The 55,629-nt window shown below is 69.3% G+C and carries 51 protein-coding genes (1 of these 51 only partly in view); 17 read left to right on the top strand and 34 right to left on the bottom strand.

Features of this window, described 5'->3' with window-relative positions:
* Window positions 1-1,200, bottom strand: the 5' portion of a protein-coding gene (locus tag AC07XP_RS16680; protein ID WP_495265301.1) for an aldehyde dehydrogenase family protein. Its footprint begins 255 nt before the window's first position; the window shows 1,200 of its 1,455 coding nt (coding positions 1-1,200); the start codon lies at window positions 1,198-1,200; its stop codon lies beyond the left edge, outside the window.
* Between the two features lie 147 nt (window positions 1,201-1,347).
* Between AC07XP_RS16680 and AC07XP_RS16675 the strand changes: the two genes are divergently transcribed.
* Window positions 1,348-2,307: a LysR family transcriptional regulator gene (locus tag AC07XP_RS16675; protein ID WP_369644706.1), complete on the top strand. Its 960-nt coding sequence runs from the start codon at window positions 1,348-1,350 to the stop codon at window positions 2,305-2,307.
* Here the strand turns inward: AC07XP_RS16675 and AC07XP_RS16670 are convergent, their stop codons facing one another.
* Entirely contained in the window at window positions 2,308-3,081 is a 774-nt protein-coding gene (locus AC07XP_RS16670) for an SDR family NAD(P)-dependent oxidoreductase (protein ID WP_495265300.1), read from the bottom strand.
* A 135-nt stretch (window positions 3,082-3,216) separates the two neighbouring features.
* On the opposite strand from AC07XP_RS16670, the gene AC07XP_RS16665 reads away from it, so the two are divergent.
* Both AC07XP_RS16665 and AC07XP_RS16660 read left to right on the top strand, forming a co-directional pair.
* Window positions 3,217-4,161, top strand: coding sequence for an SMP-30/gluconolactonase/LRE family protein (locus AC07XP_RS16665; RefSeq protein WP_495265299.1), 945 nt, complete (start codon window positions 3,217-3,219; stop codon window positions 4,159-4,161).
* Between the two features lie 5 nt (window positions 4,162-4,166).
* Complete coding sequence (locus AC07XP_RS16660; protein WP_495265298.1) at window positions 4,167-4,673, top strand: hypothetical protein; 507 nt, start codon at window positions 4,167-4,169, stop codon at window positions 4,671-4,673.
* A 170-nt stretch (window positions 4,674-4,843) separates the two neighbouring features.
* Here the strand turns inward: AC07XP_RS16660 and AC07XP_RS16655 are convergent, their stop codons facing one another.
* From AC07XP_RS16655 to AC07XP_RS16640, 4 genes are all read right to left on the bottom strand, one after another.
* The gene (locus tag AC07XP_RS16655) at window positions 4,844-5,893 is read right to left on the bottom strand and encodes an aldose epimerase family protein (RefSeq protein WP_495265297.1); all 1,050 of its coding nucleotides are present in this window, start codon (window positions 5,891-5,893) and stop codon (window positions 4,844-4,846) included.
* The gene (locus AC07XP_RS16650) at window positions 5,890-6,843 is read right to left on the bottom strand and encodes an alpha/beta hydrolase family protein (protein WP_495265296.1); all 954 of its coding nucleotides are present in this window, start codon (window positions 6,841-6,843) and stop codon (window positions 5,890-5,892) included. The genes AC07XP_RS16655 and AC07XP_RS16650 overlap by 4 nt, the downstream gene beginning before the upstream one ends.
* On the bottom strand, window positions 6,840-11,627 hold the full coding sequence (locus tag AC07XP_RS16645) for a CapA family protein (RefSeq protein ID WP_495265295.1): 4,788 nt from the start codon (window positions 11,625-11,627) through the stop codon (window positions 6,840-6,842). The genes AC07XP_RS16650 and AC07XP_RS16645 overlap by 4 nt, the downstream gene beginning before the upstream one ends.
* 69 nt (window positions 11,628-11,696) lie before the next feature.
* Window positions 11,697-12,575 carry a LysR family transcriptional regulator gene (locus tag AC07XP_RS16640; protein ID WP_495265294.1) on the bottom strand — a complete coding sequence of 293 codons (879 nt, stop codon included), beginning with the start codon at window positions 12,573-12,575 and terminating at the stop codon, window positions 11,697-11,699.
* Between the two features lie 143 nt (window positions 12,576-12,718).
* Between AC07XP_RS16640 and AC07XP_RS16635 the strand changes: the two genes are divergently transcribed.
* Window positions 12,719-13,693 carry a DMT family transporter gene (locus tag AC07XP_RS16635; RefSeq protein WP_495265293.1) on the top strand — a complete coding sequence of 325 codons (975 nt, stop codon included), beginning with the start codon at window positions 12,719-12,721 and terminating at the stop codon, window positions 13,691-13,693.
* 3 nt (window positions 13,694-13,696) lie between these two features.
* Here AC07XP_RS16635 and AC07XP_RS16630 read toward each other — a convergent pair whose 3' ends face one another.
* The 3 genes from AC07XP_RS16630 to AC07XP_RS16620 are packed head-to-tail and all read right to left on the bottom strand — an operon-like array spanning window position 13,697 to window position 15,262.
* Window positions 13,697-14,080, bottom strand: coding sequence for a PaaI family thioesterase (locus tag AC07XP_RS16630; protein WP_307695542.1), 384 nt, complete (start codon window positions 14,078-14,080; stop codon window positions 13,697-13,699).
* Between the two features lie 46 nt (window positions 14,081-14,126).
* Complete coding sequence (locus AC07XP_RS16625) at window positions 14,127-14,657, bottom strand: GNAT family N-acetyltransferase (RefSeq protein WP_495265292.1); 531 nt, start codon at window positions 14,655-14,657, stop codon at window positions 14,127-14,129.
* Between the two features lie 2 nt (window positions 14,658-14,659).
* The gene (locus tag AC07XP_RS16620; RefSeq protein ID WP_495265291.1) at window positions 14,660-15,262 is read right to left on the bottom strand and encodes a helix-turn-helix domain-containing protein; all 603 of its coding nucleotides are present in this window, start codon (window positions 15,260-15,262) and stop codon (window positions 14,660-14,662) included.
* 159 nt (window positions 15,263-15,421) lie between these two features.
* Here AC07XP_RS16620 and putA point away from each other — a divergent pair, with 159 nt between their 5' ends.
* A complete protein-coding gene (gene putA, locus AC07XP_RS16615; protein WP_495265290.1) occupies window positions 15,422-19,162 on the top strand; it encodes a trifunctional transcriptional regulator/proline dehydrogenase/L-glutamate gamma-semialdehyde dehydrogenase in 3,741 nt (1,246 codons plus the stop codon).
* A 6-nt stretch (window positions 19,163-19,168) separates the two neighbouring features.
* Here putA and AC07XP_RS16610 read toward each other — a convergent pair whose 3' ends face one another.
* A complete protein-coding gene (locus AC07XP_RS16610) occupies window positions 19,169-19,561 on the bottom strand; it encodes a carboxymuconolactone decarboxylase family protein (protein WP_062481171.1) in 393 nt (130 codons plus the stop codon).
* 166 nt (window positions 19,562-19,727) lie between these two features.
* Here AC07XP_RS16610 and AC07XP_RS16605 point away from each other — a divergent pair, with 166 nt between their 5' ends.
* Together AC07XP_RS16605 and AC07XP_RS16600 are read left to right on the top strand one after the other, a co-directional pair.
* Complete coding sequence (locus AC07XP_RS16605) at window positions 19,728-21,197, top strand: YadA family autotransporter adhesin (RefSeq protein WP_495265289.1); 1,470 nt, start codon at window positions 19,728-19,730, stop codon at window positions 21,195-21,197.
* A gap of 53 nt (window positions 21,198-21,250) precedes the next feature.
* Window positions 21,251-21,658 (top strand): outer membrane protein assembly factor BamE, encoded by a 408-nt coding sequence (locus AC07XP_RS16600; RefSeq protein ID WP_159273917.1) that lies wholly within the window; start codon window positions 21,251-21,253, stop codon window positions 21,656-21,658.
* Here AC07XP_RS16600 and AC07XP_RS16595 read toward each other — a convergent pair whose 3' ends face one another.
* A complete protein-coding gene (locus AC07XP_RS16595) occupies window positions 21,659-22,090 on the bottom strand; it encodes a YbaN family protein (protein WP_062481178.1) in 432 nt (143 codons plus the stop codon).
* A gap of 118 nt (window positions 22,091-22,208) precedes the next feature.
* Here AC07XP_RS16595 and AC07XP_RS16590 point away from each other — a divergent pair, with 118 nt between their 5' ends.
* A complete protein-coding gene (locus AC07XP_RS16590; protein ID WP_095743662.1) occupies window positions 22,209-22,721 on the top strand; it encodes a bacteriohemerythrin in 513 nt (170 codons plus the stop codon).
* A gap of 32 nt (window positions 22,722-22,753) precedes the next feature.
* On the opposite strand, the gene AC07XP_RS16585 is transcribed toward AC07XP_RS16590, so the two are convergent.
* The 4 genes from AC07XP_RS16585 to AC07XP_RS16570 all read right to left on the bottom strand — a co-directional run bounded on the left by AC07XP_RS16585 (window position 22,754) and on the right by AC07XP_RS16570 (window position 26,979).
* The gene (locus tag AC07XP_RS16585) at window positions 22,754-24,265 is read right to left on the bottom strand and encodes a tripartite tricarboxylate transporter permease (RefSeq protein WP_495265288.1); all 1,512 of its coding nucleotides are present in this window, start codon (window positions 24,263-24,265) and stop codon (window positions 22,754-22,756) included.
* Between the two features lie 33 nt (window positions 24,266-24,298).
* Window positions 24,299-24,787 carry a tripartite tricarboxylate transporter TctB family protein gene (locus AC07XP_RS16580; protein ID WP_492733992.1) on the bottom strand — a complete coding sequence of 163 codons (489 nt, stop codon included), beginning with the start codon at window positions 24,785-24,787 and terminating at the stop codon, window positions 24,299-24,301.
* A gap of 138 nt (window positions 24,788-24,925) precedes the next feature.
* Window positions 24,926-26,299 (bottom strand): sensor histidine kinase, encoded by a 1,374-nt coding sequence (locus tag AC07XP_RS16575; protein ID WP_495265287.1) that lies wholly within the window; start codon window positions 26,297-26,299, stop codon window positions 24,926-24,928.
* Window positions 26,296-26,979, bottom strand: a complete 684-nt coding sequence (locus AC07XP_RS16570; protein WP_062481198.1) for a response regulator transcription factor — start codon at window positions 26,977-26,979, stop codon at window positions 26,296-26,298. The genes AC07XP_RS16575 and AC07XP_RS16570 overlap by 4 nt, the downstream gene beginning before the upstream one ends.
* Before the next feature lie 944 nt (window positions 26,980-27,923).
* Between AC07XP_RS16570 and AC07XP_RS16565 the strand changes: the two genes are divergently transcribed.
* Window positions 27,924-28,445 carry a hypothetical protein gene (locus AC07XP_RS16565; RefSeq protein WP_495265286.1) on the top strand — a complete coding sequence of 174 codons (522 nt, stop codon included), beginning with the start codon at window positions 27,924-27,926 and terminating at the stop codon, window positions 28,443-28,445.
* A 3-nt stretch (window positions 28,446-28,448) separates the two neighbouring features.
* Window positions 28,449-29,255, top strand: a complete 807-nt coding sequence (locus AC07XP_RS16560; protein ID WP_495265285.1) for a DUF1266 domain-containing protein — start codon at window positions 28,449-28,451, stop codon at window positions 29,253-29,255.
* Between the two features lie 244 nt (window positions 29,256-29,499).
* On the opposite strand, the gene glmS is transcribed toward AC07XP_RS16560, so the two are convergent.
* Window positions 29,500-31,380, bottom strand: a complete 1,881-nt coding sequence (glmS, locus tag AC07XP_RS16555) for a glutamine--fructose-6-phosphate transaminase (isomerizing) (RefSeq protein WP_062481190.1) — start codon at window positions 31,378-31,380, stop codon at window positions 29,500-29,502.
* A 141-nt stretch (window positions 31,381-31,521) separates the two neighbouring features.
* On the opposite strand from glmS, the gene AC07XP_RS16550 reads away from it, so the two are divergent.
* Window positions 31,522-32,004 (top strand): Lrp/AsnC family transcriptional regulator, encoded by a 483-nt coding sequence (locus AC07XP_RS16550; RefSeq protein WP_495265284.1) that lies wholly within the window; start codon window positions 31,522-31,524, stop codon window positions 32,002-32,004.
* An 18-nt stretch (window positions 32,005-32,022) separates the two neighbouring features.
* Here the strand turns inward: AC07XP_RS16550 and otsA are convergent, their stop codons facing one another.
* From otsA to AC07XP_RS16530, 4 genes are all read right to left on the bottom strand, one after another.
* Entirely contained in the window at window positions 32,023-33,408 is a 1,386-nt protein-coding gene (otsA, locus tag AC07XP_RS16545) for an alpha,alpha-trehalose-phosphate synthase (UDP-forming) (protein ID WP_495265283.1), read from the bottom strand.
* Complete coding sequence (locus AC07XP_RS16540) at window positions 33,405-35,327, bottom strand: glycoside hydrolase family 15 protein (RefSeq protein ID WP_495265282.1); 1,923 nt, start codon at window positions 35,325-35,327, stop codon at window positions 33,405-33,407. Before AC07XP_RS16540 ends, otsA begins: the two co-directional genes overlap by 4 nt.
* Window positions 35,324-36,115, bottom strand: a complete 792-nt coding sequence (gene otsB / locus AC07XP_RS16535; protein ID WP_447741195.1) for a trehalose-phosphatase — start codon at window positions 36,113-36,115, stop codon at window positions 35,324-35,326. Before otsB ends, AC07XP_RS16540 begins: the two co-directional genes overlap by 4 nt.
* Before the next feature lie 73 nt (window positions 36,116-36,188).
* On the bottom strand, window positions 36,189-37,460 hold the full coding sequence (locus tag AC07XP_RS16530; RefSeq protein ID WP_070060069.1) for a multifunctional CCA addition/repair protein: 1,272 nt from the start codon (window positions 37,458-37,460) through the stop codon (window positions 36,189-36,191).
* Window positions 37,461-37,625: 165 nt separating this feature from the next.
* Here AC07XP_RS16530 and AC07XP_RS16525 point away from each other — a divergent pair, with 165 nt between their 5' ends.
* Entirely contained in the window at window positions 37,626-38,363 is a 738-nt protein-coding gene (locus AC07XP_RS16525) for an OmpW/AlkL family protein (protein WP_062477953.1), read from the top strand.
* Between the two features lie 16 nt (window positions 38,364-38,379).
* Here AC07XP_RS16525 and AC07XP_RS16520 read toward each other — a convergent pair whose 3' ends face one another.
* The 3 genes from AC07XP_RS16520 to AC07XP_RS16510 form a co-directional block, all read right to left on the bottom strand.
* Window positions 38,380-39,066 (bottom strand): glutathione S-transferase family protein, encoded by a 687-nt coding sequence (locus AC07XP_RS16520; RefSeq protein WP_070060070.1) that lies wholly within the window; start codon window positions 39,064-39,066, stop codon window positions 38,380-38,382.
* Between the two features lie 109 nt (window positions 39,067-39,175).
* Window positions 39,176-39,733, bottom strand: coding sequence for an MgtC/SapB family protein (locus AC07XP_RS16515; protein ID WP_495265281.1), 558 nt, complete (start codon window positions 39,731-39,733; stop codon window positions 39,176-39,178).
* A gap of 1 nt (window position 39,734) precedes the next feature.
* Entirely contained in the window at window positions 39,735-41,765 is a 2,031-nt protein-coding gene (locus AC07XP_RS16510; protein WP_070060072.1) for a lytic transglycosylase domain-containing protein, read from the bottom strand.
* A 9-nt stretch (window positions 41,766-41,774) separates the two neighbouring features.
* On the opposite strand from AC07XP_RS16510, the gene AC07XP_RS16505 reads away from it, so the two are divergent.
* Window positions 41,775-42,392 (top strand): 5-formyltetrahydrofolate cyclo-ligase, encoded by a 618-nt coding sequence (locus AC07XP_RS16505; protein WP_095743648.1) that lies wholly within the window; start codon window positions 41,775-41,777, stop codon window positions 42,390-42,392.
* Between the two features lie 6 nt (window positions 42,393-42,398).
* On the opposite strand, the gene AC07XP_RS16500 is transcribed toward AC07XP_RS16505, so the two are convergent.
* The gene (locus tag AC07XP_RS16500; RefSeq protein ID WP_062477933.1) at window positions 42,399-43,382 is read right to left on the bottom strand and encodes a LysR substrate-binding domain-containing protein; all 984 of its coding nucleotides are present in this window, start codon (window positions 43,380-43,382) and stop codon (window positions 42,399-42,401) included.
* 175 nt (window positions 43,383-43,557) lie between these two features.
* On the opposite strand from AC07XP_RS16500, the gene AC07XP_RS16495 reads away from it, so the two are divergent.
* Entirely contained in the window at window positions 43,558-43,875 is a 318-nt protein-coding gene (locus AC07XP_RS16495; RefSeq protein ID WP_062477930.1) for a DUF2917 domain-containing protein, read from the top strand.
* Between the two features lie 93 nt (window positions 43,876-43,968).
* On the opposite strand, the gene AC07XP_RS16490 is transcribed toward AC07XP_RS16495, so the two are convergent.
* On the bottom strand, window positions 43,969-44,385 hold the full coding sequence (locus AC07XP_RS16490) for a BLUF domain-containing protein (protein ID WP_492744906.1): 417 nt from the start codon (window positions 44,383-44,385) through the stop codon (window positions 43,969-43,971).
* Window positions 44,386-44,477: 92 nt separating this feature from the next.
* Between AC07XP_RS16490 and AC07XP_RS16485 the strand changes: the two genes are divergently transcribed.
* On the top strand, window positions 44,478-45,248 hold the full coding sequence (locus AC07XP_RS16485; RefSeq protein WP_495265280.1) for a Crp/Fnr family transcriptional regulator: 771 nt from the start codon (window positions 44,478-44,480) through the stop codon (window positions 45,246-45,248).
* A 14-nt stretch (window positions 45,249-45,262) separates the two neighbouring features.
* Here the strand turns inward: AC07XP_RS16485 and AC07XP_RS16480 are convergent, their stop codons facing one another.
* Entirely contained in the window at window positions 45,263-46,162 is a 900-nt protein-coding gene (locus tag AC07XP_RS16480; RefSeq protein ID WP_495265279.1) for a DUF6279 family lipoprotein, read from the bottom strand.
* Here AC07XP_RS16480 and glmU point away from each other — a divergent pair.
* Window positions 46,161-47,591 (top strand): bifunctional UDP-N-acetylglucosamine diphosphorylase/glucosamine-1-phosphate N-acetyltransferase GlmU, encoded by a 1,431-nt coding sequence (gene glmU / locus AC07XP_RS16475; RefSeq protein ID WP_495265278.1) that lies wholly within the window; start codon window positions 46,161-46,163, stop codon window positions 47,589-47,591. The two genes, AC07XP_RS16480 and glmU, sit on opposite strands and share 2 nt — an antisense overlap.
* A 46-nt stretch (window positions 47,592-47,637) precedes the next feature.
* On the opposite strand, the gene AC07XP_RS16470 is transcribed toward glmU, so the two are convergent.
* Complete coding sequence (locus tag AC07XP_RS16470) at window positions 47,638-47,973, bottom strand: hypothetical protein (RefSeq protein ID WP_062477921.1); 336 nt, start codon at window positions 47,971-47,973, stop codon at window positions 47,638-47,640.
* 172 nt (window positions 47,974-48,145) lie between these two features.
* Between AC07XP_RS16470 and AC07XP_RS16465 the strand changes: the two genes are divergently transcribed.
* Window positions 48,146-49,660, top strand: coding sequence for an aminotransferase-like domain-containing protein (locus AC07XP_RS16465; RefSeq protein WP_495265277.1), 1,515 nt, complete (start codon window positions 48,146-48,148; stop codon window positions 49,658-49,660).
* Here the strand turns inward: AC07XP_RS16465 and AC07XP_RS16460 are convergent.
* From AC07XP_RS16460 to AC07XP_RS16430, 7 genes are all read right to left on the bottom strand, one after another.
* Window positions 49,633-50,559, bottom strand: a complete 927-nt coding sequence (locus AC07XP_RS16460; RefSeq protein ID WP_307583105.1) for an ROK family protein — start codon at window positions 50,557-50,559, stop codon at window positions 49,633-49,635. The genes AC07XP_RS16465 and AC07XP_RS16460 overlap by 28 nt on opposite strands.
* Before the next feature lie 30 nt (window positions 50,560-50,589).
* Window positions 50,590-50,784, bottom strand: a complete 195-nt coding sequence (locus tag AC07XP_RS16455) for a DUF2905 domain-containing protein (RefSeq protein WP_056575522.1) — start codon at window positions 50,782-50,784, stop codon at window positions 50,590-50,592.
* A gap of 9 nt (window positions 50,785-50,793) precedes the next feature.
* Window positions 50,794-51,570 (bottom strand): histidinol-phosphatase, encoded by a 777-nt coding sequence (hisN, locus tag AC07XP_RS16450; RefSeq protein WP_495265276.1) that lies wholly within the window; start codon window positions 51,568-51,570, stop codon window positions 50,794-50,796.
* Window positions 51,571-51,669: 99 nt separating this feature from the next.
* The gene (locus AC07XP_RS16445; RefSeq protein ID WP_159273904.1) at window positions 51,670-52,539 is read right to left on the bottom strand and encodes an ABC transporter permease; all 870 of its coding nucleotides are present in this window, start codon (window positions 52,537-52,539) and stop codon (window positions 51,670-51,672) included.
* Entirely contained in the window at window positions 52,536-53,435 is a 900-nt protein-coding gene (locus AC07XP_RS16440; RefSeq protein WP_495265275.1) for an ABC transporter ATP-binding protein, read from the bottom strand. The genes AC07XP_RS16445 and AC07XP_RS16440 overlap by 4 nt, the downstream gene beginning before the upstream one ends.
* Before the next feature lie 4 nt (window positions 53,436-53,439).
* Window positions 53,440-54,450 (bottom strand): ABC transporter substrate-binding protein, encoded by a 1,011-nt coding sequence (locus tag AC07XP_RS16435; RefSeq protein ID WP_070060080.1) that lies wholly within the window; start codon window positions 54,448-54,450, stop codon window positions 53,440-53,442.
* A 30-nt stretch (window positions 54,451-54,480) separates the two neighbouring features.
* Entirely contained in the window at window positions 54,481-55,380 is a 900-nt protein-coding gene (locus AC07XP_RS16430; protein WP_495265274.1) for a TauD/TfdA dioxygenase family protein, read from the bottom strand.
* Window positions 55,381-55,629 lie beyond the last annotated feature (249 nt).

The following is a 55,629-nucleotide window of genomic DNA, read 5'->3' as shown; positions in this document are numbered from 1 at the left end:
GTAATCGGCGGCGCGCAGCACGCAGGCCAGCGGCCCGAAGATTTCTTCGCGTGCGATGCGGTGCCCGGGTTGGGCCAGGAAGAGCGCGGGACTCATGTAGTGGCCGGCGGTGGCGCGCTGCAGCGCCTCGCCGCCCCACACGTGCTCCGCGCCCTCTTCGCGCGCGATGTCGATCCACGCGAGGTTCTGCGCCAGCCGCTCTTCGTCGGCCACGGGGCCGATGTCGATGCCGCGTTCCAGCGCGTGGCCGATCTTCAGTGTCTTCAGGCGCTGGCGCAGCTGCGCCACGAAGGCGTCGTGCACGGCGGCTTCGACGATGAGGCGGCTCGATGCGGTGCAGCGCTGGCCGTTGGAAAAGTAGGCGCCCTGCACCGCGCAATCGACGGCGCGGTCGAGGTCGGCATCGGCCAGCACCACCAGCGCGTTCTTGCCGCCCATCTCCAGCTGCACCTTGGCGCGCCGTGCGGCGGCTGCCTGCAGCACGCGCTCGCCGTTGGCGGCCGAGCCGGTGAAGCTCAGCGCATCGACCAGCGGGCTGTCGACCAGCGCCTGGCCCGCTTCGCGCCCGCTGCCCATCACGAGGTTGAACACGCCGGCCGGCAACGTGGCGCGGCCGATGATGTCGGTGAGCGCCCAGCCGCAGGCCGGCACCAGCTCGGCCGGCTTGAAGACCACGCTGTTGCCGTGCGCCAGCGCCGCGGCGATCTTGGAGGCCGGCACGGCGAAGGGCGTGTTCCACGGCGTGATGAGGCCCACCACGCCGACCGGCTCGCGCGTCACGTCGACCTGCACGCCGGCGCGCACCGAGGCCACGTTCTCGCCACCGCCGCCGCGCAGGGCCTCGCCCGCGAAGAACTTGAAGATCTGGCCGGCGCGCGCCACCTCGGCCACGGCCTCGGGCAGCGTCTTGCCGACCTCGCGCGCCAGCAGCAGGCCCAGCTCGTCCTTGCGGGCGAGCAGCTCGGCGCCGATGCGGTCGAGCACGTCGGCACGCCGCTGCGGCGTGCTGTGGCTCCAGTGCACGAAGGCCTCGCTGGCCGCGCGGATCGCCAGCTCGACCTGGCGCCGGTCGGCACGTGCGTACTCGGCCACCACTTCGCTGGTGTCCGATGGATTGACGCTGACACCGGTGGTCGCGCTGGTTTCCCAGCGGCCGTTGATGTACTGGCGCACGCTCTGCCGAAGCTCGCCGTGGATCACCGTGGCGTTGCCTTGTCTCTGTTGTTATGGGACTGGGGCGGAAGTCTAGAAACGATTTCGATATCGATCCAATCGTTTTTTAGACAAAATGCATATCAATCGGTGGATTCTGGAAAACCCCGTCAGACCTTCGTTCGCAGCCTCTTCATGAACACCTACAACCACTGGTTCATCCGCGCCCGCCTCAAGACCCGCCAGCTGCTGTTGCTGGTGGCGCTGGCCGAGGAAGGCAACATCCACCGCGCGGCGCAGGTGCTCAACATGACGCAGCCCGCCGCGTCGAAATTGCTGAAGGACCTGGAAGACGTGCTCGAGGTGCCGCTGTTCGAGCGCCTGCCGCGCGGCATGCGCCCGACCTGGTACGGCGAGACCATGATTCGCCACGCCCGCGTGGCACTGGCCAGCCTGAACCAGGCGCACGACGAGCTCACCGCGTTGAAGGCCGGGCGCCTCGGCCAGGTGAACGTGGGCGCCATCACCGCGCCGGGCCTCACGCTGATGCCGCCGGCCGTGGCGATGGTCAAGCGCGAGCAGCCCGACCTGCGCGTGTCACTGGAGATCGAGACCAGCCCGGTGCTGCTCGAGCGGCTCGAGCAGGGCAAGCTTGACATCCTCGTGGCGCGGCTGTTCGCCGAGCACGACAAGTCGCAGCTGCGCTACGAGGCGCTCACCGAGGAACCCGTGTGCGCGCTGGTGCGCCCCGGCCATCCGCTGCTGGGCGTGAGCGGCCTCACGCTGCGCGACGTGGTCGGCGCCGGCTGGATCGTGCCGCCCGCGGGCAGCGTGCTGCGCCACCGCTTCGAGCTGATGTTCCAGGAGGAAGGGCTGGCGCCGCCGGGCAACATCATCGAAAGCCCGGCGCTGCTGTTCATCACGCGCATGCTGCAGCAAAGCGACATGGTCGCGGTGCTGGCGACCGACGTGGCGCGCTACTACGCGTCGCACGGCATCGTGTCGCTGCTGCCGCTGGACATGCCCTGCCACATGGACGCCTTCGGCATCATCACGCGCACCGACCGGCTGCTGTCGCCGGCGGCGAAGGTGATGATGAAGGCGCTGAAGACGGCGAGCATGAGCGTCTACGGACGCAAACTCGAGATGGACTGATCAGGTCCAGCCGGCGTCGACCGTGAACTCCTGCGCGGTGCACATCTTCGCGTCGTCCGATGCGAGGAACAGCACCATGCGCGCGATGTCTTCCGGCATCAGCTTGTCGGGCAGGCACTGGTTGCGGTGCAGCGCCTTCTCGCCCTCCTCGTCGAGCCACAGCGCCACCTGCCGCTCGGTCATCACCCAGCCGGGCGACACGGTGTTGATGCGGATGCGGTCGCGGCCCAGCTCCACCGCGAGCCCGCGCGTGAGGCCGTTCACCGACGACTTGGCGATCGCGTAGCAGGGATAGCCCGAGCCCTTGGTCTGCCAGCCCGTGGAGCCGAGGTTGATCACCGAGCCGAAGCCCAGGCGCTTCATGCCCGGCACCACCGACTGGATCGCGAACAGCGCGGGCCGCTCATTGATGGCCATGCGGTTGTCGTAGTAGTCGGGCGTGACCGATGCGAGCGTGTGGCGGTCGTCGCTGGCCACGTTGTTGACCAGCACCGCGAAGTCGCCGAGCTCGGCGGCCGCGTCGGCCACGGCCTGCTGCAGCGCGCCGATGTCGCGCACGTCGCAGGCGCGCCACCACGGCGCGGCGTGGCCGGCTTCGGCGATCTGCGCGGCGAGCGCCGCGCTGGCAGCTTCTGCAATATCGACAAAGGCCACGCGCGCGCCCTGCGCTGCAAACGCAGCGACGATGGCCGCGCCGATGCCGCTGCCGCCGCCGGTGACGAACACGGTGCGGCCCTTCAGGCTGGGATGAATGGAAAGCTGGGGGGAATTCAAGGAAAAGGTCTCCAGGGGGCATCTCGTGACATTGCAAAACACATATCAATCGATGCAGTTATTTTCAATTTCTATTATCAATATGCCTTGATACGATCCGCCGCGTCAAGGCGACATGACCTACAGAAAGAACAAATGAACATGCAAGAGACAAGCGCCCCTTCTTCCCCGCTCGCAGCGCCCCGCGTGCTCGGCACCCCCGAATGCCTCTGGCCCGCCGCCGCCGACCTCGGCGAAGGCACGCTGTGGTCGGTGCGCGAGCAGGCGCTGTACTGGATCGACATCCTGCAGCCGCGCCTGTTCCGCTACGACCCGGCCACGGGCGCGCAGCGCACCTGGCACTTCGACGAAGAGATCACCGCGATTTCCGAGCGCGCGTCGGCGCCGGGCCTGTTCCTCACGTTGCGCCGCGGCTTCGCGCTGTTCGACACCACCGCGCCCGGCGACACCACGAAGCCGCGCTACCTGCACCAGCCCGAACCCGAGCGCATCAACAACCGCTTCAACGACGGCAAGTGCGACAGCCGCGGCCGCTTCTGGGCCGGCAGCATGGACTTCGACTGCAAGGCACCCACCGGCGCGCTCTACCGCTTCGACGCCGACGGCCAATGCACCCGGCACGACGACGGCTTCGAGGTGACCAACGGGCCGACGTGGTCGGGCGACGGCCGCACCATGTACTTCAACAACACGGCGATCAACACGATGTACGCCTACGACTTCGACATGGAAGCCGGCGCGGTGTCGAACAAGCGCGTGTGGCACCGCTTCCCGAAGGGCAACGGCCTGCCCGACGGCATGACCACCGACGCAGCCGGCCGCCTGTGGATCGCGCACTGGGACGGCGCGTGCATTACCTGCCACGACCCGGTGAGCGCCGTCGAGCTGTGCCGCATCGCGCTGCCCGCGAGCAACGTGACCGACTGCGCCTTCGGCGGCGCGGACCTGCAGACGCTCTACATCACGACGGCGCGCAACGGCCGCACCGAAGCACAGCTGCAGAGCGAGCCGCTGGCCGGTGGGCTCTTCGCCGTGCGCATCGACAGCCCGGGCGTGCCGGCGGCGCTTTTTGCAGGTTAGATCTCATGAAAAATGAGAAGCCGGAAATGGCTGCGGATGAAACATGGGCTCTGCCGCAATGGCCTCGGACCTTGGAGGAGACCGAAGGGAGAGTTCTGTACGCGCTCAGGAGCTATCAGATCATCGAGGCGGCGCTTAAGGTGTACCTGACCAGGCACGCGGAAAACAGCACGGGACCCGCCGCCCCTCCCCGAAAGGTCGCCCCTCCCCGAAAGCGTTCCAGGAAGTCCACGAGGGATATCAAGGACATGGCCCTTGGAGAATTGACCACCGAATTCCAGTCGTGCAACACAAACACGGATTTGCATCAAACGCTCAGGGCCATCAGACGAGAGCGGAACGAGATTGCACACCAGGCCATGGTCGTCCAGAGCTCCAGCATGGCAAAAATTCTTGGGGTCGAGCCCATGACGATTCAACGACTCAGGCAAATTGATCGCCGCGCGATGAAGGCCATGGCGGACATGGTGAGTGAGCTGATCAGAACCCAACCCAGGAGCGAGGCCGACTGAATGTGCCGCTCAAGACCGGCATCCTCTTGGTTGCGATCGAACCTCGATGGCGAGCTTTCGTTCGCTTTGCCGAAAACACAGGGCCGACCCTTGATGCACTCCAAATACCCAATCGGTCCAGGAAAAATCCTAGGTTGAATCGACATTCAGTCTGGCGCGCAAGCCAAGACTCAGGTCAAAACGCTGAAACGATGCTCGGTCGCGCTGGCGAACACCTCGCCGGGCCGCAGCACGGTCGACGCGAACTCCTGCCGGTTCGGCGCGTCGGGAAAGTGCTGCGTCTCCAGGCACAGGCCGTCGCCCTGGCGCAGGCTCGCGCCCGCGCTGCCGAGCAGGCTGCCGTCGAGGAAGTTGCCCGAATAGAACTGCACGCCGGGCTCGGTGGTGTGCACGTCCATCACGCGGCCCGAGGCCTCGTGGGCGAGGCGCGCGGCCAGGGCCAGCCCGATCCCGCTGCGGTCGAGCACCCAGTTGTGGTCGTAGCCGTGCGCGCGCAGCAACTGCTCGTGGCCGTCGCGGATGCGCGCGCCGATGCGCGTCGGCGTGCGGAAATCGAAAGGCGTGCCGGCCACCTCGCCCAGCCCGAGCGGAATGAGCGTGGCATCGACCGGGCAGTAGCGGCTCGCGGGCAGCATCAGCACGTGGTCCATCACCGAGCCGCTGCCGGCGAGGTTGAAGTAGTCGTGGTGGCTCAGGTTGAGCACCGTGGGCCGGTCGGTGGTGGCGCGGTAGTCGATGCGCCAGGTGTTGGCGGTGGCACTCAAGGTGTAGCGCACCATCAGCTGCACCTCGCCGGGGTAGCCCTCTTCGCCGTCGGCGCTGGTGTAGCGCAGCTCGAGGGCGAGTTCATGAGGCACCGGCACGATCTCCCAGTAGCGCTTGCCGAAGCCCGTGGCGCCGCCATGCAGCGTGTTCACGCCGTCGTTCAGGCCCAGCTGGTGAGCGGTGCCATCGAGCGTGAAGCGGCCCGCCGCGATGCGGTTCGCGTAGCGGCCGACGATGGTGCCGAAGTGCGGGTGCGGCTTCAGGTAGTCATCGAGCGACGGCAAGCCCAGCACCACGTTGGCACTGCGCCCCTGCCGGTCGGGCACGTGCAGCGCGGTGACGATGCCGCCGAGGTTGATGGCGCTCAGGCGCAGGCCGTGGCCGTTGTCGAGCGTGTATTCGGTGACGGGCCGGCCGTCGGGCATGGCGCCGAAGGGGCGCGAGGTGAGGGTCATCGGGCTTCTTGCGACTGCAGTGCCTCGCGCGCGCACTGCGACGCGGTGCGCAGGCCGATGCGGTCTTTCAGGTCGTGGAAGGTCGGCGGCTCGGCCGCGTAGGTCATCACCTCGACGCGGTGGCCCGCCTTGCGCACCGCATCGGCAAAGCGCTGCTGCAACGCGAACGGCGTGTTGCGGTCGTCGGGGTTGCCGATGAGCACGATGCGCCGCTGCGGGTCGCGCGGGATGCCGGCCACATGGTCCAGCGGGTCGTAGACCTGCGAACTGCCCGTGGTGTCGGTGCGCCCGTCCTTCGAGCGGCCGAGCAACCGCGCGCGCTCCAGCAGGTCGAAGGCGCCCGAGGTGAGCACCGCGCAGGCCACGCGCGTGCGCCCGAGCGTGAGCAGCGCGGCGCCGGCCGTGGCGCCGCCGCTGTGGCCGAAGAGCACCACGCGCTGCAGCCGGTGGCGCTGCATCAGCGCCTCCAGCGCCGCGTCGAGCGCATGGAACTCCACCGCCTCGCGCCGCTGGCGGTGGTCGCCCGACGAGCCGTAGGTGCCGGGGCGCGCCATGAAGATCCACGGCATGCCCGCGCGGTCGCTCGCGGCCTGCGCGTCGAGCGTGCGCAGCGGTTCGGTGTTGCCGGGGATGCGCGTGGGCGACAGGTTCATCACGCTGTCGCGGTCGCCCGAGAACTGCACGATGGCGATGCGCGCGTCGTCGATGTCGCGGCTCGCGAAGTAGCGGATGCACGACGGCCCCTCGACCGCCTGCACCCAGAGAAAGCCCGGGCGGTCGGGGCAGTTGGCGCGCACGGCGGGCTGGTTCCAGTGCAGCAGCGCGCCCTCGGCCGAGGCGGAGGCTGCGGGCTCGCGCGGCGCTGCGGCCTTCGGCGCATCGGCACGCTGCGCGCAGGCCGTCTGCACGAGGGCAAGGAGCACACAGGCCAGGCGCGCGCGGGGGCTCATAGCTTCTGCAGCAGCTCGGAGATGAGGCCGAAGTCCGACTGCTGGCGGTCGCCCTTCACCAGCACCAGGTCGCCGTCGCGCAGGAATTCGCCGAGGTAGCCGGTGAGCTGCGCCGCGTCTTCGAAGTGCGGGCCGAGCAGCTCGGCCGGCACCTCCTCGCGCAGCCAGCGCATCTCGGCGCCGTGCGTCACGAGGTGCTGGATGCCCGAGGCCAGCAGCGGCGCGGCCAGGCTGCGGTGCATCGCTTCGGCTTCCTTGTCGAGGTTGATGATGCGCCCGAGCACGCCGATCTTGCGCGTCACCGGCCCGTGCGCCGCATGCTGGCAGGTGCGCACGAACTCCATCGCGTTGCGCATCGACATGACCTCGGCGTTCCAGCTGTCGTCGATCAGCGTGGCCTGCACGCCGCCCTGCGTGCGCAGCGGGCGCAGCTGCATCACCGAAGCCGGCAGGCGCACGAAAGGCATGCGCGCGCACGCGGCCTCGGCATCGAAGCCCAGCGCCAGCAGCGCCGCAAAAGCCAGCGCCGAATTGCGCACCAGCCCGGCGCTCGCGATCGGGAACAGGTACTCGACCGTGCGCCCCGGCAGCGCGATGCGCACGCGGCAGCCGCCGTCGGGCTCGGGCCGCGTGTCGACGATGCGGATGTTGGCGTCGGGGCTGCTGCCCACCACCCAGATGGCGCCCGCCGTGCGTGCGGCCGCCCGCACCACCTGCATCAGGCAGGGGATGTGGTCGGGCACGATGGCCACGCCGCCGGGCTCCAGCCCGAGGAAGATGCGCGACTTGAACTCGGCCGTCTGCTCGAGCGTGGCGGTCTGGCGGGTCTGCGACAGACCGATCTCGGTGAGGATGGCCACGTGCGGGCGCGCCACGAGCGAGATCGGGCCGCGGTCCATCCACAGCGCGCTCTGCGCCATCTCGAGCACGCAGACGTCGGCGTCGGCCGCGAGGTTGGCCAGCATCGCCGGCACGCCCACGCGCGAGTTGTAGTTGTCGATGGTGGTGTGCACGCGCGCCGCCTCGGGCAGCAGGTCGCGCAGCATGGCGATGGTGGACGACTTGCCGACGGTGCCGGTCACGCCCACCACGCGGCCCTTGAAGCGCGCACGCGCGGCCACACCCAGGTCGATCATGGCGCGGATCGGGTCCTCCACCTGCAGCAGCGGGAACGACGGGTCGAGCCCGTCCACCGGGTGCGCGACCACGGCGCCCGCGAGCGCGTGCTGCAGCACGGGCACGTCTTCATGGCGGTCGGGGTTGTCGGCGCGCGGCTTGCTGTAGTTCTCGTGCCTGGCGAGCGTGCGGTAGTCCGATGCAATGAACAATGCCGGCTTCGGCAGCCGCGCCATGTGCGTCGGCCCGCGCACCACCGCGTTGACGAACCAGCCCGGCGGCGGCGGCACCAGCCAGTGCCCGCCGACCACGCGCTGCAGCTCGTCGGCGGTCCACACGGGCGACGCCTGCGGCGTTGCGCCGGGGCGCAGCGCCGCCAGCACGGGCGCGGGGCGCTCGGGCAGCGGCGTCGGAAACTTCGGCACGCGCAGGCCGCACCACACGGGCAGCCGGCGCGCGCCCGGCAGGTCGGGCATGCTGCCGCGCACGCGCACCTCGATCTGCAGCACGTCGTTCTCGAGCAGGCCCAGGCGCGGCGCGCGCAGGCCGTAGCGGTCGCGGTAGATGCGCCCCGGCGTCCAGCGGCTGGTGGGCCACATCCAGTCGCAGGGGTCGTGGTCCATGGCCTCGCCCCAGGCCGGCATGGTGGTGCTGCGCATCGGCAGCGCGCGGAACTGCACGCGCAGGTCGGCGCTCACGGGCGCATCGGCGGTCCAGAACGACTCGACCCACAGCAGGCGCCGCCCAATGATCTGCGTCGGCGCGAGGCGGATGCCCACGAGGCGCAGCGGGCCGAACTGCAGCGGGCGAATCCTGGCGTCCTCGGGCACGGCATCGACCGACCACTCGGGCCGGGGCGCGAGCACGGGGCCGACCAGCGCGGGCGGGCGCGACGCCGACAGCGGCGCCAGCGGCGGGCGCCCGGCCGGCGCGGTGCGTTCGGGCGGCGACAGCTGCAGCGCGCAGCGGCCATCAGGCCGCGCCGTCATCTCGGTGCCGAGCGCGCGGCACAGTTCAGCGAAGCGCGCGCTGGCGGCTTCGGCCGCCTCACCCGCGAGCTGCTGCGAGAAACCGAAGCCCACGCCCACCGGCGTGAACACCACCTCTTCCACGCCATGCGGTCCCAGGCGCAGCGAGAACACGCCGGAGTCCGCGAGGTCGTTGCGGATGGCGTCGAACAGCAGGTCGCCCGCATCGTGCAGGATCGGCCGGCCCTGGTGCACCTCGATGCCCTGCAGCACGTGGGCCGAGGTGCCGAGCACCGCGTCGGCGCCGGCTTCGACGATGGCATGGCCGACGGCGATCTCGGCGCGCGAGGGCGCGGTTTCCAGGTTCTCGCCCCAGTGCACCGCCACCAGCACCACGTCGGCCTCCTGGCGTGCGGCGGCGATGCGCGGCGCGAGCGTGGCGCGCCAAGCCGCCGGGTCGTCGAGCGACAGCCAGGCCGCGCCGGGGCGCTGCGCGGTGGCGGCGAAGCGCGGCTGCGTGGCGTCGAGCGAGAACAGCGCGACGCGCAGCCCACCGGCTTGCCGGAAGGCGGGGCGCAGCGCCGAGTCGAGGTCGGGCCCGGTGCCGGCGAACGCGATGGCGGCGGCGTTGAGCAGCCCGTGCTGCTCCAGCAGCGCCTCGGGGCCGTAGTCGCCGCTGTGGTTGTTGGCCGTGGCGACCATGTCGATGCCGGCCTCGGTCAGCACCGCCAGCATCTCGGGCCGCGCACGGTAGTAGTAAGGGCCGCCCTCGTCCTTCTCGACGCCCTGCTCGCCCGTGGTGGCGACCACGCATTCGAGGTTCACGATGCGCAGGTCGGCCTCGCGCAGCGCGGCGATGTCGCCGAGCATGCGGGCGGGGCCGCCGAGGTCGTGCATGCGGTAGTGCTGACGCCGGCCCAGGTTGACGTCGCCGCCCCACAGCACGATGCCCTCGGCGCCGCGCGGTGCGGCGGGCTCGGCCGTGGCCTGCGTGAGCTGCGCGCTTTGCTGCTGCGCCTCGCGCGCTTCGAGCAGGCGGTGGTAGGCCACATAGCCCGACAGGTAGTGCTCCACGTCGTCGATGCGCACGCGGAAGCTGTGGTGCTTGATGAAGAACGAGCCCGCGATGCGGTCGGGGTGGCGGAAGAACATCGCCAGCTCGGGCCAGAAGTGGCCGTTGGCGAGGTAGCGCGCGCGATGCTCCAGCGCGCGGTCGAACTTGTGGCGATCGAGCCCCGCGAGCAGCGGGCGCAGGGCAGGGTCGGCTTCGAGCCGCAGCACCATCTCGCGCGCGGCCATCATCAGCTCGAGCAGCGTGGGGAAGGTGGTGATGCGCTCCAGCACGAAGTCCAGGTGGCCCGCCATGTTCTGCAGGCCGAACTGGTAGTAGCGCGTTTCGGGCTTGAAGCGCGTGAGTTCGTTGACGCAGTAGCTCAGCCAGTGGTCGTGCGCGCGCCAGTGGCCCGCGGCAATGAAATGCTCGAAGGCCTTCTCGACCACCGCGAGCCAGCGCGCGTCGCGCGTGAGGCCGTACAGCCGCATCAGCCCGAAGGCCGCTTCGCCGTCGTAATAGATGATGCGGTAGGGCTCCTTCACGTCGAGCCCCGGGTGGTTGAGCACGTGCACGAAGCGCCCGGTCTCGGGGTCCTGCATGGAGCGGATGCCCAGCGCCAGCTGCTCCATCAGCGGCTGGTACTGCGCATCGCCGGTGAGCTCGGTGTACTTCACCAGCGCCAGCAGGCACACGGCGTTGCCGCCGAGCTTGATCTCGTTGCCGATGTCGACCAGGAAGGCGGCCTGCGTGCCGTCGGCCAGCGTGGCGCGGCGGATCAGCCGCTGGCTCAGGAAGGCCAGCGCGCGGTCGATGGCGGCCTTCTGCACGTCGCTGCGCGTGAGCTCCCAGCCTTCGAGCATGGCGTAGGTGGAGCTGGCGTGGCGCAGCGTGTTGTAGGTGGGAATCGCGCGGTCGAAGCAGGGGAACCAGCCGTAGTGGAACTCGCCCGTGGGCTTGACCTGTTCTGCCAGGTAGTCGCTTGCCGAATCGACCAGCGCGCGCACCTGCGCGGCGTTCCAGTCGGTGAGCGTGCGAAAGCCCGCGGCCTGCCCTTCGGCCGTGAGCGGCCAGGCGCCGTCGGCGTCGACGTACACGGCGCGCGTGGTGAAGCACCACACGGGCGCGGCGTCGTCGGTGGGAAAGTCGCGCTCATCGCCGAAGCGGCGCTTGGTGTGCGTGCGCAGGTTGCCGTTGTTGGGCTCCGCGTGGTCGACCGTGCCGTTGTAGAGCACGGCGCTGCCGTGCATCTCCTGCGCGAGCAGCGCGGTCTCGAAGCGCGCGTCGAGCGCGATGCCTTCGTTGAAGTAGTTGCGCTTGGTCTGCGCCAGCCGCGCCTTGAGTTCGCCCCAGGTCATCGGCGTGGCGCGCTCGACGATCTCCGCGCGCAGCCGTTGCGCGGGCCGCTCGGCGCGCTTCGCCTTCACCGCCAGCGCCTCGGCGGCGGCCTGCCACGCAGCCTCGGTGTCGGGGCCGCGGCCCATGACGACGCGGGCGCGGCTTTCGCCCTCGCCCATCGCGAGGAACACCACGCAGCCGGCCTCGTCGGTGGCGGGCGGGGCCGGGGGCAGCGCCCCGTCCGGGGTGGCCAGGGCCTGCCTGGCGCGGTTCAACAGATCGGCGAGGGGGACGGGAGCTTGGTGAGTCATGCGCCGCGAATGATGACAGGCCACGGCGCGGCCTGCCACTGCGGAAATCCGGGGCGCACCAGGTCCGGGTCAGGCCCAGGCGTCGAACACCGCGCCGCGCACGGCCTCGACCGCCGCCGAGCGCTGGCCGCTGGCCGGCGCGACCCAGCACAGCCACGTGTGTGAGCGCCAACCGTTCCATATCTTCAGTTCGCCCTGGCGCTCGCCTTGCTCGGCCTGGTCCAGCCGCATCAGGCCCGCGCCCATGCCGCTGGCGACCATGCTGCGGATGGCGCTCTCGCCGTCGGCGGTGACGCCCTGGCGGTAGTCGCGCCCGGCCGAGGCGAACAGCTTTTCGAGGTGCGCGCGCAGGATGCACGAGGGCGGCGTGCCGACCCAGGTCAGGTCGGTGAGCTGCGCGAGCGTGAGCTCGGGGTGCGCCTGCGCCACCGCCAGCGGCAGGCCCACGGCCAGGTCGACCACGCCCAGGCGCCGCAGCTCGAAGCCTTCGAGCCGCTCGGCATCGCTGAGCACATAGGCGCAGTCGAGTTCGCCGCGCTGCACGGCCGCCAGGGTTTCGTACGACAGCCCCTGCTTGAGCTGCAGCGTGACCTGCGGATGCTGCTGCGCCAGCGTGACCAGCACGCTGCCCAGGCGCAGCGCCACCGGATCGACCACCGTGCCGAAGCGCACCACGCCCTGCGCCGCGCCGCGCAGCTGGTCGGCGGCCGACTGCATGCGCATGGCCGAGGCCAGCGTGCGCTCGGCCTCTTCGAGCAGGCGCTGGCCGGCCGCGGTGGGCGACATGCCGCGCGGCGTGCGCTCGAACAGGCGCACGCCGAGCTCGTCTTCGAGCGCCTTGAGTTGGGCGCTGGCGGCCGGGGCGCTGGTGAACACGCGCTCGGCGGCGCGGGTCAGGTTGCCCTCCTTCGCGATGGCGACGAAGGTCTTCAGTTGGTACAGCTCCATGACCGCGGATTGTGAGCGCGTGCGGCGCGGCGGTCCGTTCGCTTTTTCGGAAGCCCCTGTCCAAAGAAACGAATGGCCTTCGCGGCGGGCCGTCCCCATCCTTGAGGCCACGCGCTCCCTCTTTTTTCTTGAAAGGTTTTCCCGTGTCCTCCCCTTCCTCACGCCTGCCGGGCATCGCGGCCCTGCTCTTCGCCACCGCCAGCTGGGGCAGCCTGTTCCTCGTCGGCAAGGGCGTGCTGCAGCACGTGGCGCCGGTGTGGCTCACGCTCATCCGCTACACCCTGTCGGCGCTGGTATTCGCCGCGCTGCTGGGCCTGCGCGGCAGCGGCGGCTGGCACAAGCTGCGGGAGCACGCGGTGCCGCTGGCGCTGCATGGCTTTGCGGGCTTCGGCGTGTTCAGCATCCTGCTGTTCGTCGGGCTCTCGCACTCGGTGCCTTCGCACGGCGCGGTGCTGATCGCCACCACGCCGATCACCACGCAGCTGCTGCGCTGGTGGCTCGACGGCGTGCGCCCGACGCGCACGACGCTGCTGACTGCCGCACTGGCGCTGGCCGGCGTGGCGACGGTGGCCGGGCTGCTGTCACCCGGTGGCGCAGGCCTGTCGCACGACACGCTGCTCGGCGACGCCATCGCCTTCGTCGGCACCCTGGGCTGGGTGGTCTACACGCGCGGCGCGGCGCGCTTCCCGACGCTGGACACGGTGGACTACACCGCGCTCACGGTGCTGGCCTCGTGGCCGCTGCTGCTGGCCGTGGCGGTGGGCATGACCGTGCTGGGCGCATCGCCCGCGCCCGATGCGCAGGGGCTGCGCCTGTCGTGGCAGGTGCTGCTGTACGTGGGGCTGGTGCCGTCGGCGCTCGCGGTGCTGGCCTTCAACCACGGCGTGCGCGCGCTCGGCGCGGTCACGGGCACGGCCTTCCTGAACTTCGTGCCGGTGTCGGCGTTGCTGATGGGGGTGGCGCTGGGCAAGCCGCCCGCGACGCACGAGATCGTCGGCGTGGCGATGGTGGTGGTGGCGCTGCTGCTGCATGTGGCAGCAGCGAAGCGGGCGGCGACGCCGGTGGCCCCGGTCCGCGTGCCGGCGCCAGGCCAGCGCACCTGCGGCGTCACGCCATGAACATCAGCCCTCGGCGCGGCTGCGCCGGAAGATCGCGTAGTTGCCGTTCGCCATCCCCACGAGCACCTCGCCCACGTACAGCCGCGACTCCAGGTTGGCGACAGTGCGCCCGCGGTTGAGCAGCGTGGTCCTGCAGACGACCTGGCCTTCGAACACGGGCTTGAAGTAGTTCATCTTGATCTCGATGGTGGCGCAGATCTCGCCCGCCTCGAGCGTGGGGTACAGCGCCGTGCCCATGCCCGTGTCGGCCAGCGCATAGAGCACGGCGCCGTGCACCACCTCGTGCGGGTTCAGGTGCTGCGGCGCGACCACCAGCGTCATGGTGCTGGCGCCGGCGGAGGCTTGCTCGCAGTGCAGGTCGATCAGTTCGGCGAAGGGGTGTTTCATGGCGATGAGAAATGAACGGACCGGCCGACTGTAGACCGCACGGCCGTCAGTCGCCGAGCGCGCGGTAGAAGTAGGTGGTGCCGCACGGCGTGCCGTCGGGCAGCAGCGCGTAGCCGGGGATGGTGCCCACGCGCTGCCAGCCGCAGCGGGTGTACAGCCGCTCGGCCTCGGGGCTGGAGGTGTCGAGCACCAGCAGGGTCTTGCCGTGGTCGCGTGCGCGCTGTTCGGCGCCCTTCATCAGCAGCGCGCCGAGGCCGTGGCGGCGCGCGCGGCGGTGCACCAGCATCTTCGCGACCTCGCCGCGGTGCGGCTGGTTCTCGGGCTGTGCCAGCACCAGTTGCACGGTGCCGACGATGCCTGCGTCGTCCTCGGCCACGAGCAGCTCGCGCTCGCCGCGCGCCACGCCGTCGGCCACGTGGCGCCAGAAGGCCCGCGCGCGCTCGGGCGTTAGCGGCTGCATGAAGCTCACCGAGGCGCCGCCCTCGACGCAGTCGATGAGCACGTCGGCCAGCGCGTTCAGCTCGGCCTCGCTGACGGTGGACAGGGCGCGCAGGCGCGGAGTGGTGGCAGCAGTCATGGTCATTTCCGGTTGGCGTGAGAAGGCGTGCTGGTGATGACGACCGCGTAGCGCGCCGTCTCGCGGGTGGGGTTGAAGTAGCTCGTCGGCTGGTCGAGCACGAGCGCGAGGCAGTCGCCCGCTTCGAGCCGGTGTTGCTGGTCGCCGACCGCGAGTTCGATACAGCCTTCGAGCACCCACACCTGCTGGTGGATGCGCGGCTCGCGCGCGCCGGTTTCGTAGGCCACGCGCGCGCCGGGCGGAAACAGCACCTCGACGATCTGGATCGGCGAGGCGTCGCCGCCGGCCGAGACGTTGCGGCGCAGGTAGCCCGAATGCGGATCGCGCCATTCGAGCTGGTCGGCGCGGCGCGACACCGGGCTGGCGGCCGGCGCGTCGGACTCGAACAGCGAGGCCAGCGGCACGCCCAGGCCGGTCGCGAGTTTTTCGAGCAGCACGGCCGTCGGACTGCTCTCGCCGCGCTCGATCAGAGAGATCATGGAGCGGCTGACGCCGCAGTGCGTGGCCAGGGCGTCGAGCGAGAGATCGCGCGCGGCGCGCAGGGCGCGCACACGCTGGGCGATGCGGTCGTTGAGGCTGGGGGGTGACGCTGATTCTTCTTTCATATTGGATGAAATATCCAATGAAATAGAAATTTCGTCAACCCCGGGGCGAAAGCCGGTCGTCCAGTCCGCAGAGACTTGCTCGCCGAAGTGACTGTTCTTTGGAGAAATATTCATGCCAATCGCTGAAATCATCCAACACATCACCACCACCGACGCACCATGAGCGCCAACGATCCCGCCCCCCTGCCCTCGACCTTCGCCACCTTCGCCGACGGCCCCGCCGCGCCGTCCGCGCTGCGCGCCCGCATCACCGCCGCCTGCCGGCCGCCCGAAGCCGAGGCACTGCAGCCGCTGCTCGACCAGGCCCGGCTGCCCGCCGACCAGGCCGCCGAAGCCCACGCCCTCGCCCACCGCATCGCCCACCAGCTGCGCCAGCGCAAGAACGGCGGCGGTCGCTCGGGCCTCGTGCAGGGCCTGCTGCAGGAGTACGCGCTGTCGTCGCAGGAAGGCGTGGCGCTGATGTGCCTGGCCGAGGCGCTGCTGCGCATTCCCGACGCCGACACGCGCGACGCGCTCATCCGCGACAAGATCGCGCAGGGCCAGTGGCAGGCGCACGCGGGGCACAGCCCCTCGGTGTTCGTCAACGCCGCCACCTGGGGCCTGCTGCTCACGGGCAGGCTGGTGGCCACGCACAGCGAGACGGGCCTGTCGGCCACGCTCACGCGGCTGATCGGCAAGGGCGGCGAGCCACTGATCCGCAAGGGCGTGGACATGGCGATGCGCATGATGGGCGAGCAGTTCGTCACCGGCGAAACCATCGCCCAGGCGCTGGCGCATGCGCGCACGCTGGAGGCGCAGGGCTTTCGCTATTCGTACGACATGCTCGGCGAGGCCGCGCTCACGGCCGACGACGCGCGCCGCTACCGTGCCGCCTACGAAGACGCGATCCACGCCATCGGCCGCGCCTCGAACGGGCGCGGCGTGTACGGCGGGCCGGGCATCTCGATCAAGCTGTCGGCGCTGCACCCGCGCTACAGCCGCGCGCAGTACACGCGCGTGATGGCCGAGCTGTACCCGGTGCTGCGCGACCTGGCGCTGCTGGCGCTGCACTACGACATCGGCCTGAACATCGACGCCGAAGAAGCCGACCGGCTCGAACTCTCGCTCGACCTGCTGGAGCGCCTGTGCTTCGAGCCCGCGCTGGCGGGCTGGCAGGGCATCGGCTTCGTGGTGCAGGGCTACCAGAAGCGCTGCCCCTTCGTGATCGACTGGGTGATCGACCTCGCGCGCCGCAGCGGCCACCGGCTCATGGTGCGCCTGGTGAAGGGCGCCTACTGGGACAGCGAGATCAAGCGCGCGCAGCTCGACGGGCTGGCGGGCTACCCGGTCTACACGCGCAAGGCCTACACCGACGTGTCGTACCTCGCGTGCGCACGCCGCCTGCTCGACGCGCCCGACGCGGTGTACCCGCAGTTCGCCACGCACAACGCCCACACGCTGGCCGCGATCTACACGATGGCCGACCCGTCGCGCTACACGCCGGGCCAGTACGAGTTCCAGTGCCTGCACGGCATGGGCGAGCCGCTGTACGAGCAGGTGGTGGGCCCGCTCGGGCGGCCCTGCCGCATCTACGCGCCGGTGGGCACGCACGAGACGCTGCTGGCCTACCTGGTGCGGCGGCTGCTGGAGAACGGCGCCAACACCTCGTTCGTGAACCGAATCGCCGACGCGTCGATTCCGCTCGACACGCTGGTGGAAGACCCGGTCGCGACCGTCGAGCGCATGGCCGCGCAGGAAGGCGCGATGGGCCTGCCGCACGCCGCCATTCCGCTGCCGGCCGCGCTTTACGGCGCGCAGCGCGCCAACTCGCAAGGCCTGGACCTCGCGAGCGAAGCCACGTTGCATGCGCTCGCGGCCACGCTGCAGGCCAGCGCGAGCGAACCGTGGCGCGCGACGCCGATGCTCGCCGCGCCACGCGCCGAAGACGAAGCCGACCGCACCTGGGCCGAGGTGCGCAACCCCGCCGACCGCCGCGACCTCGTCGGCCAGGTGCAGGACGCGGTGCCGGGCGACGTGGCCTCGGCCATTGCGCAGGCCGAAGCCGTCGCCGCCGCGTGGGCCGCCACGCCACCCGCCGAGCGCGCCGCCGCCCTCGACCGTGCCGCCGCATCGCTCGAAGCGCAGCAGCCGCGCCTGCTCGGCCTGTTGATGCGCGAGGCCGGCAAGAGCGGCGCCAACGCCATCGCCGAGGTGCGCGAGGCGGTCGACTTCCTGCGCTACTACGCGGCGCAGGCGCGCACCGACTTCGCCAACGCCACGCACCGCCCGCTCGGGCCGGTGGTGTGCATCAGCCCGTGGAACTTTCCGCTGGCGATCTTCACCGGCCAGGTGGCCGCCGCGCTCGCGGCCGGCAACCCGGTGCTGGCCAAGCCGGCCGAGCAGACGCCGCTGGTCGCGGCCGAAGCGGTGCGCGTGCTGTGGGAGGCCGGCGTGCCGCGCGCCGCGGTGCAGCTGCTGCCGGGGCGCGGCGAGACCGTCGGCGCCGCGCTGGTCGGCGACGCGCGCGTGCAAGGCGTGATGTTCACGGGCTCGACCGAGGTGGCGCGCCTGCTGCAGAAGACGCTGGCTACGCGCCTGGGTGCGCACGGCGCGCCGGTGCCGCTGATCGCCGAGACCGGCGGGCAGAACGCGATGATCGTGGACTCGTCCGCGCTGGTGGAGCAGGTGGTGGCCGACGTGATGGCCTCGGCCTTCGACAGCGCCGGCCAGCGCTGCTCGGCGCTGCGCGTGCTGTGCGTGCAGGAAGAAGCGGCCGACCGCCTCGTGGCGATGCTGCAGGGCGCGATGGCCGAGAGCTGCATCGGCAACCCCGCGCGGCTCGCGGTGGACGTGGGCCCGGTCATTGACGACGAGGCGCGCGACGGCATCGAGCGCCACATCGCCGGCATGCGCGGGCGCGGCCGGCGCGTGTTCCGCCAGGGCCGCGAGTTCGGCCACGACACGCGCCACGGCACCTTCGTGCTGCCCACGCTGGTCGAGCTGGAACACCTGGGCGAGCTGCAGCGCGAGGTGTTCGGCCCCGTGCTGCACCTGCTGCGCTACCGCCGCCGCGACCTGGGCGCGCTCATCGGCCAGATCAACGGCAGCGGCTACGGCCTCACGCTGGGCGTGCACACGCGCATCGACGAGACCATCGCGCAGGTGGTGGCGCAGGCGCAGGCCGGCAACGTCTACGTGAACCGCAACATGGTCGGCGCCGTGGTGGGCGTGCAGCCCTTCGGCGGCGAAGGGCTGTCGGGCACCGGGCCGAAGGCCGGCGGGCCGCTATACATGGCGCGCCTGCTGTCGGCACGGCCGGACGACGTGCTGGCGCGCGCCGTGGCGGACGACGCTCCCGTCTCACCATCGGCCGGCCTCGCGGCGCTCGAAGGCTGGGCGCGCGACACGGGCCGCGACGCGCTGACCGCGCAGTGCCGCCGCTTCGCCGGCCTGGCCCACGTGGGCCGCGCACGCACGCTGGCCGGCCCGACCGGCGAGCGCAACATCTACACGCTGCAGCCGCGCGAGGCCGTGCTGTGCCTCGCCGATGCAGAGGCCGACCGGCTCGTGCAGCTGGCGGCCGTGCTGTCTGTCGGCAGCACCGCCATCTGGCCCGCCGACGCGCCCGGCGCGCACGCGCTGCTGGCCGCGCTGCCCGACGAGGCGCGCCACGCGGTCGTGCTCGCCAACGACTGGCGCGCGCCTACCGTGGTCTTCGATGCCGTGCTGCACCACGGCGACGCCAGCCACCTTGCCGGCGTGCTGCAGCAGGTGGCGGCGCGGCCCGGCCCCATCGTCGGCGTGCGCGGCTTCGCACCGGGCGACACCGGCATCCCGCTCGAAAGCCTGGTGCTGGAGCGCGCGCTCAGCGTGAACACCGCCGCGGCCGGCGGCAATGCGAGCCTGATGACGATCGGTTGAGCGGGCTTATTTGTCGAACGCCGGATCGATCGGCACGCGGTAGCCGTTCACCAGCCGGTTCGTCTCGTTCGCCATGCCGACCACGGCCATCAGCTCGGCGAACATGGCCGGCGTCATGCCGGCCTTTTCCGCGCCCGCGTGGTGGCTCGCGATGCAGTAGCCGCAGTTGTTGGTGACGCTCACCGCCAGATAGATCATTTCCTTGACCACCGGGTCGAGCGCGCCCGGCGCCATCACCTCCTTGAGGCTGGCCCAGGTGCGCTTCAGCGTGGCCGGGTCATTGGCCAGGTACTTCCAGAAATTGTTGACGTCGGGCACGTTGCGCGACGCCTTGATGTCGTCGAACACCGCGCGGACCTCGTCGGAAGCGGCGGCGTGCTCGATGGGCTGGGGTTTCATGCGATCTCCTGAAGTGTGAATGTGCGATGCAAAGCAACATTTGCTTTCGGTACCTTCACATTTATTGTGAATTAGGTCCTAGGTTCACGCGCCCTGCGGTTCATACAGTCGAAGCGTCACACATCAAGCGCGCCATCAGGCGCCATCTCAGGGAGAAGAGAGAACCATGGAACACGTCACACAGCACGTGGGGGGCGGTGCGCGCGCCGCATTCGTCTGCAAGAAGAAAACCAGGGGCATCGCGGGCGCCGTGCTCGCACTGGCCGCCGGCCTTACGGGCCCGTCGGCCTGGGCCGACGTGAGCCTGGGCGGCACCAGCTACACCACCGGCTCGGGCGCGGTCTGCAGCTCGGGCGGCGCCGGTCCCACGTGGGCCTGCCAGGTGCCCAACGGCAGCGGCGGCTTCGCGCTCATCACCGGCGTACCGACCGACCCCGTGAACGGCGGCCCCGATGCCGCGGCCTTGCAAGGCATGGTGAGCGGCAACCTTGGCGGCGACGCGCTGCTGCTCGGCGGCACGGCGGCCAAGGCCACCGGCTTCGGCAGCGTGGCGGCGGGCTCCGACGCACGCGCCACCGAAACCTACGCCACCGCCATCGGCTCCACCACCGTGGCCGCGGGCGTCAGCAGCACGGCCGTGGGCAACGTGGCCCAGGCCTTCGGCACCAACGCCACGGCCATCGGCGCCAACAGCACGGCCGTGGCCACCAGCAGCGTCGCAGTGGGCGACCGCGCCACCGCGAGCGACATCAATTCGACCGCCCTCGGCGCCAACACGCAGGCGCGCAAGAAGAGCAGCCTGGCGGCCGGCGACAAGGCGATTGCCGACGGCATCAACGCCGCCGCGCTGGGCGCGAACACGCAGGCACTGGCCGACAGCGCCGTGGCCGTGGGCGACCGCGCCACCGCGGGTGCCGAGTCGGCCGTGGCCGTGGGCCGCCAGAGCACCGCATCGGCCACGTCCGCCGTGGCCATCGGCACGGGCGCGACAGCGAGCGCCGTCAATGGCGTGGCACTCGGCGCCGGCGCCACCGCCGACCGCGCGGGCATGGGCGGCCAGCAAGAGCGCTTCTCGAACGTCGCCGTGGGCTCCACGCAGGGCGCGGTCTCGGTCGGCAGCGCGGGCGGCGAACGGCAGATCACGAACGTGGCGGGCGGCACGCAGGCCACCGACGCGGTCAACGTGCGCCAGCTGCAGGCCGTGCAGGCCGGCGCGGTCAACTACGTCACCAACGTGGACGGCAGCGTGAACCACAACCAGATCGTGCTGGGCAACGGACAGGCGCCCAACGGCACCACCGTGTCCAACGTGGCGCCCGGCGTGGCCGGCACGGATGCCGTGAACGTCAACCAGCTGAACGCACAGAGTGCGCAGTGGCGCGACGCCATCCGCGTGAACCAGCGCGACGCCAACGCCGGCACCGCCGGTGCGATGGCCATGGCCGGCATGCCGCAGGCTTACATGCCGGGCAAGAACATGATCGCGGCCGGCATCGCCGGCTACGAGGGCCAGAGCGCCCTCGCGGTCGGCTTCTCGAGCATCTCGGACAACGGCAAGTGGGTGATGAAGTTCACCGGCTCGGCCAACTCGCGCGGCCGCGTCGGCGTCTCGGCCGGCGCGGGCTACCAGTGGTGAGCCGCATGAACCCCAGAACCGCCATCGCTCCAGGCCCCACGCATTCCTCCTTCATGACACGCACCTCTTTTCTGCCCACCGCCGCGCTGCTGGCCTTGCTCACGCTCGCCGGCTGCACCTCGTACGTGAGCCGCGGCATCGACAGCGACGGCAAGGCCACCGAACTCGTCTGGCCCGGCGCCGATCAACAGCAAACGTGGCAGACCGAAGGCAGCTTTCCGAACCGCGAGAACCTGCGCGCCATCGGCCCCGGCGCGACCAAGGACCAGCTGTACGCGCTGATCGGCCGCCCGCACTTCGACGAAGGCATGGCCGCCGTGCGCGAGTGGGACTATGTCTTTCACTTCCGCTCGGGCGGCGGTGCCACGAGCTGCCGCTACAAGGTGATCTTCGACACGGCCTACAAGGCGCGCAGCTTCCACTGGAACCCGGCGATCTGCGCCGAGCTGGCCAAGGGCTGATCAGCCGCCCTGCGGCGGCTCCGGCCGCCGCCACAGCCACGCCAGCACGACCGCCATCGAGCCGATGGCGACGCCTGCGAGCCACGGCTTGTGCGCGGTCAACACGATGACGACCGCGCAGAACGCCATCGCCGCGGTGGCGCTCCACTTGGCGCGCCGGCTCACGGTGCGGCCGTTTTCCCAGTTGCGCAGCAGCGGCCCGAAGAGCCGGTGGTTCAGCAGCCAGCGGTGCAGCCGCGGCGAGCTGCGCGCCGCGGCCCAGGCGGCCATCAGCACGAAGACCGTGGTCGGCATGCCCGGCGCGACCACGCCGATCGCGGCCAGCACCAGGCACAGCGCGGCGAAGACCATCAGCAGCCAGCGCACGACCAGCGGCAACGGCCGGGGCTCCACGGCAGCGGGCGGGTTCTGGGGGTCTTCGGCGGGCGTCACGGGCCGATTGTCTTTCTTTCTCTTTCACCGCACCGACGCGCTTGATTCAGATCAACCGCGCGCCGCTTTCGGCTGCCGATACTGGACTTTTACATCCACCTGCAAAGTTCTGAAGACCATGGCCCACCTTGTATGGAAGACCGAGCTCAATACGGGGATCCATGAGATCGACACGCAGCACCAGCGCATCGTGCAGTACATCAATGCGCTGGACGATGCCCGTCGCACGAACGACCGCCAAGTCGTGGGCCGGATCATCGAAGAGACCATCGACTACACCGCCTCGCACTTCGCGTTCGAGGAGGCCATGATCGAGGACGCGGGCTACCCCTTCACCGGCCCGCACCGGAAGGTGCACGAGATCTTCGTGCGCCGCGTCACCGAGTTCCGCACGCGCTTCGAGCACGGCGAAGAGGTGCTGGCCGAACTGCACGACATGCTCTCGCGGTGGCTGTTCAACCACATCCGCCACGAAGACGGCGCGTACGTGCCGACCGTGAAAGCGCACCTGCACACGACGGATTCGTCCGCGGAGGTGCTGGTGCATGCGCAGGTGCGCAAGGCGGTGCAGCAAGGCGGCGCCGCGGGGCAGGTCAAGATGGGGTGGATGCGGCGCCTGTTCGGCGGATGACGCGGCTTTGACGCCGCGCCACAGCCGCCTCATCACTCCTCGACGAAGGCTTCTTCGCGCTTGGCCTTCACCGAAGGCAGCAGCACCACGATGAGCAGCAGCGCCGCCGCGGCCAGCAGCCCCGCCGACAGCGGGCGCATGACGAACACGCTCCAGTCGCCGCGCGACAGCAGCAGCGCGCGGCGCAGGTTCTCTTCCATCATCGGCCCGAGGATGAAGCCCAGCAGCAGCGGCGCGGGCTCGCACTTGAGCTTCAGGAACAGGTAGCCCACGATGCCGAAGATCGCGACCATCCACACGTCGAAGGTGTTGTTGTTCTCGGAGTACACGCCCACCGCGCAGAACAGCACGATCGACGGAAAGAGCCACTTGTAGGGAATGGTCAGCAGTTTGATCCAGATGCCGATCATCGGCAGGTTCAGCACGATGAGCATCAGGTTGCCGATCCACATCGAGGCGATCAGGCCCCAGAAGAGTTCCGGGTTGCTGGTCATCACCTGCGGACCCGGCTGGATGTTGTGGATCGTCATCGCCCCCACCATCAGCGCCATCACGGCGTTGGGCGGAATTCCCAGCGTCAGCAGCGGAATGAACGAGGTCTGCGCACCGGCGTTGTTGGCCGACTCCGGCCCCGCCACGCCGCGGATGTTGCCCTTGCCGAAGGGCACCTCGCCCTGCTTGAGCTTGATGCGCTTCTCGATGGTGTAGGCCGCGAAGGCCGACAGCAGCGCGCCGCCGCCCGGCAGGATGCCCAGGGCAGAACCCAGCGCGGTGCCGCGCAGCACGGCGGGCGTCATGCGCCGGAAGTCTTCCTTGGTGGGCCACAGGCCCTTGACCTTGGCGGTGAACACCTCGCGCTCTTGCTCGGGCACGGCCAGGTTGGCGATGATCTCGCCGTAGCCGAACACGCCCATGGCGATCGCGATGAAGCCGATGCCGTCGGTGAGCTCGGGAATGTCGAAGCTGTAGCGCGCCACGCCCGAGTTCACGTCGGTGCCCACGAGGCCCAGTGCCAGTCCGAGCAGGATCATCGTGATGGCCTTGAGCAGCGAACCCGAGGCCAGCACCACGGCGCCGATCAGGCCCAGGATCATCAGCGAGAAGTATTCGGCGGGGCCGAACTTGAAGGCCAGCTCGGTCAGCGGCGGTGCGAAGGCCGCAAGGATCAAGGTGCCGACGCAGCCCGCAAAGAACGAGCCCAGGCCCGCCGCGGCGAGCGCCGGCCCGGCCCTCCCCTTGCGCGCCATCTGGTAGCCGTCGATCACGGTCACCACCGACGACGATTCTCCCGGCAGGTTCACCAGGATCGCGGTGGTGGAGCCGCCGTACTGCGCGCCGTAGTAGATGCCGGCCAGCATGATCAGCGCCGACACGGGCGGCAGCGCGTAGGTGGCGGGCAGCAGCATCGCGATGGTCGCGACGGGGCCGATGCCCGGGAGCACGCCGATCAGCGTGCCCAGCAGGCAGCCGACGAAAGCATAGACAAGGTTCTGCGCGGTGAAGGCCACGCCGAAGCCGATCGAGAGGTTGGTAATCAGGTCCATTGTTCTCTTGGATTTCTTGTTGTTCTGCGCGGGTCAGCCGGCGATGAAGGTGGGCCACACCTGGAACTGCAGCTTCAGCGCCACCACGAAGGCCAGGTAGCTGCCGAGCGCGAGCACGGTCGCCAGAAGGGTCACGCCCTTCCAGCCGAAGCTGTCGCCCGCCAGGCTCGCGATGAAGGTCAGCGCATAGATCGCGACGATGAGCCCCATCGACGGCAGGCCGATGCTCGGCAGGCCGCCGAGCAGCACGCCGAAGATCAGGTTGGCGCCGATGATGAACAGCAGCGGCTTCCATGCGATGCGGCCCACGGGTTCGCCGTCGGCGGTCTCGACCGTGAGGGCCTTGAACGTGATCAGCACGCCCATGCAGGCGATGAGGATGCCCACGATGAGCGGAAAGTAGCCGGGGCCCATGCGGGCGCCGGTGCCCACGTTGTAGGTCGTGGCGCCCCATGCGAAGGCCACGCCGAAGGCGCTGAAAAGCACGCCCGAGCAGAAGTCTCTCTGACTCTTGATTCTCACCGTTGATGTCTCCTGGAACTGCGTTGATCGGCACAGGATGTGCGTCAGCGATCCTAGGAATTCAGCGCGGAGGTGTGTATGAACAAAGCATTGCCATTCGGCAATGTTCGAGGCGCGAGGAGACGAAGAAGGCGCCGCTCAGGCGTCCGCGGTCGGCAGGTCGATGCACGCGCGCAGGCCCGGGCGGGCATCGCTGAACTGCAGGCGACCGCCGTGCAGCGCCACCACCGCCTGCACGCTCGCGAGCCCCAGGCCGTGGCCCGGCGTGCTGTGGTCCAACCGATGGAAGCGCACGCCCAGTCGCTCGTACTCGGCGCTCGGAATGCCGGGGCCGTCGTCCTGCACGAAGAGCTGCGCACGTCCGTCGACCGTGTGCGTGCCGATGCGCACGGTGGCGCCGGCCCCGCCGTACTTCAGCGCGTTGTCGAGCAGGTTGGCCGCCGCGCCCGCGAGCAGGTCGCGGTCACCAAGCGCAACGGCGCGGTCGGCCGGCTCGCGCAGCAGCGCGATGCCCCGCACCTCGGCCACCGCCTCGTACAGCTCCGCCACGTCGTCGGCAATGACATGCAGCGCCACCGGCGCGAACTGCTGGCGCCGCGCGCCGGCCTCGACCTCGGCGATCTGCAGCAGCTTCTCGAACATCACCGCCAGTTCCTCGAGCTCTCGGATGGCGGTGGCCACGGGCTCGCGCTGCGGATGGTGGGCGTCGCCGAGCCCTGCCTCCACCGCACGCAGGCGCACCAGCACGCGCGTGAGCGGCGTGCGCAGGTCGTGCGCGATGGTGTTGGACACGTGGCGCACGCCGTCCATCAGCGACTGGATGCGGTCGAGCATCGCGTTGATGTCGCCTTCCAGCAGCGCGAACTCGTCCTCCTGCCCCGAAGGCGCCACGCGCTCCTGCAGCTCGCCCGCCGCGATGCGCGCGGCCGTGCGCCGCACCGCGCCCACGCTGCGCTCCAGCTCCTGGCGGAAGACGAAGGTGCCGCCGATGAGCAGCAGCACCGCCACGATGCCCGCCGCCGCGCTGGCGCTGGCCACCAGCGATTCGATCGACTCCTGGTCGCGCAGGTCGTGCCCCACCACGAGCATGCCGCCGTCGGGCAGCGGTCGCATCACAAGGTAGGCGATGACGGTCTGGCCCGCGCGCACCACACGGCGGTGCACGCCGTCGCCGGCGTCGGGCGCCAGCGAGGGCATCTGGTCGAGGTTGCCCGCGCGCTTGTTGCCTTCGCGGTCGGTGAGCAGGTAGATCTCGTTGTCGGAGTTGCGGCCGTCGGAAAGCGCATGGGCGATCTCGCCCGCCACGCCTTCGGCGCCGCGCGCTTCGTAGCGCACCACCAGCTGCTGCATGCTGGCGGCCACCTGCCGCACCATGCGTTGCTGCAGCACGCCGACGGTCTGCATGTAGACGATGGCCAACGCGGCCAGCATGGTGATCGCGACGAGCAGTCCGTAGTAGAAGGCGAGCCGGAAGCCGACCGAGCGCCACAGCTGGCGCAGGGCCCGGGTCATTGCGGCGCGGCCAGCGTGTAGCCCACGCCGCGCACGGTGTGGATCAGCGTCGGCGCGCCGCCCGCATCGAGCTTGCCGCGCAGGCGGCTCACCTGCACGTCGATCACGTTGGTCTGCGGATCGAACTGGTAGTCCCACACGGCCTCGAGCAGCATGGTGCGCGTGACCACCTGGCCCGGATGCATCATGAGGTAGGCCAGCAGCCTGAACTCGCGCGGCTGCAGCGCGATGGGCCGGCCGCCGCGCTCCACGTGGCGGCGCGCCAGGTCGAGCGTGAGGTCGGCCAGCTGCAGCGTGCGGATCTCGGGCCCGGTGCGCGATCGCCGCACCAGCGCCTCGGCGCGCGCCGCGAGTTCGGAGAAGGCGAAGGGCTTGGCCAGGTAGTCGTCGCCGCCGGCCTTGAGCCCGCGCACGCGCTCGTCGAGCGCGCTCAATGCGCTGAGCACCAGCACCGGCGTCTTCTTGCCGAGGGCGCGCATCGTGGTGAGGATCGACAGGCCGTCCACGTCGTTGGGCAGCATGCGGTCGAGGATGACGAGGTCCCACGTCTCGCCCGTGGCGCGCGCGAACGCATCCGCGCCGTCGCGGCTGATCACCGCCACATGGCCGAGCGAACGGAAGCCTTCGGCGATGTAGCGCGCGTTGTCGGCATCGTCCTCGACGATGAGGCAGTTCCAGATGACGGTGGGGCCGAGCACGTCAGTCGGTGCGGCCACGGCAAGAAATACCCATGGATGGCTGTGCGGTTGTGCTCACGTTGCGGCCCCTGGAATGCAGGGGCGTGCGACACAAATCCTAGCCCAGGTGGAAGCGGGAAAGGCCTGCGCTTCATTACCGTTTGTCCATGAAGCGGCGTGGTCGCGTGGTCGCTTGGTCGCGTGCGCGAGGAGCTGACCTGACCCCATCCAGTCGAAGACCACACTCGCTCTCCGTTCACCAGAGACACCCCGTCCTCCGGCTTGCGCATCCATGTCGCAACGTCCACGCCCAACCCCTGAATCACTGCGTCCATTGCGCTGCATTCGGTCGTCTCCGCCGTGATATCCGCGTAGGGGATGTGCACTTGGCGCAGGGCTTTGAATCGCGCAGGTGGCAGTCCCGGTCGTTCAAGCACCGCATGGATGACCACGATCGTGGGGCCACCGGCGCTGACGGTCACGATGTCCATGATGTCGATCTTCAGCACAAGGGCGGCCTCCCTGCCGGGACCCGGCACGGGGCGCACAACCTCATACCGCGCCTTCAACTGATCTTGCACGGCCTGACGCAGCGGGCCCGGCACGCCGCACGCGTCATCGGCTTCAGACAGCTGGCGGCCCTGGTCATGCCCGTACGCGACGGGCGGCAGCATCACCGTGGTGGGGGCAGCAGGCGCGGGTCGCGTTCGCTCGGGCGGCTGGGAATCGTGTGAACCGCAAGCAGCCAGAAGTGCGCTTACCGCCATCGCGATGCACGTGTTGCGCACGAAGGCAGGCGAAGCCTCTGCAGGCGCATTGGAGGTACAGCAGGCCGGCGGCGCCAAGACGCGATTTGTTACATTAGTCCGGGGGTTGGAGGAATTTTGCAGGACCGACTACCTACCGGGCGATCGCCCGGCCAAATCAACTATAAGGAAAAATGCTACATGCACGCCATCAATTACAAGATGGAGTACTCGATTCTCGAGTACGTTTTCGGCCTGATTGGCCCGGCAATTATCATTGCCGCCATTTTTTATCCGATTGCGGATCTGAAAATAGGCACCCTTCGGCTTCACCTGCCGACCGGCGTGGCCAATGGCGTTCTCATGTTGATCGGGGCTTACGTCACGTACCTTACGGTCGGAACACTTTTCAAGAAGCGCGCAGCCAACAGCCAGGGCGCCAGCATTGTTCTTGATGAAAAGGGCATGTCTTTCACGACCGTCAAGAAATTCTCGGGCGTACTGACCACCGTGGGCTATGACGCCATCAATCAAGTCACCATCACGGACATCCCGGAAACCTCCACATCGAGTGCAGAGAAAACAATAGAAATCAGCACGCCGTCGATGGTACCCAAGAAGCACGAGTTCGATGCCATTCACATGGTGAAGGATTCAGACTTTGAAGTTCTTGTGAATGCGCTCAAGCATCGCGCCGTCAATGCCACCTTCAAGCAAATCTGACCCATGGGTTTCTTGAAGAAGTTGTTCCAGATAGTTTCTGGCAAAAAATACAGAAACTGCCCCGATGGGGCCGCAGCGGATCCGGCCGCGCAGCGCGCACTTCAAGCGGGGCTCATCAACTCCGAACAGATCATGGCGTATTGCGACAGCTACGCAACGGGGTTGTCTGACGATGCGCTCTCCGAGGGACTTGGCTCGCACTGGGGCATACGCTCGCCCCAGGAGGCTGCTGAAACCCTGGCGTCACTCGGTCGCCATGGCCATCGTTTTTTTTACGACATTGTTTTTCGTATTTACAGCGATGGTGCTTCAGGAGAGGAGCGCCAGGAGGTTCTCGAGGCCTTGATCGCCAGCGGTCGATACGGCTCCCCGGAAACGGTGCGCGAGCAGATTGCTGCGCAGGGGCCGAGTGAGGAAAAAGATCTCGTTTTCTCGGCTTTGGCGCAGGCGATGGAGATGCTGGAGAATCTGCGATCCGTTTTTCGTCTTCTCGAAGACAAGGTCAATGGCTCGTACCTTCCCAAGGATTACAGCGCCGGCATCCTTGCCTGGGATCTGGGCCGCTTGGTCACGGTTGCGAGGATGTCATTGGACTGCAAATACATCGAGCAGGCTGAATTCGATCGCATTCTTTCGCATGCAGACAAGGAATTGCGCTCGAATTTTTCGTCCTGGCCCCAGTTTGCAAAGAGCTACATCGTCGGCCGGGCCAGCTGGGCGGGTCAGAATATGACGCTGGGCGGAATCATCGGTATTGCCGAAGATCTCATGACCGATGAGCGGAGCCCTTGGGTGCTGTCCCCTCTGTAAGCTGCATTCGACGTCAGCTTCGAAAAGATCCAGCTCGTCGGATCACTTCAGGTTGATTTCTGTGGACGTTTGATCCACCTTTCCATCGCGAACTGACCGGCCGCAATTTTTTGCGGCCGTCGTTCGCATGGAGGAGTGGATTACTCGTAAACGGAAATCAACAAATTCAAAGTATTTACGACGCTATTTGCGCGTCCAAGACTTTATTTGGCGAGATCATCAGGATCGCGCCGCCCACGCACGCTCACTCCACCGTCACGCTTTTCGCGAGGTTGCGCGGCTTGTCCACGTCGGTCCCGCGCGCACACGCCGTGTGATACGCCAGCAGCTGCAGCGGCACCACGTGCAGCAGCGGCGACAGCGCGCCGTAGTGCTCGGGCATGCGGATCACGTGCAGGCCTTCGCCGCTGGCGATCTGCGTGTCGCCGTCGGCCAGCACGTAGAGCACGCCGCCGCGGGCGCGCACTTCCTGCAGGTTGCTCTTGAGCTTTTCGAGCAGGGCGTCGTTCGGCGCCACGGCGACCACGGGCATCTCGCTCGTGACGAGCGCGAGCGGGCCGTGCTTGAGTTCGCCGGCGGCGTAGGCCTCGGCGTGGATGTAGGTCACTTCCTTGAGCTTGAGCGCGCCTTCGAGCGCGATCGGGTAGTGCAGGCCGCGGCCGAGGAACAGGGCGTTGTCCTTGCGCGCGAAGTCTTCGGCCCAGCCGATGATCTGCGGCTCGAGCGCGAGCACCGACTGCAGCGCGACGGGCAGGTGGCGCATTTCCTTCAGGTAGCGCGCCTCGTCGAGCGCGCTCAGGCGGTTCTTGGACTGCGCGATGGCCAGCGTGAGCAGGAACAGGCCCGCGAGCTGGGTGGTGAAGGCCTTGGTCGAGGCCACGCCGATTTCGACGCCGGCGCGCGTGATGTAGGCCAGCTTGCACTCGCGCACCATGGCGCTGGTGGCGACGTTGCAGATGGTCAGCGTCTGTTCCATGCCCAGCGAGCGCGCGTGCTTGAGCGCGGCCAGCGTGTCGGCGGTTTCGCCCGACTGGCTGATGGTGACGACCAGCGTCTTGGGGTCGGGCACGGAGTCGCGGTAGCGGTACTCGCTGGCGATCTCGACCTGGGTGGAGATCTTCGCGATGCTCTCGAGCCAGTACTTGGCGGTGCAGCCGCTGTAGTAGCTGGTGCCGCAGGCCAGGATGAGGATCTTGTCGATGTCCTGGAACACGCGGTGCGCGCTAGCGCCGGTGGCGCCGTCCTGGCCGATGCCGTCGAACAGCTCGGGCACGATGCCCTCGACGCCTTCGAGCGTGTCGCCGATGGCGCGCGGCTGCTCGAAGATTTCCTTCTGCATGTAGTGGCGGTACGGGCCCAGCTCGGCCGCGCCGCTGTGGGCGTGCACGGTGCGCACGGTGCGGGTGACGGGCTTGTGGTTCTTGTCGACGATCCAGTACTTGCCGGGCTGCAGGTCGACCACGTCGCCTTCTTCGAGGTACACGATCTGGTCGGTCACGCCGGCCAGCGCCATCGCGTCGCTGGCCAGGAAGTTCTCGGTGCCGTCCTTGCCGGCGCCCAGGATCAGCGGCGAGCCGGCGCGCGCGCCGATCACGCGCTGCGGTTCGTCGCGGCAGATGACGGCGATGGCGTAGGCGCCGTGCAGCTGCAGCACGGCGGCCTTGACGGCTTCGAACAGGTCGCCGTTGTAGAGGCTGTCGACGAGGTGGGCGATGACCTCGGTGTCGGTCTGGCTCTCGAACACGTAGCCCTTGGCCTCGAGCGCGGCGCGCAGCGGCTCGTGGTTCTCGATGATGCCGTTGTGCACGAGTGCGATGCGGCCCGGGCGCGCGGCCGGCGCGTCGGCGCCGACGCCATGGCTGAAGTGGGGGTGCGCGTTGTGCACGGCCGGTGCGCCGTGGGTGGCCCAGCGCGTGTGGGCGATGCCGGTGAGGCCTTCGACCTTGTCGTCGCGCACCTGCGTCAGCAGGTCGGCCACGCGCGAGGTGGTGCGGGCACGGCTCAGGCCGCCGGCATGCACCGCGACGCCGCAGGAGTCATAGCCGCGGTATTCGAGCCGCTGAAGGCCCTGGACCAGGACCGGAACGATGTCGCGATGGGAGGCTGCGCCGACGATGCCGCACATAGGATGTACCTTGTCTTGAAGAACAGAAGGGCTCGATGGTAGGGAGACGACCAAGAAATATGGCGTCTAAATTTCCTCAGTTTCGGACTTTTATTTCACCCAAACCCATAGATGGAGTTTTATTCCATAATTTCAACCAATATGGAATCAATCTCTCTCGACGCCATCGACCTCAAGCTGCTCGACGCGCTCCAGAACGACGCTTCGCAGACCAACCAGCGCCTGGCCGCCGAGGTGGGCATCTCGCCGCCGACCTGCCTGCGCCGCGTGCAGCGGCTGCGCCAGGAAGGGCTCATCGAGCGCCAGGTCGCCCTGCTCTCGCCCGACCGCCTCGCCACGGTGCTGGGCCACGGCCTGCAGGCGGTGGTGGAGATTTCGCTCGACCGGCAGGACGCCGCCGCGCTCGACGCCTTCGAGGCCCGCGTGATCGCGGACGACGCCGTGCAGCAGTGCTGGCGCGTGTCGCCGGGGCCCGATTTCGTGCTGGTGGTGGTGGCGCGCGACATGCCGGACTACGGCGCGCTGACGCAGCGGCTGTTCACGGCCGACGCCAACGTGCGCAACGTGAAGGCGTTCTTCAGCCTCAAACGCGCGAAGTTCGGGGCCCGCGTGCCGCTGGGCTGACGCGGGTTCCCGACCCGATCAGCGCTCGCTCGCCGCCTCGCGCAACGCTTCGAGGAACGTGCGCCGCCACCAGTGGATGTCCTGCGCCCGGATGCGCGACAGCAGCTTCTGGTGCCGCTCGCGCCGCTCTTCCAGCGGCATCTGCAGCGCCTGCTGCACCGTCTCTGCCGTGCCGTGCGTGTCGTAGGGGTTCACCAGCAGCGCTTCCTTCAACTGCTCGGCCGCGCCGGCGAAGCGCGACAGCACCAGCACGCCCGGGTCGGCCGGGTCCTGCGCCGCGATGTACTCCTTGGCCACGAGGTTCATGCCGTCGCGCAGCGGCGTCACCAGCCCCACGGCCGCCGCGCGGCACAGGCCGGGCACGCGGCGCCGCGCCACCATGCGGTGGATGTAGCGCACGGGCATCCAGTCGAGCTCGCCGTAGTCGCCGTTGATGGCGCCGCACAACGATTCGAGTTCCTTGCGGATGTCGGCGTAGGCGTCGACCGTCTCGCGCGTGGGCGAGGCGATCTGGATCAGCGTGGCGCTGCGGCGGTTCTCGGGGTAGTTGGCCAGCAGCTCGCGGAACGAGCGCACGCGCTGCGGGATGCCCTTCGAATAGTCGAGCCGGTCGATGCCCAGCAGCAACCGGCGGCTCGAGTACTCGCGCTTCATGGTCTCGTACATGTCGCGCGATTCCTTGGCGTGCGTGAGCGCCGCGAACTCGTCCACGTCGATGCCGATGGGGAAGGCGTTGCAGCGCACCGTCTGCCCGTAGGCGCGGTACATGTCGTTGCCCAGGTACTCGCCGTGGGCCTCGTTGCGCACGTAGTGCTCGAAGTGTTGCACGTCCTGCTGCGCCTGGAAGCCGATCAGGTCGTACGAGAACAGCGAACGCATCAGCCACTCGTGCTGCGGAATGGCCGCGATGATGATCTGCGGCGGCAGCGGAATGTGCAGGAAGAAACCGATGCGCTGCTTGCAGCCCATGGCGCGCAGCTCGGCCGCCAGCGGCATCAGGTGGTAGTCGTGGATCCAGATGATGTCGTCGTCCTTCAGCAGCGGCATCAGCTTGCGCGCGAACAGCTGGTTCACGCGCCGGTAGCCGCCGATGAAGCCGGCATCGAAATGCGCCAGGTCCAGGCGGTTGTGGAACACCGGCCAGAGCACGTCGTTGCTGTAGCCCAGGTAGTAGCTGTCGTGGTCTTCGCGGCTCAGGTCGAGCGTGGCCAGCGTCACCTTGCCGGCCTGCTGCTTGTGCATCTCGCCTTCGCCCGTGGGCCCGCCTTCGACGATCTGCCCACTCCAGCCGAACCACAGGCCGCCGCTTTGCTGCAGGCTCTCGCCCAGGGCCACGGCCAGGCCGCCGGCGGCGGGCTTGCGCGGGTCGGCCACGCGGTTCGAAACAACGACGAGACGACTCATATGCACGAATCCCAGGGAGCGGACAGGCGCACGGCCGCATTGATGATGCCGACCATCGAATAGGTCTGCGGAAAGTTGCCCCACATCTCGCCCGTGACCGGGTGCGTGTCTTCCGACAGCAGCCCCAGCGGGTTGCGCGCGGCGAGCATGGTTTCAAAAATCTGCCGCGCCTCGGCCTTGCGGCCGATCTTGGCCAGCGCGTCGATGCGCCAGAAGGTGCAGATGTTGAAGGCGGTTTCGGGCTTGCCGAAGTCGTCGGCGGCTTCGTAGCGGCGCATGTAGGGGCCGTCGCACAGCGACTTTTCCATGGCGTCGACGGTGGAGATGAAGCGCGGGTCGCGCGCATCGATCAGGCCCACCTCGACCATCAGCAGGATGCTCGCGTCGAGCTCGTGCCCGCCGAAGCTTTCGGCAAAGGCCTGGCGCTCTTCGCACCATGACTTGGCAAGAATCTCTTCCTTCATGCGCGCCGCATGGCCGTGCCAGTAGGCGGCGCGTTCGGGCAGCTCGAGCCGTCGCGCGATCTTGGCGAGGCGGTCGCAGGCGGCCCAGCTCATGAGCGCCGAGCTGGTGTGCACGCGGGCGCGCGTGCGCAGCTCCCACATGCCGGCGTCGGGCGTGCCGTACACGCGCACCGCCTGCTCGCCCACGGCCTCCAGGTGCGGAAACTCGGCCACGCCCGCGCGGCTCAGCAGCCGGTGGTCATGAAAAGCCTGCGCCGCGCCGAGCACGATGTTGCCGTACACGTCGTGCTGGAAGTGCTCCTGCGCCTGGTTGCCCACGCGCACCGGGCCCATGCCGCGGTAGCCGGGCAGGCCGTCGACGAAGGACTCGGGCAGCTCGCGCTCCAGCCCGATGCCGTACAGCGGCTGGATGTGCTCGCCGTGCGAGCCGATCACCACGTTGCCGAGCCAGCGCAAATAGTCTTCCATCGTGCCCACCTCGCTCAGCGAGTTGAGCGCGCGCACCACGAAGAAGGCGTCGCGCAGCCAGCAGTAGCGGTAGTCCCAGTTGCGCTGGCTGCCCGGCGCCTCGGGGATGCTGGTGGTCATGGCGGCCACGATGGCGCCGGTGTCCTCGTACAGCGAGAGCTTGAGCGTGATGGCCGCGCGGATCACCGCGTCCTGGTACTCGAAGGGAATGGCCAGGCGCTTGCTCCAGGTGCGCCAGTAGGCGATGGTTTCCTGCTCGAACTTGCGCGCGGTGTCGGCGATGCCTTCGAGCAGCGTCTCGTCCACGCCGAACATGAAGTTGTACTCACGCGAGATCACGAAGGGCTGGCGCGACAGGATGTGCGAGATCGACGCGTCGGTGTTCAGCCGCAAGGTCACATCGGGCCCGACGTAGCGGATGTGGTTGCTGCCGCGCGTGACCTCGGTCGGCGCCGAGGCGCCCCACTGGAAGCGCGGGTCGAGCGCCACGCGGATGCGCGGCGCGCCGGCAATGGGGCGCACGCGGCGCACCATCATGAGCGGGCGGAAGTAGCGCGAGCGGCTGTGAAAGCGCGGCGCGAAGTCGGTGATCTCGATGCCCTGCCCCGCGCTGTCGAACAGCTGCGTGCGCAGCACGGCGGTGTTGGGCTCGTACCACTGCTTGCTGGAGGCGAAGTCCTCGATCTCGATGGCCCAGGCGCCGGCCTCCTCGCCGGGGTGCAGCAGCGCGTTGAAGACCGGGTCGCCGTCGAAGCGCGGCAGGCAGCACCAGACGGCGCGGGCGCGCGCGTCGATGAGCGCGCTGTAGGCGCAGTTGCCGATCACGCCGACATTGAGCGAGGGCTCGGCCGGCGGCGCGAAGCCGCGCGGCGGGGCTGCTGCCACCTTCGCGGCGTCGACGGGCGCCTGGTCGTCGGGGCCCGCCGCGCCGGCCAGGGCGTTGCCCGCGCGGTCCTCCGGAGCCTTCGGCAGTTGTTGTTCGCTCATGCGGGGCTCCTCGGTGGTGTCTGGGGATGGTCGGGTGCGGCCAGCAGGTCACGCGCCTGCACCAGCCATTCGTACACCGCGCGCGGCGATTCGAGCCGGTGCAGCGCCAGGCTCGGCCCGGCGCCGACCTTGATCGCGACGCCGCCGCGCGGCTGCACGACGGCGAAGCCGCTCTCGTCGGTGGTGTCGTCGCCCGCGAAGACCGGCGTGCGGCCCGCGAACGGCGCTTCGGTCATGAAGGCTTCGATCGCGAGGCCCTTGTTGACGCCCGAAGGCTTCACCTCGAACACGAACTTGCCGTGCATGAGCTCGAGCTGCGGACGGCCTTCGATGGCGCGCGCCATCGCGTCGCGGCACACGGCCTCCAGCTGCGGCGCGAGCCGGTAGTGCAGCGCGATGGCGCCGTGCTTGCGCTCGACCAGCAGGCCTTCGTGGATGCGCGCGAGTTCGTTGGCCACGTCCAGGATCGGCACAAGGTCGGGCGGGCGCTGCTCCTGCATGCCGCCTTTGGCATCGCGGCGCTGCACGCCGTGCTCGCCGGCCGCGGGCAGCCGCAGCGGCGCGAGAAAGCGGTCGATGGCATCGATCTGGCGCCCCGACACCACGGCGAGCGCGCCGCCGAGCAGGTCGCGCAGGTCGCTCAGCAGGGGCACGAGGGCGGGCGGCACCTCGATGGCTTCAGGCGTGGCGGCGAGGCCGACCAGCGTGCCGTCGAAGTCGAGAAAAAGGGCGGCGTCCCGGCCCGGCGGAGGTGGCAACTGGGCGTTGCTGCTGGAGGACTTTGGCATTGGGAAAAACCATAGCACGGCTCGCACGCGGCGCGTGTCGGCCAAAGTCCCGGCGTGCGCCGATGGCGAGGATTCAGTCGGCCGTGGCCGGCAACGAGGCCTTCACGGCCGCGATGCGCGCACGGTGGATCGCCTCGCCGATGCGCGGCCCCGTGGCGCCGGCCTGCTGCGCCTCGCGCGCCACCACGTCGGTGGCCACGGCCTGGGCCGCGGCGAGCACCGCGAGCAGGCGTGGGCGCTGCGGGTAGGCGGTGTCCTCGAAGCCGAGCCGGCCGCGCGCGTCGCATTCGCAGGCCAGCAGCGCCTCGGCGAAGCGCGCCGGCTTGCGGAAGGCGTCGCAGCGCTCCAGCAGGCGCACCAGCGGCGTCGCGTCGAGCGCGCCGCTGCGGTGGATGTTGCCGTGCTCGCGCGCCACCACCTCGGCCAGCTCGCGCAGCTCCACCGGCACGCGCCAGCGTTCGCACACCACCTGCAGCAGGTCGACGCTGCGCAGCTCGTGGTTGATATGGCGCGGCAGCATGTCGGCGGGCGTGGTGCCCTTGCCGAGGTCGTGCATCAGGCAGGCGAAGCGCACGGGCAGCGTGGCGCCCAGCCGCGCGCTGGTGTCGAGCACCATCATCAGGTGCACGCCGGTGTCGATCTCGGGGTGGTGCTGCGCCGGTTGCGGCACGCCCCAGAGCCGGTCGACCTCGGGCAGCAGCACGGCGAGCGCGCCGCAGTCGCGCAGCACCTCGAACATGCGCGAGGGGCGCGTTTCCATCAGGCCGCGCGCGAGCTCCTGCCACACGCGCTCGGGCACCAGCGCATCGACCTCGCCGGCCGCGACCATCTCGCGCATGAGCGCCATGGTTTCGGGCGCGACGGTGAAGTCGTCGAAGCGCGCGGCAAAGCGCGCCACGCGCAGGATGCGCACCGGGTCTTCGCGGAAGGCGTCGGTCACATGGCGCAGCACCTTGTCGCGCAGGTCGCGCTGGCCGTGGAAGGGGTCGGCCAGGGTCTCGGGACGAGGGTCGAAGCTGCCGTCGGCGCCCACGTGCTCGGCGGGCAGCGCGATGGCGTTGACGGTCAGGTCGCGCCGGGCCAGGTCCTGCTCCAGCGTGACGTCGGGCGCCGCATGCACGACGAAGCCACGGTAGCCCGGCGCGCTCTTGCGCTCGGTGCGGGCCAGCGCGTACTCCTCGCGCGTGCGCGGATGCAAAAACACGGGGAAATCGCGCCCCACGGGCAGGTAGCCGCGCGCCACCATGGCCTCGGGCGTGGCGCCCACCACCAGCCAGTCATGGTCGGAAACGGGGCGGCCCAGCAGCCGGTCGCGCAGTGCACCGCCGACGAGAAAAATGTTCATGAGTGCAGTGTAGGGATACTCTCCCTGCACAAAAAGAACGGTCGTTCGATAATCGCCGAGCGATGCGAACGACCGTTCGTAAATTCGCGTCGCGCGAAGCACCGGTCGCTGGCCGGTGCCCCCGTGCGCGGGGCTGTTTTCAACACCCAAGGAGCATTCACAGCTATGAAGAAACTCACAACAACAGCATCGTTGGCATTGGCGGCACTCGGGGTCCTGGCATCGGGCAGCGCCCTGGCGCAGAACGCGGGCGACTGGGTCGTCGGCACCGGCTGGTTCCACCTGTCGCCGCAGGATTCGAGCAAGCCGCTGACCGTGACCTCGCCCGTGCACAGCGTGCTGGCCGGCTCGGGCGCGAGCGTCACCAACTCGGACACGCTGGGCCTGAACGTCGCGTACTTCATCGACCCCCACTGGGCCGTCGAGGGCGTGCTCGGCGTGCCGCCCAAGTTCAAGCTCAACGGCAGCGGCACGCTGGCGCGCGTGGGCGAACTCGGCCAGGCCCGCCAGTGGAGCCCGACCGTGCTGGCCAAGTACTACTTCAACGAAGGCAACGACGCCTTCCGTCCGTTCGTGGGCCTGGGTGCCACCTACGTCTGGTACAGCGACGTGAAGCTCACGTCGAACCTGCAGGGCGCGCTGGCCAGCCAGTTCCACGTGCGTCCGTCTTCGGTGAACACCACCGCCAAGCTCGACAGCTCGTTCGCGCCCGTGCTCAACGCCGGCGTGGCCTACCAGTTCGACAAACACTGGGGCGTGTCGTTCTCGGTGTCCTACATCCCGCTGAAGACCAAGGCCAAGCTCACCACGACCAGCATCACCGGCCTGCCGGTGGCGCGCAGCGAAGCGAGCCTGAAGCTGAACCCGATCGTCACCTACCTGGCGGCGACGTACCGGTTCTGATGAAGTCCGACGGGCCTCAGTCGCGTGAAGTGCGATAGGGCTCGTCGAAAGCCACGAAGGTCTTCTCGGCCAAGGCGCCCGCGATCCACGCGGCGACGCCCGGCAGGGCCGCCACGCGCGCGATGTACGCGTCGATGGCCGGCGGCACCGGCAGGCCATAACCGCGGATGCGCATGCCCACCGGCGCGAAGAAGGCGTCGGCGATGGTGAAGGCGCCGAACAGCATCGGGCCGCCGTGCGTCTCGAGCAGCTCGGTCCACATCTGCACGATGCGGTCGAGGTCTTCCTGCACGCCGGGCTGCTCGGCCAGGAGCCGCGCCCCCACCTCGGGCAGTGAGGCCTCGATGTTCATCGGGCAGTTGCCGCGCAGGTTGGTGAAACCCGAGTGCATCTCGGCGCAGATGCTGCGCGCGCGGGCCCGCTCGGCCACGCCCTGGGGCCACAGCTGCTTCTCGGGGAAGCGCTCGGCCAGGTACTCGGCAATGGCCAGCGTGTCCCAGACGGCCAGGTCACCGTCGACCAGCACCGGCACCTTGGCCACGGGGTTGATGGCGCCGATCACGTGCTTGAACTGCGAGGTGGCATCGAACGAATCGAAGCGCACCATCACCTCCTCGAAGGGAATGCCGGCCTGCGTCATGAGCACCCAGGGGCGCATGGACCACGACGAGTAATTCTTGTTGCCGATGTAGAGCTTGGACATCTGTCAGGGTCTCCGGGTCAGTGCGGGAATGCGGGGCAAAGCCGTCGATGCTAGCCGGGCGGCGCGCTGCGATTGATGACGAAGGCGGCGCGAATTGATGCGGGCCGCTTCAGCGGTCGCCGTCCTGGCGGGATTCGGGCGGGACGATCACGCGCGGGCCGGAGGTGTCCGTGGATGGCTTCACGACGCGCTCGATCAGGCCCACGAGGCGCGGCACCAGCGACAGCACCGCGAGCGCCAGCAGTGCGCTGAACACGGCCGTGACCTCGCGGCCGAGCCCGCAGGCCATGCCGATGGCGGCGGTCATCCACAGCCCGGCGGCGGTGGTGAGGCCCTGCACGTGGGATTCGTCGCGGCCCTGCTTGAGGATGGTGCCGGCGCACAGGAAGCCCACGCCGGCCACCAGCCCCTGGATCACGCGGCTCATGTCGGCCGGCACGATGCCGGTCTGCTGCGGGATCAGCACGAACAGCGCCGAGCCGATCGCCACCAGCATGTGCGTGCGCACGCCGGCCGCCTTGCCCTGCTGCTCGCGCTCGAAGCCGAGCAGGAAACCCAGCACGGCCGCCAGCAGCAGCCGCACCGAGATACGCGTGAGTTGCGCGACATCGCCCGCGTCCGAGAATTCGGACGCGACGGTGTCGAGCACCTCGTCGCGCCAGCTCATGTCAGGGCAGGTCCTTGTTGGGTTCCGGCTCGTTGGCGTTGCGCGGGCCCACGCGGCCCAGGCGCTCCTTCAGCGACTGCGGCTTGCCGCTGATGATGGCGGCGTAGTTGGTGGTGTTGGCCAGCACCTTCTTCACGTAGTCGCGCGTCTCGTTGAAGGGCACGTTCTCGGCCCAGATGGCCGCGTCGATCACCGGGCCGTTGCGCCAGTTGCGCGGGCGGCCCGGGCCGGCGTTGTAGGCCGCGGCGGCCAGCGCCATCGAACCGTCGAAGTCGTCGAGCGCGAGCTTCAGGTAGTTGGTGCCGATGGTGATGTTGGTCTCGCGGTCGTTGATCTGGCCGGGCGTGAAGTCGGTCAGGCCGATCTTGCGGGCGGTCCAGCGCGCCGTGGCGGGCATGACCTGCATCAGGCCCGAGGCGCCGACGCCCGAGCGCGCGTCCATGATGAAGCGGCTTTCCTGGCGGATCAGGCCGTAGACGTAGGCCGGGTCCAGGCCGATGTCCTGGCTCTTGCGCAGCACCGTGTCGTGGAAGGGCATGGGGAAGCGCTGCTCGACGTCGATCACGCCCTTGGTGCGCTCGCTGGTGTTGATGCAGCGGTCCCACACCTCGCGCTGGCAGGCCAGGTCGGCGGCGGCCAGCAGAGCGCGGTCGTCCATGCCGCCCTTGTCGTGCAGGTTGGTGGCGTAGTTCCACTCGCGCGTGCCTTCGGAGCGCAGGCCCATGCCGATGGCCTGCAGGCCGCGCTGCAAGCCGGGGTTGGTGCGTGCGGCGTTCTTTTCCTCGGGCGTGAGCGGCGCGGGCCGCGTGGCGGCCACGACGCGCTGGCCCAGCTCTTCGAGCGCCAGCATTTCGTAGAAACCGCGCGTGCCGGCAATGCTGGTGTACAGCTCGCGGGCCTGGGCACGGCGCTCGTCGCCGCCGGCGCTGCTCAGCGCGCGGGCCTTCCAGTAGACCCAGGTCGGGTCTTGCTGGGCGGCGTCGCTCATGGCGTTGATGGCGGGCGCGACGTCCTTCCACTGGCTGGCACGCAGTGCGGCGCGCACGCGCCAGCCGAGCATGTCGTCGGACAGGTCGCTGTTCTTCGTGACGTTGCCGAAATAGCTCACGGCCATCGGCGAGAGCTTGTTCGCGGCCGCGCGGCCGATGGTGCCCCAGACCCAGTTGCGCTCTTCGGCGGAGAGCATCGGGCCCCACTTGCCGTCGAGCTGCGCGGCGCCCTGGTCGGGATCGGCCACCGCGATCTTGATGAGCGCGAGCACCACCAGTTCCTTGCGCGACTTGGCGGCCACGAAGGCGCGGCCCGTGAGGAACTTGGCGGCGCTGGCGTTGACCTCTTCGAACAGCGGCAGCGCGTCGGGCGCGGCGATGGTGACGGCGCCGCGCGCGGCGGCGGGCCGGTTGGCCTCGATGGCCAGGCGCGCCTTCTTCCAGGCGTCGTTGGTCGTCATCAGGCGGGCCGCGACCATGCGGTCGGCGGCGGTGAGGCAGCCGTCGTCGCTGTCCTTCTGCGCGAACCAGTTGCGGCGCACCTCGTCGGCCTGCGCCTGCGTGGCCGTGCCGGTGCGCAGCGTGTCGACCAGCACCGCGTAGCAGCGCACCTGGGCGTCGTCGCCCATGCGGAAGCCTGCGATGTTGGCGGCAAAGCCGTCCCAGTCGCGGCGCTGGCCGAGCAGCAGCAGCCAGTCGTTGCGCAGGCGGTCTTCCTGGTAGGTGTTGGGGTAACGCGCGTAGAAGTCCTGCACCTCGTTGGGCGCGGCTTCCTGCAGGCGGGCCTTGAGCTCCCAGTAGGCGGCCCAGGGTTCGAGTGCATGGCCGCGCGCTTGCGGCAGCAAGGCCGTGAGGCGGGCCTTGTCGCCGCGCTGGAAGGCCTGCTTCATCTGGACCAGCACGTCGTCGTTGGTGTTGTTCTGCGCGGCGGCGGGCTGTTGCGACAGCAGCGCGGCGAGTGCGAGAACGGCGGAAAAAACCAGGGCGGGCGCGCCGCGACGCTGACGAGCGCGCGCGGATGCCAAAATGCTTGGGAACTGCATCGGGGGATTATGGACAAGTCAAAGGATGCCGACACCTCGGCCACGGCGAGTTTTCTGAAGGGTCAACTGCGAAAGGCACTCATCGAGCAACGCCTGGCGCTGCCCGACCGCCTCGCGCGGGCCGACCTGCTGCAGCGGGTGATGCGGATCTGGCTGGTCGGCCGGCCCGACACCGTGATCGGCGCCTACTGGCCGATCAAGGGCGAGTTCGACCCGCTGCCCGCACTGCATCGCTGGAAGGAAGACGGCGAACTCATGGAAGAAACGCAGCGCCGCCGCATCGGACTGCCGGTGATCGACAAAGTTCACAAGACGCTCACCTTCCATGCCTGGTACCCGGGCTGCCAGATGGAAGAAGACGCCTACGGCATTCCCAAGCCCAAAGACACCGAGCTGATCGTGCCGACCCTGCTGTTCGTGCCTTGCGTGGGCTACAGCGCGGGCGGCTACCGGCTGGGCTACGGCGGCGGTTTCTACGACCGCACGCTGGCGGCGCTGGAGCCCCGGCCGTTCACCGTGGGGCTGGGCTTCACGAACGGCTTCCTCGAAGACTTCGAGCCCGAGGCGCACGACCTGCCCCTGGATGCCATCCTGAACGACAACGGCGTCGTCTGGCCGACCTCCTGAGCCGGCTCAGTCGAGGTTGTCCACCGTGTCGGGGTCGGGCACCTCGCCGATGGTCTGGCGCGTGGTGACGGCCTGCGCCTCCAGCCAGTCGGAAAAGGCCTTGATCTCGGGCCGCAGCGCATTGCGCGGCCCCGAGATGAGCCAGTAGGCCATCGGTGAATCCAGCCGGTGCTGCGGCAGCACCTCGATCAGGTCGCCGTTGGCCAGGCTTTCGGCAATGAGCGAGCTGCGCGCCAGCACCAGGCCCTGGCCCGTGAGCGCGGCCTGCACCATCTGGTAGGCATAGTTGAAATAGAGCCAGCGCTTGGGCTGCGCGCGCTCCAGCCCGTTCACTTCGAACCAGCGCCGCCACGTGAGCCATTCCAGGTGCGTGCGGTGCGCGTCGCCCGCCTCGATGAGCGTGAAGCGGGCGATGTCGGCCGGCGTCTTGATCGGCGGGTTGCTCTTGATGAGCCACGGGCTCGCCACCGGCGTCAGCGTTTCGCCGAACAGCCGCACGGCGCCGGGCGGCATGCCTTCGGGCGGGCCGTAGCGCAGCGCGATGTCCACGTCGGCCACGTCAAGGTCGACCGCGATGTCGCTGGCGTCGATGCGGATGTCGATCTCGGGGTTGTCGCGCTGGAAGGCCTCCAGCCGCGGGATCAGCCACATCGACGCGAACGAGGCAAAGGTGGTGAGCGCCACGCTCTTGCGCCCGGCGCTCTGGCGGATCTGCCGCACCGCCATGTCGATGCGCGGCAGCGCCTGCTGCACCGACAGCAGCAGCTGCGCCCCGGCGCTGGTCAACTCGACCGCCCGCGTGTGGCGCAGGAACAGCGACACGCCCACTTCTTCCTCGAGCGACTGGATCTGCCGGCTCACGGCCGACTGGGTGAGCGCCATTTCCTCGGCCGCGGCGCGGAAATTGAGGTGCCGCGCGACCGCCTCGAAGGCCCGCAGGTGCCCCGCAGAGATGGGCCGGGAGCGCAGGTGGGTTTGCGAATGTTGCATGGGTATGACTTTGGTGTGCGTTCCCGGCGGCTGGACGATTGATGCGAAACGCGCATCAGTAGGCTACCTCGTTTTCATTGGACCTCCAAGGCCGCAAAAACGATCATTCATTCCCGAACTGCGCCAACCTCTCTGTCTGTCAAAGGCGCTTCGGATCAGCCAAGGAGTCCTCATCATGTCCACCGCCGTCTGCACCAACGAATCGCTCGCTTCCCTGTCCCGTTCCACCCGCACCGCGGCCATTCCGCCGGCCGTGCGCCGTGGCGCCTGGCAGATCGCGCCCGGCGAGGCGATGAGCCTGAAGGCGCGGTCGGCGAGCGTGCTGCGCGTCAAGCAGGGCCGCGTGTGGGTCACGCCCGACGCCACCGCCCACGGCCCCAGCGAAGACATCGTGCTGGCCCCGGGCGAGTCGCTCACCGTGGCCGCCGGCCAGCGCATCGTCATGGAAGCCTGGGATGGCTACGGTGCCACCTACGTGTGGGACCCGGTCTGACCGACCGCCTGCACTCCCGGCTCTTCTGAACAAAGGCGGCTTCGGCCGCCTTTTTCTTTGCCCGTCGTTTTCAGTTTTCCGTCAGTCAGCCGGTCAGGTGCTGATGTCGAAGCTGGCGCGCAGCGCCAGGAAGTGCGCCAGCGCCGCCTCGCCGCGCAGGGCCCGCAGGCCGGAGACCGGGTCGGGGCCCTCGCATTCGGCCAGGCCCATCGCAAACCCGCTGTAGCGCCGGGCGGCCAGCGGGCCGTCGTGGACCACCACGAGCGCCACGTGGCGCGGATCGCGCTGCAGCCGCGCCATCAGCGCCTGCACCGCCTCGCGCGGCCCCTCGAAATGCTGGCAGAAGCACTGGCCGTCGAACACCAGCAGGCCGGAGATGCCGTCCTCGGCATTGCGCGCGCGGGCCTGGGTGACGATCGCGCCCACGGTGGCGGGCGGCAGGTCGGGGGCGAGCAGGCTGCAATAGAGGAATTCGTGCAGCAGTTCTGCGGGTGCTTGTTCTTGTGTCATGCGGTGCGAAAGGGAAAGTCGCTTCGAGTCTAGGGGGCCATCCTGCACCCCGAAATGTCAAAAGACATAGCCCCGCCAGCCTATAGTGCGGCGTGAAGCTCGAGGACTACCCCGTTGCCGCCTCCCCGCCGCAGGGTGCGAACCCCTGCGAACACTGCGCGCTGCGGCGCCTGGAGGCCTTCCTGCCGGTGACGGCGCAGCAGCTGGAGGCGATCCAGTCCTTTCGCACCGGCACCCGGCGTGTCGAGGCGGGCGGCGCCATCGTCGACGAGCACCGCGCCAGCCCGCAGCTGTTCACGCTCTACGCAGGCTGGGCCTTCCGCTACAAGACCCTGAACGACGGCCGGCGGCAGATCCTGGGTTTCCTGCTGCCCGGCGACTTCATCGGCCTGCAGGACGAGTTTGCCGACGGCCAGACCCACGGCGTCGAGGCCGTGACCGACGCCACGCTGTGCGCCTTCGCGCGCGAGCGGCTGTGGGCGCTGTTCCAGACCCAGCCCCGGCTCGGCTACGACATCACCTGGCTGGCCGCGCGCGAGGAAAAGCTGGTGGACGATCACCTCGTCACCGCCGGGCGCCGCAACGCGGGCGAGCGCGTGGCCATGCTGCTCATGCACCTGTACCGCCGCGCCCAGCGCGTGGGCATGGTGCGCGACGGCTGGGTGGAGTTTCCGTTCAACCAGCAGCACATCGCCGACGCGCTGGGGCTGTCGCTGGTGCACACCAACAAGACGATGCGGCGCTTGCAGCGCCTGGGCCTGTACAAGCTCGACGGCGGCTGGCTGCGCATCCTGGAGCCGCACGCGCTCGAAACGCTGGGCGACTACTTCGAGCGCCCGCTGCGGCCGGTGCCGATGATCTGAAGCCGCCGCCTGCCTCAGCGCGCCGCCACCAGCTGCCGCAGGTCGCCCTGGTAGGCCTGCAGCCGCCGCACCGCCTGCTCGCGCTGCGTGGCGCTGGTGGTGTTGTGCAGCGCCGCCAGGTTGCGGCAGCCTTCCTGCAGCAGCGCCTGCTGCTGCTCGCGCCAGGGGCCGGGCGGCGGATCGGCGATGCGCTGGATGTAGGCATGCAGCGCGGCGCGAGCCTCGGCCGGCGAAGCGCGCGGGCCGCCGTTGCTGCCCTGGAAGCCGCGCAGCAGCACCAGCGCCTCCTGCTGGCGCTGGCGGCGCTCCTCGTAGGCCAGCCGCGGGCTGAACACCGACTGCGCCACCTGCTGGCGCAGCAGCGCGCGCTGCTCGGTCGTGAGGCGGCCGTAGAAGTCTTCCTGGCGCTCGAGGAACTGGTCGTAGCGCTTGTCCTGCACCTGCGCGGGGCTGCGGTCGAGCCAATCCTTGCGGTAGTCGGCGTTGTTCTTCGCGTACTTGCGTTCGAGCTGCTGCAGCTGGGCCTCGCTCAGGCTCAGAACGAGTTCGGCGCTCGCGGCCTCGGCGCGCTCGGTGACGGCGAGCAGGCGCTCGCGGACCCGGTCGGCCAGCTGGCAGGCCTGGACCGGCGTCACGTCGGCGCTCGCCAGGCCCTGGGCCTCCTGCAGCAGGCCGATGATGCGCGGCAGCTCGTTCTGGCGGTGCCAGGCCAGCAGCTGGGCGAGCTCGTCGCGCACCTTGGGGGTCTGGGCGCCGTCGAAGTCGAAGTAACCGTCGAGCCACCAGTAGCTCAGCTCGGGCAGGTTGTTGTAGGCGAGCTTGACCGCGCTGCAAGCCCCCAGGACAGCGGCCAGCAGCAGCACACCGATAATTCGGGCCAGTCCAGCACAACGAATCCGGGAAGAAAAGCGCATGAATCAGACTCCGCAGCAGAGCAACCAGGGACCGGTCGACGTCGTCATCATGGCGGCCGGCAAGGGCACGCGCATGAAGAGCAAGCTGCCCAAAGTGTTGCATCGTTTGGCCGGCCGCGCATTGCTGGCCCACGTGACCGACACCGCCGCGCGCATCGGCGCGCGCCATGTCGTGGTCGTGACGGGCCACGGCGCCGAGCAGGTCGAAGCCGCGATCAAGGCCACCGCCGTGAACGCCGCCGCGCTCGGCTTCGCGCGCCAGGAGCCCCAGCTGGGCACCGGCCATGCCGTGCAGCAGGCCACGCCGCAGCTGCCGGACGACGGCACCGTGGTGATCCTGTCGGGCGACGTGCCCCTGATCGCCGAAGACACGCTGCGCACCCTCATCGCTGCCAGCGGCGGCGAGCGGCTCGCGCTGCTGACCATCGAGCTCGACGACCCCACGGGCTACGGTCGCATCATCCGCACCCGCGCCGGTGGCGAGGTGACGGCCATCGTCGAGCACAAGGACGCCACCGAGGCGCAGCGCGCCGTGCGCGAGATCAACAGCGGCGTGATGGCCGCGCCCGCGCGGCTGCTCAAGGGCTGGCTCGCGCGGCTGGACAACAAGAATGCCCAGGGCGAGTACTACCTGACCGACATCGTGAAGTTCGCGGCCGACGACCGCGTGCCGGTGGTGGCGCATGTCACGACCGACGCGCTGCAGGTGGCGGGCATCAACAGCCCGGCCCAGCTCGCGGCGCTGGAGCGCGCCTGGCAGCTGCGCCAGGCCAACACGCTGATGGAACAGGGCGTGCGCCTGGCCGATCCGGCGCGTTTCGACCTGCGCGGCACGCTGAGCTGCGGCGCCGACGTCGACATCGACGTCAACTGCGTGTTCGAAGGCACGGTGTCGCTGGGCGAAGGCGTGCGCATCGGCGCCAACTGCGTCATTGCCAACGTGCGCATCGAGGCGGGCGCGGTGATCCACCCCTTCACCCACATCGATGGCGAGAAGGCCGGCGTGACGGTGGGCGCAGGCGCGCTGGTCGGGCCGTTTGCGCGGCTGCGGCCCGGTGCCCAGCTGGGCGCCGAGGTGCACATCGGCAACTTCGTCGAGGTCAAGAACTCCACGCTGGCGGCGGGCGCCAAGGCCAACCACCTGGCCTACCTGGGCGACGCCACGGTGGGCGAGCGCGTGAACTACGGCGCGGGCAGCATCACGGCCAACTACGACGGCGCCAACAAGCACCGCACCGTGATCGAGGCCGACGTGCACGTGGGCAGCAACTGCGTGCTCGTGGCGCCCGTGACGATCGGCGCGGGCGGCACCATCGGCGGCGGCTCGACGGTGAACAAGTCGACCGAACCGGGCGCGCTGACCGTGGCGCGGGGCAAGCAGGTCAGCTTCGCGAACTGGAAGCGGCCGCAGAAGTTGCCGAAGAACTGACGGCGGCTTCGGGCTCTGGTTCGGGGCAGGCGCCCTGCCCCGGACCTCACCAGCCCGTCAGCAGGCGCACGAAGCGCATCACCGGCCGCGCCGCCACCGGCGCCGTGGCCCGGGCCGCGCGCTGGGGCGCATGCACCCGCAGGTGCACCGCCGTCACCGCCGACACCTCGATCCACCCGCCCTGCGGCACGCAGTGCATGTCGCCCTCGCCGAGCAGCGTCTCGGTCATGAACACCGTCTCGCCCAGCCAGCCCGGCGGCGACACCACGCGGGCGCGGCCCTCGGCCAGCTGCAGCCAGGCGCCCGCATCGACGGCGGTGCGCAGCGACTGGCCGGGTTCGAGGACGATGGAATCGGGGGCTTCGGACAGGGTGGTGATCATGGCGGACCTCGGGTGGATGTGGGCTTTATCGTAGGAATTCCGCCGCCCGAAAAACAGGCACACCCGATGGCTATTGCGACCGGAACAGCCGGGCCGCCGCGCCATCTGTTATGGTCTTTTTCCCAGTCAACTGCATCTGTTTTCGGATGCCCGATGCGGGGAACATCGACCCATGGACTCGCTACCGCTCTACCGCCAGCTCGCGGCGCACTACGTCGACGCGATCCACGCCGGTTCGCTCAAGGCCGGCGACAAGCTCCCCTCGCTGCGCAGCCTGATGCGGCTGCACGACATCAGCCTCTCGACCGCGCTGCAGGTGTGCCGCGCCATGGAAAGCGAAGGCTGGGTCGAGGCGCGCGACCGCTCGGGCTACTTCGTGCGCCGCCCGCAGCGCCTGGCCATCGCGGCCATGGAAGAACCCGTGTCCGGCCTGCCGCCCGACCCGGCGCAGTTCGTCAACATGCGCACGCGCATGGCCAACTTCATGGCGCGCGGGCGCCTCAACGACGTGAAGCTCAACTTCGCGATCTCGCGTGCCGCCCCCGAGCTCTACCCGGCCGAGGCGCTGCGCAACGCCATGACGCGCGCGCTGCGCCAGCGCCCCGAACTGCTGACCACCGCCTCTTCGCAAAAAGGCCACGAGCAGTTCCGCCAGGTGGTGGCCCAGCGCAACCTGCGCGTGGGCATGACGGTGGCGCCCGACGACGTGCTGGTCACCAACGGCTGCATCGAGGCGCTGAACCTCGCGCTGCGCGCCATCGCCAAGCCGGGCGACACCGTGGCGGTCGAATCGCCCACCTTCTACGGCCTGCTGCAGGTGCTCGAAAGCCTGGGCCTGCGCGGGCTGGAGATTCCGACCAGCCCGCAGACCGGCATCTCGCTGGAAGCGCTCGACCTGGCCATCCACACCTACGACGACATCAAGGCCGTGGTGGTGGTGCCGCACCTGCAGAACCCCATCGGCAGCGTGATGCCCGACGCCCACAAGCAGCGGCTGGTGCAGCTGTGCGAAAGCCACGGCATCGCGCTGGTCGAGGACGACACCTACAGCGACCTGGTGGAGACCGAGGTGCCGCCGCGCGCCATCAAGTCCTGGGACCGCACGGGCAACGTGGTGTATTGCGCCTCGCTGCACAAGGTGCTGGCGCCGGGCCTGCGGCTGGGCTGGATCACGGCCGGGCGCTGGCATGCGCAGGTCGAGATGCTCAAGTACGCGCAGACGCGCAACAACGAGGCGCTGGCGCAGATCGCCGCGGGCGAGATCATTGCCAGCGGCGGCTACGACCGCCACCTGCGCCGCCTGCGCGAACGCCTGCACACGCAGCGCGACCAGACGGCCGACGCCATCGCCCGCTACTTCCCGGCCGGCACGCGGTTGAACCTGCCGCGCGGCGGCTTCCAGCTGTGGGTGGAGCTGCCCGAGCGGCTGTCGTCGGTGGCGGTGTTCGAGGCGGCCCTGCGCGAGCACATGCTGGTGGCGCCGGGCGCGCAGTTCTCGAACGCCTCGCGCTTCGACCACTACCTGCGCATCAACTGCGGCTGGCCCTTCAGCGAAGCGGTCGATGCGGGGCTGCGGCGGCTCGGGCGGATCGTCGAGGAAGGCTGCGCCGCGCAGAAGAACCAGCCGGCGACCCTGGTCCGGTCGCCGCGCGCTGCGGCTCAGTCGAGCAACGCCAGGGCCGCGTAGTCGCCCACCTTGTCGCCGAGCCCCGCGGGCACCAGCAGCACGCCGCGCGTGAGCGGCGGCAGTTTGCCGTCGACCTGCGCCTGCAGCCGCGGCAGCACGAAGTCGCGGTGGTGCCAGAACACGCTGCCGCCCAGGCTGATGCGCTGCAGGTCGAGCGTGATGACCAGGTTGTAGAGCATGCGGCCGATCACGCGGCACAACGCGTCGGCCTTTTCGAGCGCAGCGGCGTCACCGGCCGCGGCGGCCGTGAACAGATCGGCCGCGGGCTGGCCGAAGCGGTGCGCGATCGAATTGCCGCCGGCCAGCGCTTCCACGTCGCCCAGGTTGCCGCAGCCGCACAGCGCGCCGCTGTCGTCGTCGACCACGAAGCTGTGGCCCGCATGGCCCGCGTTGCCGTTCTTGCCGCGCAGCGCCTTGCCGTCGACGCACAGGCCCACACCCACGCCGGTGCTCCAGGTGGCGTAGGCGCAGTTGTCGAGCCCCTTCAGCGCGCCCCAGTGGCGCTCGGCCTCGAGCGCGGCCACGGCGTCGTTCTCGACGCGCACGCGGGCGAAGCGGCGCGCCAGCGGCGCCTCGACGATGGCCGTCATCCAGTTGTTGGGCAGCCCGCGCGAGGGGCCGGCGATGCCGCCGCAGATGTTGGGCGTGGCCAGCTCGACCATGCCGTCGTGCAGCTCGAAGGGCCCGGTCGAGGACACGCCCACGCGGTCGATGCTCGCCGGATCGATGCCCTGCTCCGCGCACACCTCGTCGATGAGCCGCAGGATCTGCACCGCCACGGCGTCGTTGTTGCCGGTCTTGGCGGTGGGCTCGCTGCGGCGGCCGATCAGCGGCGCGTCGCTCGAAGCGGAAAGGCTCACGGCGACCTTGGTGCCGCCGATGTCTACGCAGGCTCTCATTACGGGGTTCTCTTCTTTCTCAGGCGTTTCTCAGAGCAGCCGCGCGACCAGCGCCGCGATCATGCTGAGCACCACCGTGCTCGCGATCGGCAGCTGCCAGTCGCGGCCGAAGGCGCGAAACTCGAAATCGCCGGGCAGCCGTCCGAAGCCGAAGCGGCGCAGCCAGGCGGTCAGGCCGCTCATGAGCACCAGCGCCAGGACGACGACGATCAGCCAGCGGAACATGCCGACAGTCTAGGCGGCCAGTACGGCCAGGGCTTGTCGGTGAAGTTCGGGTGTGGCCGCCGCGATCACGCGCTGGTCGGGGTTCAGCCCCAGCGGCCGGCCCTCCCAGTCGGTGACGACGCCGCCGGCGGCTTCGATCAGGCCCGCCGGGCCCAGGAAGTCGTAGGGCTGCAACCCCGTCTCGACCACGAGGTCGATGGTGCCGCCAGCGAGTTGGGCGTAGCCGTAGCAGTCGCCGCCGAAACGGCGCATCGCGCACTGGCGGCTCAGGCGGTCGAAGGAGCTCCAGTCGGCCGGCGAGAAGATGTCGGGCGAGGTGGTCACGATGCGGGCCTTGGCGATCTCGGTGCAGCCGCTCACGCGCACGGGCTGGCCGTCGCGCGTCGCGCCCTTGCCGGCCTCGCCGATCCAGCGCTCTTTCAGCACCGGCATGTCGACCATGCCCAGCACCACGCGACCGCCCTGCAGCACGCCGATGAGCGTGCCCCACAGCGGCGAGCCGGTGATGAAGCTGCGCGTGCCGTCGATCGGGTCGAGCACCCAGATGCGGTCGGCGTCGAGCCGCTCGGGGCCGTGCTCCTCGCCGAAGATGCCGTCCGTGGGCACGCGCGCGCCGAGGATCTCGCGCATGGCTGTCTCGGCGGCGCGGTCGGCCAGCGTGACCGGGCTTTCGTCGGCCTTGGTGATGATGTCCAGCGGCGTGCGGAAGTAGCGCATCGACTGGGCGGCGGCGGCATCGGCCAGCGCACCGGCGATCGCGGAAAGGTCGGGGGCGGAAGAGCTCATGGGAAGGAGAACGCGTGCCAAAAGCTGCGATTAGACCCGAGCCCACGGCCCTTGCGCCATCGCCGGGGCATTCGTGCGCCCGGCCCCTTCACCTGCGGGCTAGCGCTGCTGGCCCCAGCGCCGCACCGTGAGCCGCTCCAGCGTGCGAAAGCCCAGGCTTTCCACCAGCAGGCCGATCAGCACCACCAGCGCGAGGCCGGCGAACACGCGGTCGGTGTACAGCTCGTTGCGGTTCTGGAAGATGTACCAGCCCAGCCCGCCCTTGCCCGACGAGGCGCCGAACACCAGCTCCGCCGCGATCAGCGTGCGCCACGCAAAGGCCCAGCCGATCTTCAGCCCCGACAAAATCGACGGCAGCGCGGCCGGCACCAGGATCTGCAGCACGTAGCGCAGCCCCTTCAGCCCGTAGTTGCGCCCCGCCATGCGCAGCGTCTCGGGCACGCCCTGGAAGCCCGCATAGGTATTAAGCGCCAGCGGCCACAACACCGAATGGATCAGCACGAACACCAGGCTGCCCCGGCCCAGCCCGAACCACAGCAGCGCCAACGGCAGCAGCGCGATCGCGGGCAGCGGATTGAACATCGAGGTCAGCGTGTCCAGCAGGTCGCGCCCGATGCGCGTGGACACCGCCAGCGTCGTGAGCCCGAAGGCCAGCAGCACGCCCGCGAGGTAGCCCTGCAGCAGCACGGCCAGCGAGATGCGCACCTTCTCGACCAGCTCGCCGCTGGCCAGCCCCTCGGCCAGCGCGCGGGCGGTGGCGGTGAAGGTGGGCAGCAGCAGGTCGTTGTCCTGCCAGCGCGCTGCCAGCTCCCACAGCACGGCGATGACGGCAAGGATCAGGCCCTTGCGCAGCCAGGTGTGCGAGGCGACGCGCGTGGCCAGCGGCAGCGCGCGTTCGACCGGCAATTCGGTGAAGGGCTCGAGCGTGCGTTCGTACTCGGGGCGGATGGGTGGCGTCAGGGTGCTCATGGGGTGCCCTGCTCTTCCTCGAACAGCATGTCGTGGATGCGCCGCGCGGTCGCCTGGAAGTCCGCACCGCCCAGGCTGTCCAGCGAGTAACCGTGGCTGTTGAGTTCGGCGCGCATGCGCCCCGGATGCGGTGACAGCAGCGCCACGCGGTTGCCCACCACCAGCGCTTCCTCGATCGAGTGCGTGACGAACAGCAGCGTGAAGCGCACCTCGTCCCACAGTTCGAGCAGCTCCTGCTGCATGCGGCGGCGCGTGAGCGCGTCGAGCGCGGCAAAGGGCTCGTCCATCAGCAGCACGCGCGGCTGCATCGCCAGCGCACGCGCGATCGCCACGCGCTGCTTCATGCCGCCCGAGAGCTGGTGCGGGTGCACGTCGGCGAATTTCGAAAGGCCCACCTTGTTGAGGTAATGCAGCGCGCGCTCGGCCGCTTCCTTGCGCCCCAGCGTGCGCGAGGCGAGCAGCGGGAACATCACGTTCTGCTTCACCGTCTTCCACGGCGGCAGCTGGTCGAACTCCTGGAACACGACGATGCGGTCGGGCCCCGGCTGCGTCACGCGCCGGCCGTCGAGCCGGATCTCGCCCTCGACCGGCGGGATGAACCCGGCCACGGCCTTGAGCAGCGTGGACTTGCCGCAGCCCGAAGGCCCGAGCAGCACGAAGCGGTCGGCGGCATGCACGTCGAAGCTCACGCGGTGCGTGGCGCGCACCACGCGCTCGGGCGTGCGGTACTCGAGGCTGACGCCGTCGACCTGCAGCAGCGCCTCGTGCACGTACAGCGGTGCCGCGTCGCCCGTGGCCACCACGCCGCGCCGTCGGGCCGACCGCTGCGGTGCCGCCGTGCCGCCAAGGAAGGCCGCGGCGGGCGGCCCTGCCAGGCGCTCGAGCCGGGACAGCATCGCGTCAGTTCCCCGAGGCGGTGTGTGCGTCGTCGAAGAAATAGTCCTTCACCGACGCCGGCTTGTTCTTGATCGCGCCCACGCGGTGCATGAACTCCGCGAACACGTAGGTGTTCTGCGGCGCGGTCTTGAACTGCACCTCGGGGTTCTTGATGATCTTGAGCAGCAGCTCGCGGTCGAGCTTGGCGTTGCTCACCTTCAGGTAGATGTCGGCCGCCTTCTCGGGGTTGGCCGTGACGAACTTCGCCGCCTCGTCGAGCGCGTCGACGAACGCCTTGTAGGTCTTGGGGTTCTCGTTGCGGAATTTCTCGGTGGCGTACAGCACCGTGGCCGACGACGGCCCGCCCAGCACCTGGTACGAATTGAGCACGATGCGCGCGTTCGGGTTGCCCGCGAGCTCCTGCTCCTGGAACGGCGGATTGCCGAAGTGCCCCGTGATCTCCGTGCCGCCCTTGATGATCGCCGCCGCCGCGTCGGGGTGCGGCAGCGCCACGCTGATCTTGTCGAGCTTGTTGAACTCCTTGTCGCCCCACAGCTTGGCCGATGCGATCTGCAGCACCCGCGACTGCACCGACACGCCCACGGCGGGCAGCGCGATGCGGTCCTTGTCCGTGAAGTCGGCGATCGACTTCACGTTCGGGTTGTTGCTCACCAGGTAGTACGGGAAGTTGCCGAGCGAAGCCACGCCCTTCACGTTCTGCTTGCCCTTGGTGCGGTCCCACAGCGTGAGCAGCGGCCCCACGCCGGCGCCCGCGATCTCGATGTTGCCCGACAGCAGCGCGTCGTTCACCGCCGAGCCCCCCGAGAGCTTGACCCACTCCACCTTCGCATCGACCCCCGCGGCCTTCGCGTGCTTCTCGATCAGCTTCTGCTCCTGCGCCACGTTGAGCAGCAGGTAGACGATGCCGAACTGCTCGGCGATGCGGATCTGCCCTTCGGCGTGCGCGGCCAGGCTGCCGGCGAGAAGGCCGAGGCCGGTGACGAGCGCGGCGGCGCGGCGGGTGAAGCGGTTCATTGGAAAGTCCGAAAAAGAGAAAAGAGGAAATCAGAAAGGCGTGTCGCCCACGATGGTGGTGCGGTTGAGCCGGCGGCGCAGGTGGTCGGGCGTGCCTGCCGCGAGGTGCATCAGCGAGCGGTTGTCCCAGAACACCAGGTCGTGCGGTGCCCACGTGTGGCGGTACACGAACTCGGGCTTCACGCAGTGCGCGAACAGCTCGGCCAGCAGCGCGTCGCTCTCGCCTTGCGGCAGGCCGACGATGCGCGTCGTGAAGTGCTCGCTGACGAACAGCGCCTTGCGCCCCGTCTCCGGGTGCGTGCGCACCACGGGCTGCACGGCGGGTGCGACCTGATCGATCTGCGTCTGTGAAAGCTTCGGCCGCCACGGATTCTTCGCACGCAGCTCCTCGTATTTCGCGAGGTAGCTGTGCTCCGCCTTCAGCGGCAGGATGCGCTGCTGCAGTTCGGGACTCAACGCTTCCCACGCCAGATGCTGGTCGGCAAACAGCGTGTCGCCGCCTTCACTCGGCAGCTCTTGCGCGTGCAGCAGCGAGCCCAGACTGGGGTTGGGCTTGTACGAAATGTCGGAGTGCCAGTACACGCCCGCGTCGCCGAGACCGATCGGCTCGCCGTTCTCCTTGATGTTCGAGACGATCAGGATCTCGGGGTGGTTCTTCAGCTGGAACTGGTGCAGCACGTGGATCTCGAGCGGCCCGAAGCGGCGGCTGAAGTCGATGTGTTGCGCGGGCGTGATGCGCTGGTCGCGAAAGACCAGCACATGGTGGTCGAGGTGCGCGCGGTGGATGCGTTGGAAGTCGGCGGCGTTGATCGGCTCAGCGATGTCGAGCCCAACGATCTCCGCACCAACAGGCGCATCGAAAGGCCGCACCTCGAAGGGCTGCGCCGGGACCTCGGCAGTGGAGGTTGCACGGGAAAGAACGGCAGTCATGCCGCGAATGTAGAAGCGCGCCCTCCATTCCCCAACGAAGTCTTTGTTGCTTGCTTATGACCAAGTCTTTTCGTTGAAAGCACAAGCACAAGGCGCCCAAAGCGCGCAGCGCCTTTGGCGCCATGGTGGCCGAGCGCAGCGATGGCCCGCCCGGCATCCCAGCCCCTCTGGCTGCGCCGAGGAGCGCAGCGTTTCGCGGATCAGGGCTCGCCCTTGTTTGAGCGAAGCGAGTTTGGGCGAGACCCCGCG

This window comes from Variovorax sp. GW531-E2, from assembly GCF_059423125.1.
This window is presented reverse-complemented; position numbering and strand designations above follow the sequence as displayed.

Bases quoted from the DNA above. Each gene is read 5' to 3' on its own strand.
- AC07XP_RS16675 (WP_369644706.1), top strand. From the start codon at position 1,348: ATGAACACCTACAACCACTGGTTCATCCGCGCCCGCCTCAAGACCCGC.
- AC07XP_RS16665 (WP_495265299.1), top strand. From the start codon at position 3,217: ATGAACATGCAAGAGACAAGCGCCCCTTCTTCCCCGCTCGCAGCGCCC.
- AC07XP_RS16660 (WP_495265298.1), top strand. From the start codon at position 4,167: ATGAAAAATGAGAAGCCGGAAATGGCTGCGGATGAAACATGGGCTCTG.
- AC07XP_RS16655 (WP_495265297.1), bottom strand. From the start codon at position 5,893: ATGACCCTCACCTCGCGCCCCTTCGGCGCCATGCCCGACGGCCGGCCC.
- AC07XP_RS16650 (WP_495265296.1), bottom strand. From the start codon at position 6,843: ATGAGCCCCCGCGCGCGCCTGGCCTGTGTGCTCCTTGCCCTCGTGCAG.
- AC07XP_RS16645 (WP_495265295.1), bottom strand. From the start codon at position 11,627: ATGACTCACCAAGCTCCCGTCCCCCTCGCCGATCTGTTGAACCGCGCC.
- AC07XP_RS16640 (WP_495265294.1), bottom strand. From the start codon at position 12,575: ATGGAGCTGTACCAACTGAAGACCTTCGTCGCCATCGCGAAGGAGGGC.
- AC07XP_RS16630 (WP_307695542.1), bottom strand. From the start codon at position 14,080: ATGAAACACCCCTTCGCCGAACTGATCGACCTGCACTGCGAGCAAGCC.
- AC07XP_RS16625 (WP_495265292.1), bottom strand. From the start codon at position 14,657: ATGACTGCTGCCACCACTCCGCGCCTGCGCGCCCTGTCCACCGTCAGC.
- AC07XP_RS16620 (WP_495265291.1), bottom strand. From the start codon at position 15,262: ATGAAAGAAGAATCAGCGTCACCCCCCAGCCTCAACGACCGCATCGCC.
- putA (WP_495265290.1), top strand. From the start codon at position 15,422: ATGAGCGCCAACGATCCCGCCCCCCTGCCCTCGACCTTCGCCACCTTC.
- AC07XP_RS16610 (WP_062481171.1), bottom strand. From the start codon at position 19,561: ATGAAACCCCAGCCCATCGAGCACGCCGCCGCTTCCGACGAGGTCCGC.
- AC07XP_RS16605 (WP_495265289.1), top strand. From the start codon at position 19,728: ATGGAACACGTCACACAGCACGTGGGGGGCGGTGCGCGCGCCGCATTC.
- AC07XP_RS16600 (WP_159273917.1), top strand. From the start codon at position 21,251: ATGACACGCACCTCTTTTCTGCCCACCGCCGCGCTGCTGGCCTTGCTC.
- AC07XP_RS16590 (WP_095743662.1), top strand. From the start codon at position 22,209: ATGGCCCACCTTGTATGGAAGACCGAGCTCAATACGGGGATCCATGAG.
- AC07XP_RS16585 (WP_495265288.1), bottom strand. From the start codon at position 24,265: ATGGACCTGATTACCAACCTCTCGATCGGCTTCGGCGTGGCCTTCACC.
- AC07XP_RS16575 (WP_495265287.1), bottom strand. From the start codon at position 26,299: ATGACCCGGGCCCTGCGCCAGCTGTGGCGCTCGGTCGGCTTCCGGCTC.
- AC07XP_RS16565 (WP_495265286.1), top strand. From the start codon at position 27,924: ATGCACGCCATCAATTACAAGATGGAGTACTCGATTCTCGAGTACGTT.
- AC07XP_RS16560 (WP_495265285.1), top strand. From the start codon at position 28,449: ATGGGTTTCTTGAAGAAGTTGTTCCAGATAGTTTCTGGCAAAAAATAC.
- glmS (WP_062481190.1), bottom strand. From the start codon at position 31,380: ATGTGCGGCATCGTCGGCGCAGCCTCCCATCGCGACATCGTTCCGGTC.
- AC07XP_RS16550 (WP_495265284.1), top strand. From the start codon at position 31,522: ATGGAATCAATCTCTCTCGACGCCATCGACCTCAAGCTGCTCGACGCG.
- otsA (WP_495265283.1), bottom strand. From the start codon at position 33,408: ATGAGTCGTCTCGTCGTTGTTTCGAACCGCGTGGCCGACCCGCGCAAG.
- AC07XP_RS16540 (WP_495265282.1), bottom strand. From the start codon at position 35,327: ATGAGCGAACAACAACTGCCGAAGGCTCCGGAGGACCGCGCGGGCAAC.
- otsB (WP_447741195.1), bottom strand. From the start codon at position 36,115: ATGCCAAAGTCCTCCAGCAGCAACGCCCAGTTGCCACCTCCGCCGGGC.
- AC07XP_RS16530 (WP_070060069.1), bottom strand. From the start codon at position 37,460: ATGAACATTTTTCTCGTCGGCGGTGCACTGCGCGACCGGCTGCTGGGC.
- AC07XP_RS16525 (WP_062477953.1), top strand. From the start codon at position 37,626: ATGAAGAAACTCACAACAACAGCATCGTTGGCATTGGCGGCACTCGGG.
- AC07XP_RS16520 (WP_070060070.1), bottom strand. From the start codon at position 39,066: ATGTCCAAGCTCTACATCGGCAACAAGAATTACTCGTCGTGGTCCATG.
- AC07XP_RS16515 (WP_495265281.1), bottom strand. From the start codon at position 39,733: ATGAGCTGGCGCGACGAGGTGCTCGACACCGTCGCGTCCGAATTCTCG.
- AC07XP_RS16510 (WP_070060072.1), bottom strand. From the start codon at position 41,765: ATGCAGTTCCCAAGCATTTTGGCATCCGCGCGCGCTCGTCAGCGTCGC.
- AC07XP_RS16505 (WP_095743648.1), top strand. From the start codon at position 41,775: ATGGACAAGTCAAAGGATGCCGACACCTCGGCCACGGCGAGTTTTCTG.
- AC07XP_RS16500 (WP_062477933.1), bottom strand. From the start codon at position 43,382: ATGCAACATTCGCAAACCCACCTGCGCTCCCGGCCCATCTCTGCGGGG.
- AC07XP_RS16495 (WP_062477930.1), top strand. From the start codon at position 43,558: ATGTCCACCGCCGTCTGCACCAACGAATCGCTCGCTTCCCTGTCCCGT.
- AC07XP_RS16490 (WP_492744906.1), bottom strand. From the start codon at position 44,385: ATGACACAAGAACAAGCACCCGCAGAACTGCTGCACGAATTCCTCTAT.
- glmU (WP_495265278.1), top strand. From the start codon at position 46,161: ATGAATCAGACTCCGCAGCAGAGCAACCAGGGACCGGTCGACGTCGTC.
- AC07XP_RS16480 (WP_495265279.1), bottom strand. From the start codon at position 46,162: ATGCGCTTTTCTTCCCGGATTCGTTGTGCTGGACTGGCCCGAATTATC.
- AC07XP_RS16470 (WP_062477921.1), bottom strand. From the start codon at position 47,973: ATGATCACCACCCTGTCCGAAGCCCCCGATTCCATCGTCCTCGAACCC.
- AC07XP_RS16465 (WP_495265277.1), top strand. From the start codon at position 48,146: ATGGACTCGCTACCGCTCTACCGCCAGCTCGCGGCGCACTACGTCGAC.
- AC07XP_RS16460 (WP_307583105.1), bottom strand. From the start codon at position 50,559: ATGAGAGCCTGCGTAGACATCGGCGGCACCAAGGTCGCCGTGAGCCTT.
- AC07XP_RS16455 (WP_056575522.1), bottom strand. From the start codon at position 50,784: ATGTTCCGCTGGCTGATCGTCGTCGTCCTGGCGCTGGTGCTCATGAGC.
- hisN (WP_495265276.1), bottom strand. From the start codon at position 51,570: ATGAGCTCTTCCGCCCCCGACCTTTCCGCGATCGCCGGTGCGCTGGCC.
- AC07XP_RS16445 (WP_159273904.1), bottom strand. From the start codon at position 52,539: ATGAGCACCCTGACGCCACCCATCCGCCCCGAGTACGAACGCACGCTC.
- AC07XP_RS16440 (WP_495265275.1), bottom strand. From the start codon at position 53,435: ATGCTGTCCCGGCTCGAGCGCCTGGCAGGGCCGCCCGCCGCGGCCTTC.
- AC07XP_RS16435 (WP_070060080.1), bottom strand. From the start codon at position 54,450: ATGAACCGCTTCACCCGCCGCGCCGCCGCGCTCGTCACCGGCCTCGGC.
- AC07XP_RS16430 (WP_495265274.1), bottom strand. From the start codon at position 55,380: ATGACTGCCGTTCTTTCCCGTGCAACCTCCACTGCCGAGGTCCCGGCG.